General features: G+C 49.4%; 36 protein-coding genes. 27 read left to right on the top strand and 9 right to left on the bottom strand.

What is annotated here, in order from left to right; genetic code table 11:
- The first annotated feature begins 141 nt into the window (after positions 1-141).
- The 6 genes from AC14M5_RS04815 to AC14M5_RS04790 all read left to right on the top strand — a co-directional run bounded on the left by AC14M5_RS04815 (position 142) and on the right by AC14M5_RS04790 (position 6,087).
- Positions 142-762, top strand: a complete 621-nt coding sequence (locus tag AC14M5_RS04815) for an SHOCT domain-containing protein (RefSeq protein ID WP_484028502.1) — start codon at positions 142-144, stop codon at positions 760-762.
- 28 nt (positions 763-790) lie between these two features.
- Positions 791-1,084: a nucleotidyltransferase family protein gene (locus AC14M5_RS04810; protein WP_484028501.1), complete on the top strand. Its 294-nt coding sequence runs from the start codon at positions 791-793 to the stop codon at positions 1,082-1,084.
- A gap of 136 nt (positions 1,085-1,220) precedes the next feature.
- Positions 1,221-1,541, top strand: coding sequence for a hypothetical protein (locus AC14M5_RS04805; RefSeq protein ID WP_484028500.1), 321 nt, complete (start codon positions 1,221-1,223; stop codon positions 1,539-1,541).
- Positions 1,542-1,550: 9 nt separating this feature from the next.
- Positions 1,551-2,606 (top strand): hypothetical protein, encoded by a 1,056-nt coding sequence (locus tag AC14M5_RS04800; RefSeq protein WP_484028498.1) that lies wholly within the window; start codon positions 1,551-1,553, stop codon positions 2,604-2,606.
- 84 nt (positions 2,607-2,690) lie between these two features.
- A complete protein-coding gene (locus AC14M5_RS04795; protein ID WP_484028497.1) occupies positions 2,691-3,656 on the top strand; it encodes a hypothetical protein in 966 nt (321 codons plus the stop codon).
- A 25-nt stretch (positions 3,657-3,681) separates the two neighbouring features.
- Positions 3,682-6,087 carry a tetratricopeptide repeat protein gene (locus tag AC14M5_RS04790; RefSeq protein ID WP_484028496.1) on the top strand — a complete coding sequence of 802 codons (2,406 nt, stop codon included), beginning with the start codon at positions 3,682-3,684 and terminating at the stop codon, positions 6,085-6,087.
- A gap of 139 nt (positions 6,088-6,226) precedes the next feature.
- On the opposite strand, the gene AC14M5_RS04785 is transcribed toward AC14M5_RS04790, so the two are convergent.
- The gene (locus AC14M5_RS04785; protein WP_484028495.1) at positions 6,227-8,206 is read right to left on the bottom strand and encodes an SPFH domain-containing protein; all 1,980 of its coding nucleotides are present in this window, start codon (positions 8,204-8,206) and stop codon (positions 6,227-6,229) included.
- Positions 8,207-8,507: 301 nt separating this feature from the next.
- Between AC14M5_RS04785 and lepA the strand changes: the two genes are divergently transcribed.
- The 5 genes from lepA to AC14M5_RS04760 all read left to right on the top strand — a co-directional run bounded on the left by lepA (position 8,508) and on the right by AC14M5_RS04760 (position 14,087).
- A complete protein-coding gene (gene lepA, locus AC14M5_RS04780) occupies positions 8,508-10,307 on the top strand; it encodes a translation elongation factor 4 (protein WP_484028494.1) in 1,800 nt (599 codons plus the stop codon).
- Between the two features lie 79 nt (positions 10,308-10,386).
- Positions 10,387-11,412, top strand: coding sequence for a lysylphosphatidylglycerol synthase transmembrane domain-containing protein (locus AC14M5_RS04775; protein WP_484028493.1), 1,026 nt, complete (start codon positions 10,387-10,389; stop codon positions 11,410-11,412).
- Positions 11,396-12,049, top strand: coding sequence for a rhomboid family intramembrane serine protease (locus tag AC14M5_RS04770; RefSeq protein WP_484028492.1), 654 nt, complete (start codon positions 11,396-11,398; stop codon positions 12,047-12,049). Before AC14M5_RS04775 ends, AC14M5_RS04770 begins: the two co-directional genes overlap by 17 nt.
- 161 nt (positions 12,050-12,210) lie before the next feature.
- The gene (locus tag AC14M5_RS04765) at positions 12,211-13,236 is read left to right on the top strand and encodes a GDP-mannose 4,6-dehydratase (RefSeq protein ID WP_484028491.1); all 1,026 of its coding nucleotides are present in this window, start codon (positions 12,211-12,213) and stop codon (positions 13,234-13,236) included.
- Between the two features lie 17 nt (positions 13,237-13,253).
- Positions 13,254-14,087: a mechanosensitive ion channel family protein gene (locus tag AC14M5_RS04760; protein ID WP_484028490.1), complete on the top strand. Its 834-nt coding sequence runs from the start codon at positions 13,254-13,256 to the stop codon at positions 14,085-14,087.
- 162 nt (positions 14,088-14,249) lie between these two features.
- Here AC14M5_RS04760 and AC14M5_RS04755 read toward each other — a convergent pair whose 3' ends face one another.
- Together AC14M5_RS04755 and AC14M5_RS04750 are read right to left on the bottom strand one after the other, a co-directional pair.
- Positions 14,250-14,642, bottom strand: a complete 393-nt coding sequence (locus tag AC14M5_RS04755) for a hypothetical protein (protein WP_484028489.1) — start codon at positions 14,640-14,642, stop codon at positions 14,250-14,252.
- Positions 14,560-14,856: a hypothetical protein gene (locus AC14M5_RS04750; protein ID WP_484028488.1), complete on the bottom strand. Its 297-nt coding sequence runs from the start codon at positions 14,854-14,856 to the stop codon at positions 14,560-14,562. Before AC14M5_RS04750 ends, AC14M5_RS04755 begins: the two co-directional genes overlap by 83 nt.
- Before the next feature lie 85 nt (positions 14,857-14,941).
- Here AC14M5_RS04750 and AC14M5_RS04745 point away from each other — a divergent pair, with 85 nt between their 5' ends.
- From AC14M5_RS04745 to AC14M5_RS04675, 15 genes are all read left to right on the top strand, one after another.
- A complete protein-coding gene (locus AC14M5_RS04745) occupies positions 14,942-16,099 on the top strand; it encodes a glycosyltransferase family 4 protein (RefSeq protein WP_484028487.1) in 1,158 nt (385 codons plus the stop codon).
- Positions 16,099-16,935 (top strand): class I SAM-dependent methyltransferase, encoded by an 837-nt coding sequence (locus AC14M5_RS04740; RefSeq protein WP_484028486.1) that lies wholly within the window; start codon positions 16,099-16,101, stop codon positions 16,933-16,935. The genes AC14M5_RS04745 and AC14M5_RS04740 overlap by 1 nt, the downstream gene beginning before the upstream one ends.
- A 64-nt stretch (positions 16,936-16,999) precedes the next feature.
- A complete protein-coding gene (locus AC14M5_RS04735) occupies positions 17,000-17,713 on the top strand; it encodes a class I SAM-dependent methyltransferase (RefSeq protein WP_484028485.1) in 714 nt (237 codons plus the stop codon).
- Between the two features lie 89 nt (positions 17,714-17,802).
- Entirely contained in the window at positions 17,803-19,953 is a 2,151-nt protein-coding gene (locus tag AC14M5_RS04730) for an ArnT family glycosyltransferase (RefSeq protein WP_484028503.1), read from the top strand.
- Positions 19,954-20,106: 153 nt separating this feature from the next.
- Entirely contained in the window at positions 20,107-25,092 is a 4,986-nt protein-coding gene (locus AC14M5_RS04725; RefSeq protein WP_484028484.1) for a DUF2298 domain-containing protein, read from the top strand.
- Between the two features lie 53 nt (positions 25,093-25,145).
- Positions 25,146-25,514 carry a DUF952 domain-containing protein gene (locus AC14M5_RS04720; RefSeq protein WP_484028483.1) on the top strand — a complete coding sequence of 123 codons (369 nt, stop codon included), beginning with the start codon at positions 25,146-25,148 and terminating at the stop codon, positions 25,512-25,514.
- A gap of 13 nt (positions 25,515-25,527) precedes the next feature.
- A complete protein-coding gene (locus AC14M5_RS04715) occupies positions 25,528-28,065 on the top strand; it encodes a DUF2298 domain-containing protein (RefSeq protein WP_484028482.1) in 2,538 nt (845 codons plus the stop codon).
- A gap of 86 nt (positions 28,066-28,151) precedes the next feature.
- Positions 28,152-29,918: a hypothetical protein gene (locus AC14M5_RS04710; RefSeq protein WP_484028481.1), complete on the top strand. Its 1,767-nt coding sequence runs from the start codon at positions 28,152-28,154 to the stop codon at positions 29,916-29,918.
- Positions 29,919-29,922: 4 nt separating this feature from the next.
- Positions 29,923-30,606 (top strand): (d)CMP kinase, encoded by a 684-nt coding sequence (gene cmk / locus AC14M5_RS04705; protein WP_484028480.1) that lies wholly within the window; start codon positions 29,923-29,925, stop codon positions 30,604-30,606.
- A 176-nt stretch (positions 30,607-30,782) separates the two neighbouring features.
- Complete coding sequence (locus tag AC14M5_RS04700) at positions 30,783-31,469, top strand: lysophospholipid acyltransferase family protein (protein WP_484028479.1); 687 nt, start codon at positions 30,783-30,785, stop codon at positions 31,467-31,469.
- Positions 31,432-32,160, top strand: a complete 729-nt coding sequence (locus AC14M5_RS04695; RefSeq protein ID WP_484028478.1) for a lysophospholipid acyltransferase family protein — start codon at positions 31,432-31,434, stop codon at positions 32,158-32,160. The genes AC14M5_RS04700 and AC14M5_RS04695 overlap by 38 nt, the downstream gene beginning before the upstream one ends.
- A gap of 148 nt (positions 32,161-32,308) precedes the next feature.
- Positions 32,309-35,605, top strand: coding sequence for a HAMP domain-containing sensor histidine kinase (locus AC14M5_RS04690; RefSeq protein WP_484028477.1), 3,297 nt, complete (start codon positions 32,309-32,311; stop codon positions 35,603-35,605).
- 89 nt (positions 35,606-35,694) lie between these two features.
- The gene (locus AC14M5_RS04685) at positions 35,695-37,668 is read left to right on the top strand and encodes an APC family permease (protein WP_484028476.1); all 1,974 of its coding nucleotides are present in this window, start codon (positions 35,695-35,697) and stop codon (positions 37,666-37,668) included.
- Positions 37,669-37,670: 2 nt separating this feature from the next.
- Positions 37,671-38,336, top strand: coding sequence for a potassium channel family protein (locus AC14M5_RS04680; protein WP_484028475.1), 666 nt, complete (start codon positions 37,671-37,673; stop codon positions 38,334-38,336).
- A 1-nt stretch (position 38,337) separates the two neighbouring features.
- The gene (locus AC14M5_RS04675) at positions 38,338-39,021 is read left to right on the top strand and encodes a potassium channel family protein (protein WP_484028474.1); all 684 of its coding nucleotides are present in this window, start codon (positions 38,338-38,340) and stop codon (positions 39,019-39,021) included.
- Between the two features lie 180 nt (positions 39,022-39,201).
- On the opposite strand, the gene AC14M5_RS04670 is transcribed toward AC14M5_RS04675, so the two are convergent.
- Entirely contained in the window at positions 39,202-41,016 is a 1,815-nt protein-coding gene (locus AC14M5_RS04670) for an ABC transporter ATP-binding protein (RefSeq protein WP_484028473.1), read from the bottom strand.
- A gap of 69 nt (positions 41,017-41,085) precedes the next feature.
- Positions 41,086-42,849: an ABC transporter ATP-binding protein gene (locus AC14M5_RS04665; RefSeq protein ID WP_484028472.1), complete on the bottom strand. Its 1,764-nt coding sequence runs from the start codon at positions 42,847-42,849 to the stop codon at positions 41,086-41,088.
- 114 nt (positions 42,850-42,963) lie between these two features.
- Between AC14M5_RS04665 and AC14M5_RS04660 the strand changes: the two genes are divergently transcribed.
- Positions 42,964-43,113 (top strand): hypothetical protein, encoded by a 150-nt coding sequence (locus AC14M5_RS04660; protein WP_484028471.1) that lies wholly within the window; start codon positions 42,964-42,966, stop codon positions 43,111-43,113.
- A 212-nt stretch (positions 43,114-43,325) separates the two neighbouring features.
- Here the strand turns inward: AC14M5_RS04660 and AC14M5_RS04655 are convergent, their stop codons facing one another.
- From AC14M5_RS04655 to AC14M5_RS04640, 4 genes are all read right to left on the bottom strand, one after another.
- Positions 43,326-44,285, bottom strand: a complete 960-nt coding sequence (locus AC14M5_RS04655) for an aminoglycoside phosphotransferase family protein (RefSeq protein WP_484028470.1) — start codon at positions 44,283-44,285, stop codon at positions 43,326-43,328.
- A 45-nt stretch (positions 44,286-44,330) separates the two neighbouring features.
- Positions 44,331-45,665 carry a glycoside hydrolase family 1 protein gene (locus AC14M5_RS04650; RefSeq protein ID WP_484028469.1) on the bottom strand — a complete coding sequence of 445 codons (1,335 nt, stop codon included), beginning with the start codon at positions 45,663-45,665 and terminating at the stop codon, positions 44,331-44,333.
- 34 nt (positions 45,666-45,699) lie between these two features.
- The gene (gene rlmB / locus AC14M5_RS04645; protein WP_484028468.1) at positions 45,700-46,425 is read right to left on the bottom strand and encodes a 23S rRNA (guanosine(2251)-2'-O)-methyltransferase RlmB; all 726 of its coding nucleotides are present in this window, start codon (positions 46,423-46,425) and stop codon (positions 45,700-45,702) included.
- Positions 46,422-47,111, bottom strand: a 690-nt coding sequence (locus tag AC14M5_RS04640; protein ID WP_484028467.1) for a hypothetical protein, incomplete at its 5' end; no start/stop codon positions are given. The genes rlmB and AC14M5_RS04640, both read right to left, overlap by 4 nt.

Below are 47,111 nucleotides of genomic sequence, written 5' to 3'. Positions count from 1 at the left end.
GTGGCTTGCTTGTCAAATAAAAAGAGACAGGCATCTTCGCGAAGATGCCTGTCTCTTTTTATTTGACAAGCAAGCCACCGATCTTGAAAAAGAGTACAATATTGTTATCTTGATTTTCTCGTTCAGGACAGGAGAAAAATTATGGCAAACGATTACGTCCAGGAGATGCTGGGTGAAAACGAACGTATATTGCTGGTCACACACCAGCATAAATTTGTACTCTTCAGCTCGATCTTCGCAGAGATTGTTGTCACGCTGATCGTGATCGTGGCAATATCCGCCATGGCAATGGCCAATCCGCTGGTGGCATTCGGCTATCTGCTTGCGCTGGTGCCGCTGGCCATCATGCTGCGGGATATCCTGCTCTGGAAGAACCACGAGTACGTTGTCACCAACCGTCGCGTGATCCAGGTCTCCGGTATCCTTAATAAGGATGTGGTCGATTCTTCGCTGGAAAAGGTCAACGATGTGAAGATGACGCAATCCTTCTTTGGCAGGCTCTTCGACTATGGCGATATCGAGATCCTGACCGCCAGCGAGATCGGGGTCAACCTCTTCAAGCGGATCGGCGACCCGGTCAAATTCAAGACTGCGATGCTGAACGCCAAGGAGAAGCTCGGCTACGAAGGGACAGGTTCTAATGCTCAACGCGCTGAAAGCATCCCAGCCCAGATCGCCGAGCTGGACGAATTACGCAAGCAGGGCATCCTGACTGACGCGGAATTCCAGGCAAAGAAAAAGGAACTGCTGGCAAAGATGTAGGTTGTGGATTGGGCGTTATAATAGCGATATGAAACAGGATGTTGTTCTCCAAACCTTGAAACAAAAAAACGCCGAACTGACGAAACAATTCGGTGTGAAATCCTTGCAGTTGTTTGGTTCAGTGGCAAGGAATGAGGCCACTTCCACCAGTGACGTGGATTTGCTTGTGGAGTTCAACCGTCCTGTTGGATATTTTGGCTTGTTCGCTTTGCAGGACTATCTTGAAAAATTACTTGATTGTCGCGTAGACTTGGGGACCCCCGACAGTTTGAAGCCATATATCAAAGAGCGGGTCATGGGGGAGTTGATCCGTGTCGCCTAGTGGCTGGCAGATTGGGAATTGGAAATCCGCAAGGCTGTACGCGAACTGAGATAGCTATTTGAGTTGACAAACTGTTGCTGTCGTCATAGAATCTATACATCGTATTTGGCCTTACCCATAATCTGGAGGGATTTCCATGACTGAACCTATTGAAACCATCGAATTAGAATTAGAACCAATACCACCTGATACTGTTGCTTCGAGCAAAGCTGAATTGATGCCGATAATTCAACAAGCTCTTCAAGCAGCAGGGAAAGATAACCTACTTTCTGACGGCCAAATTGACATTCAAGTGGAGAAGACATTCCCTATTGATGCGGCGATAGTTGTTGGATTAACATTTCTGTCAGGGGTGGCCTTGGAGACTTATAAAGCATTAGTTCTACCTGCTCTTAAGAAACGGTTTGCAGTTAGAGAAAGACCTAATTCAAAGCCAAAGAAACATCCTCGAAAATAGGAGGAAAATATGTCATTGCCCGAGGGGGTCTCCGCCAAGTTTGGCACTTATATGTTGGCTTGCAGAGAATTGCTAAGCCACTTACCTGCTTTAAAGCTTGCGACCATTGGTGACAATCGTCTATCTGAGAGTGATTGTATTAGGCGATTTGATGAGGTTATGCATGATTTCTTTTCACGCTCTACTGTTAATGATATTTCTAAAGCCGGGGAAAGATTTTGTGATAGATTAGACGTTGAGACTCGCGACATTCAAGATGTGAATAATGATGCTGCTAATGTATTCGATGAAATAGTTACCAATATTGCTTCAAAAGCATCGAGTTGGGATTACATCGCAGATTTAGAAAGTTTTCATTCACAAGGTCGTGATCTGGCTCAGCTTTTCTTTTCTGGCTCGGTGAGTCAGGTAACTCAGAGTCGTCTTAATACCATCGGTAATCTTGAGGTTGACTATATAACATCATCTGACGGGAGAGATGCCTGTGCAGAGTCTTTTGGCTTTCAACTGGCCCCTATAGCTTGTCATTCATATCAAACAGATCAAGGTCAATCTGCTACCAACATTAAAGTTAGATTCAATTTTGCTCATAACTTTTCGCTATATTTAGCTTATCCATTCCTTTTTTTACATGAGTATACTGCGCATATTTACTCTACAGACTATGGAAATGAACGTTTTAACGATGGTTGGATGTTGCATGCAGCATCATCGTTTCTCTTTCAAACGCAAAGGTTAGCGAAGAAACAGATTATTGTTGACGATCAAATAGGAATATTTGAGGCTCGCCTTCGTGGACTAGTAAATTCTATTCCTCGGCGAGCTTCTGGGTTTGCTGGTGAATTTGAACGGGTAATTTGTAAAAATCTTCCAGAACGATTTTTACAAATTACCCATCAACTGGCAGAGTTTGAGCCCCAAAACATGGAAAGCGCATCTTGGCCCAATCAGTTTATCAATGCACTTGAGAGTGGATTCTTGAAGAATCGAGAAATACTGACGCAAATGGTTGGAGAATCGACTGATATTAAGGAATTGATGAAGAAATTACATTTCCGTAGTTGACAAAAAAAAGAAAATATTGTATATTTCACTTGCTCAAATGAGCAAGAAACAAAGGGGTGATAAATTTTGTGAGGCAAGGATTATATGAGCGAAACAAAATTCAAGGTTCGGTATAGTACTTTGCTCCTAAAGGAATTTACAGTAGCTGATATTATTAGGGTTACAGGACTTAATCCCGAAAGTATCCGTACAGAGCTTCAACGTATGCGGCAGGATGGGTTCTTAATTTCGACACCAAATCCAGATAAGCAGAAAAAAAAAGGCGGCCGCTCCTCTATTTATCACTTAGCTGATGATCCTGAGAAATTACTTGAATTATCTAAAAGTGTAGAAGCTTTTTATCCTCCATTATCTTCGACTGACGTGCCAAGTAGCCGCTATTATAAATCAGCAAAACAACTAATTGACCAAGCACTAGTTTCTGTAGACTCTAATAATAATGAATTGCTCTCTAACGCTGAAAGTGATTTAGATCTTGCGGAACAGGCTGAGGGTGGCGTTTTAGCATCTCAGCTAGTGAAAGCATACCTAGATCATGAGCGAGCTCGTCTATTGTATTTAAGCGGCAAATATGACCAAGCCTTGGATGTGTTCAAAGATTTGCGAAAGTTCTTTGATAGTAATCGCATAGAGACCATAGTTAAACAGATTGACGAATATATTTTGTGTTTGAGGGCTAGCATGAGTTTTGCTAGCGGAAAACCAGGCAGGTATGGGAAGGTAGAATGGGCCAGATGCGTACTCGATGCATTAAATGAGAGTGCTTTCCAAACAGAAAGTCCATTAGTACTTCTCTTGTTAGATCTATTGCGCGAACTTTCAAGGACAGGTGATAAAGAACTCATTACTAGCATAGCACAAGAGGTTGTTCAAGCCCATTCAATAATCGCTGAAAGAGCAGAGATGATTCGAAATGAGAATCTCTTTCAAGTAATTCAAAAGATTCAGGCAATAGGATCTATCTATGAACAAGACTTGTCGTCGAGAGATGATGAAAAACCTATTTCTGTAGGTAATTGGCCTCAACCGAGTCGAGACGAAAGCAGATAAATGTTTTTTAGCTGAGGATTTGTGTATGCTACAACAGTTGAATACTGCGAACCATGAAGTAGATGATGCATATCTAAACCTTTGTTTGGCATTGAGAAAGGTAAAAAAATACGACGAGGCAATTGAGGTCCTTCAGATTGCATTAAATCGAAATCGGAACTCACTTTCACTTCAACTTGCTCTTGGGTCAACATTTCTTGACAAGGGGGAGAATGACCTAGCAATCGAAACACTAGAAAAAGTTGCCCAAGATGCCACAAGAGATAAAAACGAAATCGCTTCCGCGGCTCATATTAGCCTAGGATTAGCATATCAAAATCTTGGAAAACACGGAAAAGCAATTGAAGTTCTTAGACAGGCACTCAACCTGGTTCACGATAATCCAGAACTATACAATTACTTGGGGCAAAGTTTGTATTATTCTGGTCAACACGAAGAATCAATTGAGTTTTTTGACAAAGCTTTATCGCTTAATTCTCGCAATCCCGAATTATATAGGTGTAAAGCACGAAGTCTACGAGTATTGCGGCGCTATGATGATGCAATAAAAAATTTTGATAAAGCCATCAAGCTCAGAAAGAATTTTGCGCCAGCTTTAGCAGGTAAGGCTGAGACATTAAGATTGATGGGACGTCAGGACGAAGCAGTACTTTTTTTTAAGAAAGCTTTAGAGCTAGAGCCAGGTGATACTTTTGCTTTTTTCTATCAAGCCCTAGCCTTATACGAGTTAAATCGCTATGTTGAAGCCTTGAGCCTTTGTGATGAAGTAATTAAACTAAATTCCGAGCATATCAATGCAATCGGTCTTAAGGCTGACATTTTCCGGCGGATGGGTAAATATGAAGACGCATTACCTCTGTTCGATAGGGCAATTGAGCTTAGCTCTGGTAACTCCTTGATAATTGCAAGCAAAGCTGAACTGTTAAGACAAATGGGGAATTATGAAGGAGCAATATCATTGCTTGACCGTGTGATAGAGACCGATCAAAACAATGATTGGGCATTAGCTAGCAAGGCTACAACATTGGGCCAAATGGAAAAATATGAAGAAGCCCAGCCTCTTTTTAGTCGGGCAATAGAGCTTAATCCTAATAATGTTCTGGCAATTGCAAATATGGGTGATATGTTGAGGAGAATGGGAAAGTATGGCGAAGCAATATCTATGCTAGATCGCGCTATTGATTTGTATCCCAACCTTGGCGAGTCAATCACTAGCAAAGGCGTTGCCCTAAACCAAATGGGAAAATATGAAGAAGCAATACCATTATTTGATCGTGCAATAGAACTTAATCCTAATAATGCGTGGGCAATTGCTCAGAAAGGTTCAAGCCTGCGCCAACTGGGTAGCTATAAGGAAGCGATATCATTATTTGATGATGTAATAGAACTTAATCCTAGCTATGCGTGGGCAATTGCACAGAAAGGTGCAAGCCTACGCCAACTGGGCAACTATAAAGAAGCAATACCATTATTCGATCGTGCAATCGAGCTTAGCCCGAAATATGCATGGGCAATTGCTAGTAAAGGTGTTGCGTTAAGTCAAATCGGAAGGTATGAAGACGCTCTCTCCTTCATTGATCAAGCCATAGTGCTTAGCCCGAAATATGCATGGGCAATTGCGCAGAAAGGTTCAATATTAGGTCTTTTAGGTAGGTATGAAGAAGCGATTTCTAACTTAGACCAAGCTATGGAAATTGACCCTAAATATATCTGGGCAATTACAGCTAAAGCCAGGATCTTAAAGAATATGGGCCTTTATCAGGATGCTGTAACTGAGTATAGGCGTGCAATTGAACTAGATCCCAAGAATGAATACGCCCACAATGGGTTAGGAATTGCATATCGGCATTTGGGGCGCTATAAAGATGCTATTTCAGAATATGAGAACGCAATTGCTGTAAATCCAAAAGAGCCAAATTATCATCAAAATATTAGTATTGTTTATTCATCCATGGGAGATTTTGATAAATCATATACTAAGCTTCAAGAAGCACAAAAACTGGCTCCGGAAGCTGCTTCGATACTTACGGATTTGGGCTATATGCTAATCGTTAAAGGTGAATTGGATGCGGCAAGAAATTTATTATTGAAGGCGCGAAGAAAGGACAAAACCAATCGCCAAATAATAGTCAATCTTGGACTGTTGCAATACAAATATGGTCACAACGCAAAGGGGCGAAATTATCTAAAAGAAGCATATGCACTTGCCAAGGCGGATAACGAAAAAGATGTTTTTGATAGGCTTCAAGAGAGATGGTTGTATTCTGTCGTCGAAGATGAGACCGCAATTTTTTCTGATTTTCTTTCAAAACAAGAAATTCCTCCTTCATTACTAGACGACTTGATTCGTGATACAGAGCTAGTCATACCATCTCCTAAATCGCCTAAAATCTTTAAAGCATTGCTGGCCGCTTTACAAAAGCACCGATAAAATAACTTCGTGAAACAGGGCAAATACACGGACAAATAAATATCTCGCGAAACAGAATCAACTCCCACCTTCGCATGCATCGTTTGTGCTTTTAGTACAAGAATGGGACTGGTCGATGCGACCAGTCCCATTCTTGTATTTACTTCTTCTTTTCTATATCCTTGCGTACCTGTTCCCTCAAAGCCTCGGCTTCAGGGGAACGTTTGGTCTGCGAAGCTTCGTTCGCCAGGGCGCTGAAACGTTCTGAGAGCAGCATGGTCAGCAGGCCTTCCATCACATTGCTGGATGTCGCGCCACCGCCCTTCTCGCCATTGTTGCCGCCAACGACCACACGGGGAACCACATCCACACCGGAAGTTTGAATGGCTTCAGCGAAGCGGTTGAGCACTTGCTGAGTCACCTGGAACTGCGGGCCGCCATAAGCACGGACCTGTTCTTCGGTGGCAAGCGCCTGCGCGATACCGATGCGGGCAATCTTTTCAGCTTCCGCTTCAGCCAGCGCGCGGATTTGCTGAGCCTGTTGCAAAGAGCGTTGATACTCAGCCTTACCCTGGTCCGTTTGAATGTTGATGTTCAACTCGGCTTCGGTCAGCTTGGTTTGCATTTGAGCGCGTGACTGAGCTTCTTTTAGCTCACGTTCCTTGACGGATGCTTTCTCCTGCTGGGCATAGGTCTCCACCTGTTCGGTAGCCACCTGACGCGAGCGCAACTGATTTAGGATCGTCTCAATTTGAGTATCATTCTCCGGCGAAGAAGGCGTACCGATCAGCACTTCCTCCAGCTCGAGGTTGTAATGCTCAAACTTTTCCTTCATCTCCAGGCTGGACTGTTGTTGAATGGTGCTGCGTTCCTGCAAGAGCTGAATGAGTGTGCGCGTCTGGCCCACGTTCTTGAAGTAGGCGGATACCATCGGGTCGAGGGTTTGTTCCACCAGTTTTTTGATATCACCAAACCGTTGAATCACGAGCGGAGCCTTCTGATAGTCAATGTGGACAACGACTGATAAAGGCAGGGACGGCTCAAACGCGTCCTTGGTGATGAGCGAGACTTCGGTTAGATTCTCGTCGAATTTGTGAGAGCCAACATCCGCGCGGATCCATTTGAGGATGAAGTTGGTCGTGGGCACGGAAATGACTTTCCCGGCATAGGTGTTGAAAGCATATTTACCGGGCAGCAGAGGCTCACTCCAAATACCACGGTTGCCTTTGGATGCCAGCTCGCCGTGACGATAATCCTGGCCTGAGAGGTCAGCGCCCATTTCACCCGTGTAGGAGACTACCACGCCTACATTACCAACCTCGATAACCGTCTTCTGGATCATCTCTATCGTGCCGAACAATCGGTTGACGTAATAAGTTCCTTCGACCAGCACTTGCAACTGGCGTCCGCGCAAGCCGCCGGCGCGCAGAAAGTTATCAGCATCCTGGAATTTGTTATGGTATGTATCCGCCTGCGCCGGGTCATCGCCAACCACGGGAGCGATGATCTCACCCTGGGGCAGAGACGGGCCGTCATGAATGGTGACTACACCGACCGTGTCATCGGTATCCTTTATCACCACAGGGCGGAAGCCGCCGCGCTGCGCAATGACCTCTGCCATGCTGCGGATGGTATCGCCTTCTTCCTTGCTGAGGGCTAACGTGTAAATGCGCTCCTCTGTGATAACAATGAACTGAACCAGGTTGAAGGCGTAGGTACCTTCACGCAAAATACGGCGCTGCGGACCGCGCTGTCCGCCGTTCTTCAGAAAACCTTCCACGTCCTGAAAATCCGTCACCGTGGCATTGGATGCCAGCACTTGCGCAGGGTCCAATTGCTTGCCGTCACGCGCGAAGATGTATCCGATCTTGCCCTGGGAAATGGTCACCAAAGGCATGGTATGAACAACATACTGGATGGGCATCAAGTAGTGCAGCCCACCACGCAGGATGCGCGGCTGGTAACCTGCCTCGCCGTTCATGGCGATAAAGCCAGATTTCACCGAGCCTTTACCGCTGAATCGTTTCTCAATGATGCCGATACGGTTGTTGGGAATGAACCGAATACCGGATAGCAGGATGAGAAACAGAATTCCACCTACTACAAGAGCCAAGACGACTAAAACAGATAAGCCAGACATTTTTTCTCCTTGTGCGCAGATACGCACAATAAATAAATACGGATTTGCCCCATCAGGGTTGCTTTATTGTACTCTCCACCGCAGGTGAGAACGTCTTCATTCTTAATTTTGGAGCATCGTAGGGGCACAGCGGGACGATCTCTCGTGTCATTTCGACAGGCTCAATGCAAGCCTTTGCGGTTCAAAACTCGGTTATACTTTGCCCCGCATACAAGGTACTGTGTTGAAATTTTATATCAACATACCACGACATTTATGCAATATATTTTTTACGCAAAAGAGATTATCTCCAGAAAGCCGTATGACAGACCACATCCGCAATTTTTGCATCATCGCCCATGTTGACCATGGCAAATCCACGCTTGCCGACCGCCTGCTTCAATTAACAGGCGCCATATCCGAGCGTGATATGACCGAGCAGGCGCTCGATAGCATGGATCTCGAACGCGAAAAGGGCGTCACCATCAAGGCTTCCGCGGTCCGCATGTTTTACAACGCGCAAGACAATCAAAGATATGAGATGAACTTGATCGACACGCCCGGCCATGTGGACTTCGGCTACGAAGTCAGCCGTGCGTTGAAAGCCTGCGAAGGTGCTGTGCTGGTGGTGGATGCGACTCAGGGGATCGAAGCGCAGACTCTCGCAAATCTCTACCAGGCGCTCGATGCCGACCTGGTAATTGTTCCTGTTATCAACAAAATTGACCTCCCCTCGGCCCGTCCCGATGAAGTGGCTGAAGATGTAGGCTCCCTGCTCGGGGTCGATCCCGATGCGGTTCTTCGTGTCTCCGCCAAAGAAGGCATCAACATAGATCAAATCCTTGAGGCCATCGTCGAACGTGTGCCGCCTCCCAAGGATGTGGACGACAAACCCGTCCGCGCGTTGATCTTTGACGCGCATTATGATTCGTATAAAGGCGTGATCGCGTACGTGCGCATCATGGAAGGCAAGATCAAATCCACCGATGTGCTGCGCATGTTGGCGACCAAACTAGATTTGCGCCCCGTTGAAATTGGTATCTTTGTGCCAGGCATGCAGCCTGTGGAAACTCTTGGCTCCGGCGAAGTAGGTTACATCGCCACAGGTTTCAAGACCGTGCATGAGTGCCGCGTCGGTGACACGATCACGCTGGCTTCTGCGCCCGCGGCAGAACCCCTGCCCGGATATTTCACGCCCAAGCCGATGGTCTTTGCGGGCATCTATCCCGTTGAAGCAGATGATTACAGCAGTCTGCGCGAGTCTCTTGATAAACTGCAACTCAACGATGCTTCACTGACATTCCAGCCTGAAACATCGCAAGCATTGGGCTTTGGTTTCCGTGCCGGTTTCCTTGGCTTGTTCCACATGGAAATTATTCAGGAACGCATCGAACGTGAATACGACCTGGATGTGCTCTTCACTGCTCCCTCGGTGGAATATGAAGTATTGATGATCGACGACGAAGTAATGAAGGTTGACTCGCCCGCCGAACTACCCGACCCAAGCAAGATCGTGGAAGTGCGCGAACCGTGGATGAATATTGAGATCATTACCCCCACCGATTACTATGGCCCCATCATGGATCTGGTCACGAAGCGGCGAGGCATCTTCAAACAACAGGAATATCCCGCCCCTCATCGCGTTCAGCTTGATTTTGAGATCCCGCTTTCAGAAATTATTATTGACTTCTTCGATCACTTGAAGTCACGCACCAAAGGCTATGCCTCGCTCGATTATCAATTCCTTGAATATCGCGCCGACAAGTTGCAGAAGCTGGAAATCCTCGTCAACGGCGAACCTGTAGATGCGCTGGCGGCCATTGTCCATGAGAAGGATGCCTACCACAAAGGCCAGCGGCTTATCACCAAGCTCAAGGAGTTGATCCCGCGTCAGTTATTCGATGTCGCCGTTCAAGCTTCTTCGGGCGGACGAATTATTTCGCGCGCGAACGTCAAAGCCACGCGCAAGGACGTTCTCGCAAAATGTTATGGCGGCGACATCTCGCGTAAAAAGAAATTGCTTGAGAAACAAAAGAAGGGCAAGAAACGCATGAAGATGGTGGGTAGTGTGGAAATTCCACAAGATGCATTCATGGCCGTCCTTAAACTAGATGACGAATAATATTGTAAGGGCACAGCGAAGTGTTGAATTACCAAACTCATCAACCATCTCGCTGTGCCCCTACGCATATGGTGAATAAATGAAAGAAATTAAACGCTGGCTCCCCGGCGCATTGATCAGCATTGCGATCATCGCCGCCATTCTATATTTTGTTGACTTCCAAACCATGTGGAATTCGATCCGCGCGGCAGATTATCGTATCCTGCTGGGCTCCGCCGTCCTGTCCTTTGTGTGGATGATGGTGCGTGCCAAAGTCTGGCATACATTATTGCGTGACAGGCCCACCTATAAAGATGTCTTGTTCACCGCCGCCGAAGGCTATTTACTGAACAACTTCTTGCCCTTTCGCCTCGGTGAACTTGGGCGCGCCTTTCTCTTAAGTAGAAAATCGGGCGGAATGCAGTTCGGCGAGATTCTACCGACAATCTTCATTGAGCGTACAGTAGACCTTGCCTTCTCTGCCGCCATATTTTTGTTTTCACTACCTTATGTCGTTGGCACAGAAGGCTCGGAGCGCATCGGCTATATCGTCGGCGCGGTCGTTCTCTTTGGCCTGGTGATGATGTATATCCTCGCCCGCAACAATCAATGGGCGCTGGACTTATTCCATAAGCTTAGCGCACGCTGGCCTTCCATACAAAAGTTGGGCGGCAGATTCCTCGAATCATTTTTTCAAGGCCTTGGCGTTCTTACCGACGGCTGGCTCTTCATCCGCTTTTTGTTTTGGATGACTCTTAACTGGGCAATAGCGCTGGTAGCTTATTACCTGATCATGCTAGCCTTTTTCCCGCAGGCCCAATGGGTCTGGGGTCTCTTCATTCTGGGCGCGGCCGCGTTCGGCGGAGCCATCCCCTCCTTGCCTGGTGCGGTTGGCACGTTTGAGGGTGCGGTGGCGGGCGCATTAACCCTGCTTACCGGCGACCAATCCACCTCTCTGGCAGTAGCTCTAACGGCCCGCTTGTATAATTATCTGAATAGCGGTGTAATTGGGACCATGGGCCTGATGAGTGAAGGCCAGACCCTTTCGGGTGTTTATCGTCAATTAATGAACTTTAGAAATAGCGAGAAAAGCGAAGAAAACAAATTAGATGTTCCCCCTCTATGACACTCTACGCTCACGAAGATTCCCAATCGTCAATTGGATGTTGATCATCTTAAACGGGGTGGCATTCTATTACGAATTAAAATTAAGTGAACAGGGACTCTTTCGCTTCATTCAGACCTGGGGGCTGGTCCCGGCTCAATTGACCTCCAACCCGGCAGGAACATGGCCCACCATCTTCACCAGCATGTTCCTGCATGGCGGCTGGTTCCATATATTGAGCAACATGTGGATCCTTGCCATCTTTGGGGATAACATTGAAGACCGTCTCGGCGGCGGACGTTACCTCTTCTTCTATCTATTGAGTGGCACAGCCGCTGCCTTATTGCAGACATTTCTTCTTCTCTCCAGTACCCAGCCGATGATTGGGGCCAGCGGCGCAATTGCGGGTGTGCTTGGCGCATATTTGATCCTTTACCCCGGCGCAAAGGTTGCAAGCCTCGTCCCTATTTTTTTCATCTTTACGATCATTGAAATCCCTGCCATTCTCTTTCTCGGCTTTTGGTTCGTTTCGCAATTATTTTCAGGCTGGCTGGCCCTGCACGGCGCAGATATGAGCGGAGTTGCATGGTGGGCACACATTGGCGGGTTTGTTTTCGGGCTACTCACCGTCCCCATGTTTGTAATCAGGCGATACTAGACATTCACTTAAAAACCTGTGTCTCTCTGAGGGAGCGTTCTTCGCGACCGAAGAGTCTCTTATATTCGAGATACGAGATCCTTCGCTACGCTCAGGATGGCACATTTTGAAATGCTCGGTTGGTAATATCAGTTGAACAATCTCAAAGAGGCAAACAATCCATGACGAAACAATATCTTGTCACCGGTGGTGCGGGGTTTATCGGCTCGAATTATGTCCACCGTTTGTTGGGGCGCGGCGAAAAGGTGACGATTTACGATAACCTGTCTCGTGCCGGTGCGCCGCGCAACCTCGAATGGTTGAAGGGGCAGTTTGGCGAAAAGGCTTTCGACGTGATCGTTGGGGATGTGCGCGACGCCGACAGGATAACAGAAGCAGGCAAGGGCGCGGATGTGATCGTGCATTTGGCGGGCCAGGTCGCAGTGACAACCTCTGTTATCAATCCACGTGATGATTTTGAATCCAATGCTTTAGGAACATTCAACGTAATGGAAGCTGCACGGCTTTCGGGCAGAAATCCGATTGTGATCTATGCCTCTACAAATAAAGTGTACGGCGGCATGGACGATGTTGAGCTATTCGAGGAACCGACGCGCTGGCGTTATAAAGATTTGGTGAATGGTTGCCCTGAGACACAACCATTGAATTTTCATTCTCCGTATGGCTGCTCAAAAGGCACTGGCGATCAATATGTGCGTGATTATGCGCGCATGTATGGGCTGCCGACAGTTGTATTTCGTCAATCCTGCATTTATGGCCCGCGTCAATTTGGGATCGAAGATCAGGGTTGGGTAGCGTGGTTTATCATCGCCGCAATCATGGAGCGGCCCATCACAATTTATGGCGACGGAAAACAAGTGCGCGATATTCTGCATGTGGATGATTTGATGAACGCCTACGACCTCGCGATTGAAAAGAATGATATTGCGCGCGGGAAAGTTTATAACCTGGGCGGCGGCCCTGAGAATGTGATGTCAGTCTGGGCTGAGTTTGGCCCCAAGCTTGAAAGATTAATCGGCGGTACGATTGAAGTGGCCCGCGGCGATTGGCGCCCTGGTGACCAGCGTGTGTTTTATGCCGATATCACAAAGGCTGAAAAAGAATTGGGCTGGAAGCCGAAGATCGGCGTTGAGGCGGGCGTGCAGAAGCTGTTCGATTGGGTGAAGGAAAACAAGAGTTTGTTTTAACTTTTGATGGAGCGATCATGCAGGAATATCTTTTTCAACTTGCAGAACAATTAATAGAAGCCGTTCCAGATATTATTGCCGCTTTATTGATCCTTATAATAAGTGTCTATTTTGCAAGTGTATTAAGCAAGCTTTTGATCCGCATGTTGATGAGGAAGAACGCGGCGTTGACCGCATCGCATCTCCTCTCTCAAATTCTAAAATGGGCCATTATATCCTTCGGGGTGATCGCGGCTTTGCAGAAATTCTTCAATGTGACGGCTTTTCTTACTGGCTTGGGCATCATCGGTTTTACAGTTGGTTTTGCGCTCCAGAACATCATGCAAAATTTTGTCTCGGGCATCATCCTGCTTGTGCAGCATCCCTTCAGGACTGGGGATAATGTGAGCATTGCGGGGTATGACGGAACGGTGCTTGAAATTAGTTTCCGTACCACCGAGATGAAAACACTGGATGGCCGCATTGTCTTTCTGCCAAATGGAGATGTGCTTTCGCAGCCGATCATCAACTATACCCGTGCCACTCTCCGCCGTGTCGAGCTTCCGATCCGCGTATCCTATGATGCAGATACTGAAACTGTCCGCAAAATTATTCTGGATGAAATAAAAAAAGTTTCAGGCTATATTGGCGAACCCGAGTCGCTTGTCCTGTTTCATAATTTTGGTGATTCATCCATCGACTTGAATGTGATCTTCTGGGTGGATACCACGATCAATTCTCACGTCACTTCAAAGGATATTGCATTGACGAGGATCAAACGAGCCTTTGAAAAGGGGAAGATCGAGATCCCATACCCGATACAGACTGTTCGGGAATATAAGAGCAGGCAAAGCAAACGCGCAAGAAAATGAAAACACTCTGATTTAATATGGGGCGCGGATGAGCGCGGATTAACGCGGATTAAAAAAGAATCCGCGTTTTCCGTGTTAATCCGCGTCCCTTTTGGTCTTAAAAACAAACTCACCCACGAAAGATCAATTTCGGGGTGAGTCATGTTTTAATCGTTTGCTTAATTACTTGCTGAGAATATATTTCTTTACGAAATATACCACCGCAATTGTCAAAACTATGGGGCCAAGATAATAGAAGAAACCCAGGAAGAAGCCGCCAATATATGGCCCAACCTGATAAAAGCCGCCAATCGAGTTGGCGACCCCGCCAAAAATCAAGTAGAACAAACCCATGTTGAGCAGGTCATCTGAATCAAAGTAGAAAATACCCAGGATGACACCAATCACCATCAGAGACCATATCAAAAGATCAGGTTGAAAGGCAAGGACGTTCGTCACACCTGCTGTAACACCTCCAATGATAAAGAGCCATTTAAAAATGAAGTTCCAGTTGGCTGCCGCAATCGCCGCCGGTGCCGGTGCTTCCACGGGTTGAGTCTTCTTTTTCTGTGCCATGATTTTTCCTTTTTTGAGAATTGATTTTTTCCTGCAAAATAATTAACCCTATTAAACCACAAAGTTGCACCAAACCGCTCGCGGGGCATAGCGTTTGCAAAATCAGGAAAAGCTTAACGCGAATTACACGAATGTACAAATGGCGCGAATAAATAAAAGCAGAGTAATTCGTGAAATTCGCCAATTCGCTGCATTCGCGTTTAGGCTTTGCCATCTAACCAAGAGCCTGTCTATGGGCTTTGTAATGAGCATACCTGCGGAGAAAGGCCATTTTGCGTAGTGTATAATTTTCAGGCCTTATGAAAATACTAACAGTACTTACCTATTACCGTCCGCACACCAGCGGACTCACCATCTATGCCGAGCGCCTCGCGCGCGTCTTTGCCAAACGCGGGCATCAAGTGACCGTGATGACCACCCAGTACGATCCATCTCTTCCGCGTGAAGAAATGATGGACGGCGTAAAAGTGATTCGTGTGCCGGTTGCGGCGCGAGTCAGCAAGGGTGTGATTGCTCCAACTTTTGGCCTCGTCGCCACAAAACTTGTCTGGCAGCATGATGTCGTTCAGCTCCACCTCCCGCAGTTCGATGCGCCCGGAGTTGCATTGCGTGCGCGGCTTTTTGGCAAGCCCGCTGTCCTCACCTATCATTGCGATCTGCTCTTGCCGCCCGGTGCGTTCAACCGCTTTGTCAATTTCGTTGTCAAATTTCAAAACAACATGGCAGGGATGCTGGCGAATCACATCGTGACTTATACACAGGACTACGCCGATCACTCTCCCTATCTCTCAAGTTACGCCTCAAAACTGACCCCGATCCTGCCTCCCGTCGAGTTGCCTGTTCCAAAGCCTGAAGCTATTTCCGCCTTTTCCCGCAAACATCGTGTGGATGAACGTAAACCTGTCATTGGCATGGCGGCGCGCCTCGCCTCTGAAAAAGGTGTGGAAGTATTGCTCGATGCGCTGCCCATTATCCTGAAAAAATACCCGAATGCACAAGTGCTGTTCGCTGGAACCCATGAAAACGTAATGGGCGAACAGTCTTATTCAGACAGGCTCATGCCGCGCATCAATGAGTTTGAGCAACAAGGCCATTGGACATTTCTTGGCAACCTGAATCCCGTTCAAATGGGTGCGTTCTATCCCAACCTGGATGTACTAACCGTCCCATCACTCAACTCCACTGAGGCCTTTGGGCTGGTGCAGATCGAAGCGATGATGAACGGTGTGCCTTGTGTTCCATCCGCCTTGCCAGGGGTGCGCCAGCCTGTCAATATGCATGGGATGGGCGAGGTCTCTGAGATCGGTAATTCCGAAAGCCTGGCCAGCGCAATTTTGAAAGTATTAGATGATCCCGAAAAATATCGCGGCGATACCGATGCCATTAAGAAAGCATACAACCCCGATTCCATTGCGCAAGAGTACGAAAAATTACTTGCCAAACTGATGAGGAAGTAGTGAGCAATCATCAATCGGCAACACCGAATCATCAATCCAAAATAGTAAACCGTAAACCTGCACTGAGCAAAGTCGAAGTGTCGAAAGACTTTCTCTTCCTTCAATTGCGTGACCTGCCTTACTTCCGAGCCTTTCTGCGCGCAATTGAATCCTCCTATTACCAAGATCTCTCCATGCCTGAGCCGATCTATGACGTGGGCTGCGGCGACGGTCACTTTGCTTCGTTGACCTTCGATCACAAATTGGATGTAGGCCTCGACCCCTGGCATGGTCCCATTCACGAAGCGAAAAAGTTCGGCGCATACAAATCCCTGGTGGAGGCTGATGGTGCGCAAACACCTTTCCCCTCGAATCATTTCGCCAGCGGATTCAGCAACTCGGTGCTGGAGCACATTCCTCACATTGATGAGGTGTTGAAAGAAACCACACGTGTGCTCAAACCTGATGCACCTTTCTATTTCTGCGTGCCCAATCCGAGATATTTCACCGAGCTTTCCATATCCAAAGTTCTTGGCAAGCCTTATGAGAATTGGTTCCGCAAAATTTCCCGTGTTCACCATGCGGACGAGCCCGATGTATGGGAGGACCGCCTTGAACGTGCAGGATTCAAACTTGAACGCTGGTGGCATTACTTTCCGCCCGCCTCTATGCGCGTGTTAGAATGGGGACATTATTTTGGCCTTCCATCGGTTGTAGCGCGTGTGTTAACAGGCAAATGGATCATCTCACGCACAAAATGGAACCTGGCTCTCACAGAAAAATTCGTAAAACAATACGCCTCACCTGAACCAGTGAGTAATGGGACTTTCACGTTCTATATTGCACGAAAACGATAATCGAGAATCGATATTCGGGAACTGGGTTTTCCGAGTATCGAATTCCGAATAACGATCCCCGCCAATGTCCTTCGACGAAAAATACTTCTCAACGCACACTTATGCAAACATCACCTTCGCCAAATACAGCATGTATTGGTGGTCCAACCGATTCTTTGCCATGCTGGCAAGGCGCTATGGAAGGCGCGGAGCGCATCTGCTGGAGGTGGGGTCAGGCATGGGGCATTTGGTAGGGCAGCTATCGGCTACGTTTGAAGCGCATGGCATGGACTTGAATCACTGGGCAGTTAAACAATCCAAAGAGTTTGCCGAGAAAGCATCTTTGCAAACTGCATCCGCACAGGAACTTCCATATGAAGATGGCTCGTTCAATGTAGTCATCATTAAACATATTGTTGAACATTTGCCCGATCCCGCAAAAGCGATCCAGGAGATCGGACGTGTGACTGAAAAAGATGGCATCCTGATCCTCGCCACACCGAATCTGGGTTCACTGCTCAAGCCGTGGAAAGGCGAAAGATGGATCGGCTATCAGGACCCGACACACATTTCATTGAAGGAACCGGGTGAATGGTTGAAGCTGATTGAGAACGCAGGCTTTGAATTTATTCGCGTTTTTTCAGATGGCTTCTGGGATGTGCCCTACATCCGTTTTATGCCAACGATGCTGCAAAAATTATTTTTCGGCTCCCTCGGCGGATTGCAAGCCATTACTGGTTTTGTCTTTTTGCCGATGACGTGGGGGGAAAGTATTTTGGTTATAGCGAGGAAGAAATAGCTTAGAATTGTTTTTACGGATTACGCATCACGAGTCACGTTCTGCGTAATCCGTCCACTCCACTGCGCTGCGGGATTGCATAATTCGTGATGCCGAAAACCTTGAATTACATGGAACAAACACCAAACACTCCCCCCGAAAACGAACCGACAGTTCTAGATCTCTATAAGTCCGTCACTAAGGATTGGGCTTCGTTCTTTAATTTCATCCGCTCGTTGTGGGATGCAAGAAGGCGCGAGGAACTCAACCAGGCCCTTGCGCTTGAAACTGCACAACCGATTGTTGAAGAGATCGCAGAGCCATCACGCGCGAGTCATTTCCCCTGGCGTTCGTTGTTGGCATTGGTTTTCGCGCTGGCTGCGCAGGTATTCATTGAGCCGCCAAATCGTCAGGCGGCATTTGCGCTCACTTTGTATTTCATGGCGGCGGGCGCGGCAGTTTGGGCGTACTTCAAGGACGAATGGCATTTGCCCGCTCTGCCTGCGGCATGGCAAACTCCTGATAATCTTTCAACCCATCTTGTTCCATTGATTCTCTCGATCATTCTCGCGTTGATCGCCTTCGCGGATTTTGGCGATGGGTTGTTTACACTCACTAATACGATCCTATGGGTATTGTCCATTGCTTTTTTGGTTTATGGGTTATGGCTGAAAACACCAAAGTTCAAATCGGATGCAGATGCTGAAACGCGACGCAGGAAAATCATTTGGAACCTGCTTGTGCTGGCAGTATTCGGGCTGACTATCTTTTACCGTCTATATAGACTGGATGATGTGCCCGTTGAGCCGTTCAGTGATCATGCTGAAAAAATATTGGATGTGTACGATATTACACAGGGCAAAACCTCCATCTTTTTTGAACGCAACACCGGCCGCGAAGCCTTTCAAATGTACTGGACATTGCTGGTTGCCAAAGTTTTCGGCACGGGTCTTTCCTTCTTCAGTTTAAAACTCGGCACAGCCTTGCTTGGCATTCTCACGCTCCCATATATTTATTTACTTGGAAAGGAATTCGGCAATGAGCGCGTGGGACTCTTTGCATTGTTTCTTTTCGGGATTGCCTACTGGCCGAACGTCATCTCGCGGATTGGACTCCGCTTTCCGTTATATGCGCTCTTCGCCGCGCCGACGCTTCTTTATCTGATCCGAGGCCTGCGCACTCGCAACCGAAACGATTTCCTACTCTCGGGCATTTTCCTCGGTATTGGTTTGCATGGGTACAGCCCTTTCCGCATTGTGCCGATCCTTGTGCTGGTTGCCATCGTTATTTTTATTCTGCATACCAAATCAAAAGAGACTCGTCAACAGGCTGTCTGGTGGTTTGTTGTCATTGTTGTGGTTTCGCTGTTTGTGTTCCTGCCCTTGTTCCGCTATTGGCTGGAAAACCCTGATGTATTTGGCTATCGTGCCTTCACGCGTCTGAGTGATATGGAAACTGAATTACCTGGCCCTGCCTGGCAGATATTCTTTTCGAATTTATATAATGGCTTGTTGATGTTCAACTGGAACGACGGTGAGATCTGGGTCAATTCCATGCCAGACCGCCCCGCATTGGATGTAGTGACGGGCGCTCTGTTTGTGCTGGGAGTTGTACTGCTGATCGTGCGCTATATCCGTCAGCGTGACTGGCGTGACTTGTTCCTGTTGGTATCCATTCCCATGTTGATCATGCCTTCGGTGCTTTCATTGGCATTCCCCGGTGAGAACCCGGCTTTGAACCGGGCCGGGGGCGGCGCGATAGCGGCAATCCTTGTCAGCGCGCTGGCGCTTGAAGGGTTGGTGGCAGGTTTCGGCGCGGAGAAGAAGCGGGCTTTGGTCGCCTATGCTTTAACGGGGCTACTCTTCGCCGCATCCGCTTACAATAATTTTGATATTGTCTTTAACAAATTCGATACGAATTTTAGATTGGGCGCGTGGAATACATCCGAGATGGGGAAGGTGATTAGCCAGTTCCGTGAGGCATATGGACAGACAGATACGGCCTGGATCGTGCCGTTCCCGCATTGGGTGGATACGCGTTTACCCGGTGTGTGGGCAGGAATCCCGAACCGTGATTTTGCCATTTGGCCCGATCACTTTGCCGAGACGTTGGATGTGCCTGCACCGAAGATGTTCATCTTTTGGAATGCGGATGTTGAAACTGAGAAAGCTCTTAAAGAACTCTACCCGAATGGTGTGCTGAACCGCTATACTTCTACGACGCCCGGGAAAGATTTTATGATCTTTATGGTTGATGAGTAATCGTCATTGCGAGGGCGTTCTTGCTCTTTGCCCGACATAGTACCCGAATGGGTAAGCAATCTCCATCACAATATATGAGATTGCTCACTTGCACCTGGCGCAAGTGCAGGTGTCGTCGGAAAAAGCATCCTCCTCGCAATGACGTGAGGTGTTATGAGCGAAAAACGTAGTTGGATTTACGACATTCTTTTTATTCTTGTCCTGCTGATGGCGGGGTATTTGCGGTTGGCAGGTTTTAATTGGGGCGAGGGTTACCACCAGCATCCTGATGAGTTGTTTCTGACAGGGGTTGTAAACAATTTACGCGCACATAGTTGTGATGACCCAGCCACTCCTGTAGATATTTGCCCAGAGGATCAGAAACATTGGTTGAGCATTGGCCAATATTTTGATACCGATACATCAACACTAAGCCCGTATAACAGTGGGAATGCTTTCTTTGTGTATGGCAACCTGCCCATCACCTTGATCCGCTATGGCATGGAGTTGACAGGCAACGATGATATTGGCAGTTCAAAATTCTTTGGGCGGCAGTTATCAGCACTGGCAGATTTATTCACCATATTTTTGTTGTATCTGATCGTTTCAGGTTTGTATGGCCGTAAGGTCGGATTATTGGCCGCGACATTCTCGTCACTGACCGTGATGCAGATTCAGCAATCCCATTTTTTTACAACAGACCTCTTCACAAACCTGTTCATATTTTTGGCATTGGCATTTGCAGTGAAGATTGTGGAGTGGAAGGGGAGTGACGAGAAAGAAGTAATAAGTAATGAGAGACGAGAGACAAGTGACGAGCAACGAGAGATAAGCGATGAGGATCAACTCATTACTCGTAACTCATCAACTCGTTTCTATACCAATCCCCTCTTCCTCCTCTCTATTGGTTTTGGTATTGCACTGGGCATGGCGATGGCATCCAAGATCAACGCGGCGGTGCTGGCGCTGGCTTTGCCGGGCGCCTTTGCCATCCGTTACCTTATGTATGATCGCCCTACACCGTCTACTGTCCACCGTCCACTGTCCACTGATCACTGGTCACTGATTATCGCCTTTCTTATCGCAGGCGGGATCGCAACCATTATTTCCTTCCGCATCTTCCAACCTTATGCTTTCGGTCAACCATCTACACAACCCCACTTAATCGATCCTCCTAATAGTTTCAATGGCTTGGGATTGAATCCGCAATGGGTTTCAAACCTCAGCGAACTCCGAGGACAGGCCACCGGCGAAGCCGACTTACCTTGGAATTTGCAATGGGCGCGGCGCTCGCATTTATTCTCATTTGAAAACCTAACCGTCTGGGGACTTGGCCTTCCGCTGGGTATTCTCGCTTGGGCTGGTTTCTTATTAATGGGCTGGCGCATTCTCAAAGGCGAGTACAAACATTTATTGTTATGGGGCTGGGCCGCGTTCTACTTCCTCTGGCAATCGCTTCAGTTCAACGCCACCATGCGCTATCAATTGCCGGTCTATCCGCTGTTGTGTATGATGGCGGCCTGGTTTGTTTTTGAGTTGGCAAGTTGGAAGGTTGGAACGTTTAAACGTTTAAACGTTCCAACGGTTTTCGCAAGCATCATTGGTATTGCCGTGCTCGTGTTAACCGTAATCTGGGCTTTTGCTTTCCAAAGTATTTATTTGCGTGAGGAAACTCGCATGGCGGCTTCGCGTTGGATCTTTCAAAACGCACCCGGCCCTGTCAACTTGCGAATCGAATCCACGGATGATAATATTTACAACCAGCCTCTACCCATACCAGCAGACCTGATCATCTCTGCCGATGCACCCTATAGCCTAATATTCTCCCCGAATCGCGATGGACAGATTTCCGAAGTCACCCTTGGACATGCACGTGACTCTGTCACTGCTCACATCGTGCTGACTCTCACATCCGCCTCCGAACCGGACCGTGTGCTTGCACGCGCCTCCGAACTGCTTGATTCCACGCTGACAACGGATCCGCGCGGATCATCGGTTACATTGACCTTGGATCGCGTTGTACCGGTCCTCAAAGGCCAGTTATACAATTTGAAGATAGAGACATTGGGAAGCGGACTCACCATCAACGGTTCCAACCTTGCCAATGAAACTGATTATGACTGGGGCCTGCCTTTCCGCATTGATAATTACGATGCCTTCGGCGGTATCTATCGCGGCGACCTGCTTCTACAAGTCTACTGGGCAGATGACGCAAATAAACTGATTCGTTTTGTAGATACACTTACTCAAGCCGATTACATCATCATCCCCACCAATCATCAATATGGACAGATCACCCGCCTGCCGGAAAGATATCCGCTGACGACTTTGTATTATCGTGAATTACTTGGCTGTCCTGATGAGCAGAATATCATCGAATGTTATCGCGTGGCCCAGCCCGGACAATATGAAGGCAACCTCGGTTTTGAATTAGTGGAAGTCTTCGAATCGTATCCAACATTGGGCTCGCTGGTGATCAATGACCAGGCTGCAGAAGAGGCCTTCACTTTTTACGATCATCCCAAAGTGCTGATCTTCAAGAAGACGGATGATTTTAGCTCGGCGAAAGTTCAAAGCATTCTCGGCACTGTGGATCTAACGAAGGTTGTCCAACTCACGCCCACGCAGTTCGACGATTACAAGACCCTCATGCTTCCCGATACGCGTCTGGCTCAACAGCGCGCAGGTGGAACATGGTCGCAACTGTTTGATTACGATTGGATTCAAAATAAATATCCCATCCTCGGCGTGCTGATCTGGTATTCCTTTATTTTTGTATTGGGACTCTTTGCTTATCCCATCGCGCGTTTTGCATTGCCGGGATTGAAACAATATGCCTATCCATTGGGAAGAATTGTCGGCTTGGTTTTACTGGCATGGGTCTCGTGGATGGGCGGCTCAGTGAGCATACCTTACACGCGAGTGAGTATCAGTGTGGCAGTGGCTATTGTGGCTGTAGCAGGTGTCAGCTTGTGGGTGAAGCGCAGAAACCAGTTCAAAGACGAATGGAATGCCAATCGCAGATTCTTCGTGATAGTGGAGATCCTCTTCCTTGTCTTCTTCCTGATCGATCTGCTGATCCGACTGGGCAATTCGGATATGTGGCACCCTGCCAAGGGCGGCGAACGGCCGATGGATTTTTCCTACTTCAATGCGGTCTTGAAAAGCGAGAGTTTTCCGCCGTATGACCCGTGGTATGCGGGCGGATATATCAATTATTACTATTACGGTTTTGTGCTGGCGGGCACGCCGGTAAAGCTGCTCGGCATTGTGCCATCCATTGCATACAACTTTATTTTGCCGACCTGGTTTGCGTTGATTGCAGTGGGTGCGTTTGCAATTGGTTGGAATCTGATGGAAAAAGATGAAACATCCGCCTCTGGAAATTCATCCTTCATAACTTATTCTTCATCCTTAATGGCAGGTATATCTGCATCCGTAATGACGGTATTGATCGGCAACCTCGGAACGATTCGCTTACTCTTCAATAGTTTTCAACGCGTGGCCGCTCCTGATGGTCTTGTGCCAGTGGATACGATCTTCTTCCAAAAATGGATCTGGGCAGTTAAAGGATTGTTCATGTCGTTTAGCGGAGCCTTCCTGCCGATCGGCCGCGGTGACTGGTATTGGTTCCCAAGCCGCGTCATCCCTGCCCCAATGGATGTGGAGCCGATCACGGAATTTCCGTTGTTCACTTTTCTCTACAGTGACATGCACGCACACATGCTGGTGATGCCAATTACTTTGTTCATCATTGCATGGTCGATATCATTTATCAAATCTCGCGCACAGTTGACTCGCAGCGAATGGATTGCAGTATTTGGGATCGGCGCGTTGATGGTTGGCGCGTTGAAGCCAACCAACACCTGGGATTTATATACATACTTCCCGCTCGCTGCGATTGCGGTGGCTTATGCCCTGTATTGCAACTTTGAATGGAAGGGCTACTTCAATTTACCCAGCTGGCTCGGACGCGCAATTGTTGCCGTGGGTGCAGTGGCGCTTTTATACATCCTCGGCTCTCTTTTGTATTCGCCGTTCACCTATTGGTACGGCCAGAGTTATGGCGCGATAGATCCGTGGAAAGGTTCGCATACACCGATCTCTTCATACCTCACGCAATGGGCTTTGTTCCTCTTCATCATTGTGGCATGGCTGGCATGGGAAACTCGCGAGTGGATGGCTTCCACGCCAGTTTCTCGTTTGAGCAAACTGCGTGATCATGTACTGGTGATCGAAATTTCTCTGGCGTTATTCATTGCCCTGCTCGCCTTCTTTACAGTGGATGGTGTGCGCATCGGCTGGCTGGCTTTGCCTCTCGCCGCCTGGGCAGGGATTCTGATCCTTCGCCCGGACATGCCCGATGTCAAACGCGCTGTGTTGTTGATGATCGGCACGGCTCTAACGCTGACGCTTGCGGTGGAAGTGGTTGTGCTCGTTGGCGATATTGGCCGCATGAATACAGTCTTCAAGTTATATTTGCAGGCGTGGATGCTGCTGGCCGTCAGCGCTGCTGCGGCCTTTGGCTGGTTGTTGAATGTCTTTCCATTTTGGCGCTTGCGTTGGCGCACCGTTTTCCAGTCTGGCGTCTATATTTTATTGACAGGCGCATTTATGTTTACCCTCACGGCCACCAGTGACAAGATCAGTGACCGTCTGACTCCACCTGCTCCGCATACTTTGGATAGCATGACCTTCATGAATCATTCCGCGCTTTGGGATGGCAATACCATGGACTTGAGCGAGGATTATCGCGCCATCCGCTGGATGCAGGATAATATCGAAGGGTCGCCTGTTATTGTGGAAGCCAACTGTTCGGAATATCGCTGGTGCACACGCATGACCATTTACACAGGCCTGCCCGGTGTTGTCGGTTGGAACTGGCATCAACGCCAGCAGCGCGGAATTTTTGCCCCGCAGGTGCAGGAACGGGTCAATGAAGTTGGCGTCTTTTATTCCACTTCAGATCTCCAGCAAGCTTTGAACTTCTTGAAAAAATATGACGTGAAATATATTGTCGTGGGTCAACTTGAACATAATATCTATCCGCCCGTTGACCCAGCCCTGGATAGCTTTGCGAAATTTGAACAATACGACGGCAAATATTGGAACGCAGTTTATCGCGATGAAAATACCGTAATTTATGAAATCATCCCGTAGAATTAATTTACGCATTACGTAATACGTATTACGTAATGCGTATGGAGAGTCTTATGATCCTGCACATCACCTCAAAAGAAGAATGGCTCAATGCTCAACAACGCGGTGAATATCTTGCACCAAGTTTGGAAACCGAAGGCTTTATTCATTGCTCCACCGAAAAGCAGGTTCTGCATGTTGCCAATGCTTTCTATCGCGGGAAAAAGAATCTGGTGTTGCTCGTGCTCGATGAAACAAAACTCAAACCCCAGCTTAAGTGGGAGGCGCCTGCTGGACTTCCCGCCTCGGGCATTTCCGAATCCGATTCATTTCCACACATCTTTGGTCCCATCAACTTAACTGCCGTCGCCTCGGTTCTGGACTTTGAGCCTGACTCTGCTTCTGGAACATTCACCCTCCCTTCACTCCCCACCGACAACTGATCACTAGTTATTCATGACTGCATTTTTCGCCTGGTACATTATCCTCACCATCCTCGGCTGGCTGACTTTTCCGCTGGCATTTTATTTGTTCCCCGCATTGACGGATCGAGGCTATACCCTCACGCGTGCGGCAGGCTTATTGATCTGGGCTTATCTCTTTTGGTTATTTGCATCCCTCGGCATCGCGCAAAATGACATGGGCGGAATCCTACTCGCGCTTGCGATTCTGATCGGCTTGAGTGTTTGGTCACTCGTCACTCATTACTCATCACTCGTTACTTTCCTTCAATCCAACAAATCCCTCATCCTCACCACCGAAGTTCTATTCTTCGCAGCATTTGCATTTATGGCCTTCGTTCGCTCTGCCAACCCTGAGTTGAATGGCACCGAACGCCCAATGGAACTGGCTTTCATCAACGGCATTTTACGCTCGCCAACTTTTCCGCCACAAGACCCGTGGCTTTCTGGTTACGCCATTTCCTATTATTACTTCGGCTATGTGATGACTGCCATGCTGGCACGCATCTCTGGCATTAATGGCAGTACCGCCCACAATCTCATGACCTCGCTCATCTTTGCCCTCGGCGCAATCGGCTCGTATGGCATTCTATATAACCTGCTTTCTCAATCGTCAACAGCGTCTCCTTTGGGAATCGTAAATCGTAAATACCCTACGGGCACGATGTCGCAAATCGTAAATTCCTTACTGGCTCCTCTCTTCCTGCTCCTCATCTCCAACTTTGGCGCACTCCTTGAAATCCTGCATCAGCGCGGATTGTTTTGGGTGAAAGATCCAGCCACAGGAGAATACTCCAGCCGTTTCTGGGCATGGTTGGATATGCAGGAACTCTCGCAGGTACCCGCGATTCCATTTCACTGGCCGCCGCTTGATCGTTACTTGTGGTGGTGGCGTTCTTCGCGTATCTTGCAGGATTACGACATGACGGGCGGCTTCCGCGAAGTGATCGATGAATTCCCCTTCTTCTCCTTCCTGCTCGGCGACTTACATCCGCACGTGCTGGCGATTCCCTTTGGCCTGCTTGCAATTTCTGTGGCGTTGAATCTCTTCCTCGGCGGTTGGCGCGGCGAGATAAAATTCCCTTGGGGCGCTCGTTTGAATATAAGCTACGCGGGATTTTTATTCTCGGCTCTCGTCATCGGCGGCCTGGCCTTTCTCAATACCTGGGATATCCTCGTTGCGGGGACTTTAATAGTTGCTTCCCATGTCTTCTGGCGCGCAAGCGAAGAGGGCTGGAACTGGGATCGACTCGAAGATCTATTCCTGCTCGGCTTGCCGCTGGGCATTCTTTCCATACTCTTATATTTTCCGTTTTATCTTGGCTTTTCATCGCAAGCTGGCGGTATTCTGCCGAACTTCATGTATATCACCCGCGGAGTCCATTTATGGGTCATGTGGGGTACATTGCTCATCCCCATTTTTGCGTATCTTATCTATCTTTCCTCTGGAGTGCAGCAGCTAGTTGCTGCACCTGCACAATCGGACAGCAAGCTGTCCGACTCCAGAGTTAAACCCAATTGGAAACTCGGCTTTTCACTCGGGCTTGGCATTACTCTTCTCTTATTAATTCTTACCTTCCTCATCGGTTGGATTGGTTCTTTTGTCGAAAGGGATTTTGTCACAGCCTTCCTCGCCTCGCAGGGCATGACCGCCTCTCAATTTGTCGGCGCAACATTCCTGCGAAGGCTGACCTACATCGGAAGCCTCATCACCCTCCTCGCCCTCCTCATCCCAACCATTGCTTTCCTCTTCACGCATCCCACTTCACGTATCACGAATAACGAATCAGATTCTGCCGCCCACCGCCCACCGTCAACTGCCCACTTTCTTCTCATCCTCCTCGCCCTCGGCACCCTCCTCATCCTCGTCCCAGAATTTGTCTATCTGCGTGACCAATTTGGATATCGCATCAACACGGTCTTTAAATTCTATTATCAGGCATGGATGTTATTAAGCCTCGTTGCAGCCTTTGCTGTCAGTATCCTTCTGCAAAACCTGCGCGGATTTGCGAATGTCATCTTTCGCGTCTTGATTGGTCTTGTTATTTTCGCAGGTCTGCTGTATCCGATCTTTGGCTTGGTCACGAAAACCAATAACTTCAAACCCCTATTCGGCTACACCCTCGATGACTTTGACCGCATCAAGCGCGAGAATCCAGATGAAGCCGCCGCGATTGAGTTTCTGCTTAACGCACCGGATGGAGTTGTCGCCGAAGCTGTTGGGGATGGATACAGCGGCTATGCCCGCATCTCCATGTTGACAGGTTTACAAACCCTGCTTGGTTGGCCCGGTCACGAGTCACAGTGGCGTGGAACTTCTGAGCCGCAAGGTTCTCGCCGCGAGGATGTCACCAGACTCTACACCACCGCCCGCTGGGAGGAAGCACAAGCCATCATCCAGCAATACAACATTCGCTACATTTACATCGGCACACTTGAGCGCGTGTCCATGCGCGTGAATGAAGAGAAGTTTCAGTTGCATCTCAAGCCCGTCTTTCAGCAGGGCAGTGTCGTGATTTATGAAGTGCCGTAAAGATTTTGCCAATTAAAAAATCTGCATAATCTGCGGATGCCTTTGCCCTTCCCCCTACTCAATTTAAACCGATTACAATTGCGCCCATGACCTATCGACATTTCAAATACGAGGGCTGGTTATACACGTTCGCTTTTCTTCTCGCCCTTGCACTCCGCCTTACTCAACTCGGTGCCATGCCCCTCAACGATGCCGAAGCCGCGCCCGCCCTCCAGGCCCTCCACGTCGCACAAGGCGCCAGGCCCACACTCAGCCCCCATCCTTTTTACATTTTATCCACCTCAATCCTTTTCTTCCTCTACGGTGGCGGGACAAATTTCCTCGCTCGACTCATCCCCGCCCTAGTTGGAAGTCTGCTCGTTTTTGCACCCCTCTTCTTTGATGATCGCCTCAAACCCCGCCCCAGCCTGCTGTTCGCCTTCTTCATCGCCCTAGACCCTGGCCTGACAGCACTATCAAGACAAGCTGCCAGCCCGATCTTTGCCATCACATTTCTGATTTTCACTTTTGCATTCATCAACAAAAACAGACCGGGCCTCGCGGGCTTCTTCGCCGCCCTCGCCCTCCTCAGCGGACCTGCCATCTGGCCCGGCTTGCTCGGCCTCGTAATCACCTGGGCTATAGTACAGGGATTCAATTCCCGCCGCTCATCAAAACCCGCAGATGAACTTGAAACCATCGCCGCTGATTCAACCACCACCGATTACCAATTACCAACTCCCGCCTTGAGCGAAGCCGAACGGACTAATCTCCAATCTTCAATCTCCAATTACCGCGCTCCCCTCCTCCCCTTCACCCTCACCTTCATCACCTTCGGCACACTCTTCTTCATAGTCCCGAATGGATTGAGCGCAGCCATTGCATCCATCCCTGCATTTATTAATACCTGGCTTTCTTCTTCAGATGTCTCCGCAGGCAGGTTGTTCCTTTCACTGCTTGTATATCAACCGCTTGCCTTTTTATTGGCAACCCTTGCCATCATTCGCGGCTGGAACAATGGAAGTTCCCGAATTATTCCATTAAGCATCTGGCTATTCGTTTCATTATTACTTGCCATATTTCTGCCATCACATCAGATCAGCGATCTCGCGTGGACTCTCATTCCGCTTTCCGCGCTTGCCTCCTTGGAGTTGGCGCGCAACTTTATGATCTATCCTGAAGAGCGGGCCGAGGTGATCGGCGTTGTATTTCTAACTGCATTTATCTGGGTCTTCGCCTGGTTGGATTTTTCAGGAATGGTCTGGCTCCCCGCGAATTCACGTGAATATGTGATGCGCTTCTGGCTCCTGCTCGGCGCATTGATCCTGCTTGTGTTAAGTCTCGTGTTGGTTGCGGCAGGCTGGTCTATTCGCACAGCAAGACTCGGCGGTGTGTGGGGATTAGCACTCGCGTTGGGTGTACTTGGCTTTAGCGGCACGCTCGGCTCCGCAGGCTTACGCGGATTGAACCATCCAGAGTTTTGGTGGCCTTCCTCTATACCCATGCAGGCTGATCTATTGCAAGCTACAGTCAGTGAAGTTTCAGAGTTCGGTATGGGAAATGACTTCTCCGCACCTGTTGTGATTACCGGAATAAATTCTCCTGCACTTGAGTGGGCCTTGCGTGAACATTCTGTGAGCGTGGTTGAAACTCTAGATATTTCAAGCTCCCCATATTTCGTGGTCACACCTTATCAAACAGACCCTGTGCTCGTCGCCGCCTACCGCGGACAGGATTTCACCTGGCGGCAGACTCCCCTATGGAATGCTACACTCCCCAATGATTGGATACGCTGGATTACGTTACGTGAAATGCCGCAGACTGGTGAAACCATTATCCTATGGGCTCGTGACGACCTCTTTCTCGATAAATAATTACATGACAAAAACATCACCCCCCTCCATCATCGCCCTCGACGGGCCAGCGGCATCGGGCAAGTCTACGCTTGGGAAAAAACTAGCTGACTCTTTGGGTTACCTTTTCTTTGATACAGGCGTCATGTACCGTGCCATCACGTGGATCGCATTACAGCATGATATGAACTTGCGCGACGAAGCCGCGATTACCGAGTTGGCACAGAATGCGCAAATCGATATCCGCCCGCCCTCAAAAGATGATGGCCGTGCCTGTGATGTGATCATTGGCAATAAAGACGTCACCTGGGATATGCGTGGAGAAGATGTGGAGGCGAACGTTTCAGTCGTTTCTGCATATGCGGGTGTGCGCAAGGCCCTATCCGAACAGCAGCGTCGAATTGGATTGCGCGGTAAAGTCGTGATGGTCGGCAGGGACATTGGCACTGTCGTCTTGCCGGAAGCAGACCTGAAGGTCTATTTGGATGCGAGCGCCGAAGAACGCGCCAAACGCAGGTATGATGAGATTATCGCGCGCGGTGACAAAGCTGATTACGATGAGATCCTCAAAAAAGTGATCGAACGTGACCGTATAGATTCCACTCGCGCTGTAGCCCCATTGCGCCCCGCCAATGACGCCATCATCATCGATTCGGACAAACTGGATGTAGATCAGGTTTTGAAGCAAGTTCTGGGATTATGCAAATAATAGGAGCCCGTCATTGCGAGGAGGGCGCTCTTCCCGACGACATCGTACCCGAATGGGTAAGCAATCTCTGTCAACTTGCAGGGGATTGCTTCGACATAGAACGGCTCACAATGACGTGATTTCACTATGCTCAACTACCTTCTACGGCGGCTTGATATTTGTAGAAATTCCTTCCAATGAAACCCTATCGCATTCCCCTCCACATTAAATTCAATCGCATGATCCTGCGCCCCATCATTCGCAACTTGTTCCGTATTCTGGGGCGTGTAAAAGTTTTTGGCAGGGAAAATATTCCGTTCGGCAAACCGTATATCATCGCGATGAATCACATCTCGATCTTCGACCCGCCCTTGCTGGTTTCCTTCTGGCCTGAAGAGCCTGAAGTGATCGGTGCGGCGGATGTATTCGAGAAAAAGGGACAGGGTCCGTTGGTTACCATGTATGGTGTCATCCCCGTCCATCGCGGTGACTATGATCGTGTGCTGCTCGAAAAGATTTTGGCGATCTTGAAAGCGGGGCATCCGCTGGTGATCGCGCCAGAAGGCGGGCGTTCTCATGAGCCTGCCATGCAGCGTGCGATGCCGGGCGTGGGATATATCATTGAACATGCACAAGTGCCTGTTGTTCCTGTTGGCTTGTTAGGCACGACTGATGATTTCTGGCAGCGTGCAAAACGAGGGGAGAGACCCAACCTTGAAATGCGGATCGGTAAACCTATTCACTTTCCACCCATCACACAAAAAGGTGCGGAGAGAAGAGCAGCGCGTCAACTTAATGCTGATTTGGTCATGTGCTATATAGCGGGACTTTTACCCGAGGAATATCATGGTGTCTATGCAGGCCAAGCCATCTCTCCCACCTAAACCCGTTAGTGAAGTATGGCGGCCTGAATTGGTGCGCCTTCCACGAATGACATTTGCGCGCCGCGCCTTTCGTGCCTTCTCCCATGGATTAATAAAACTTGTCGCAAAGATTTGTTTGAACGTAACTACAGAAGGGTTGGAAAATTATCCGCAAAAGGGCCCGTTGCTGGTTGTGATCAATCACATCGGTGATTCCGATGTGGCTGCAATCGTTTCGGTATTACCTTATCCTCCCGATGCGCTCGGTAAAGTCGAATTATATGATCTTCCCATTCTTGGAAAATTAATAGACTGGTACGGCGTTATCTGGCTGCATCGCGGACGTGCTGACATCCGTGCCATGCGCGCTGCCTTGGATGGATTCGCAGAAGGACGCGTGATCGTGATCGCACCTGAAGGCCGATACTCCCTCACCGGTGCATTAGAGGAAGGCAATGGAGGTGCAGCATTCCTGGCATATAAATCTGGCGCGCCGATTTTACCGATTGTGGTCACTGGTACTGAAAACGAAAATGTCTATGGACACATGAAGAGATTGCGCCGCGCGCGTGTACATGTCAGAGTGGGGAAAATTTTCAGGTTGGACGAGCAGGTAAAAGGGCGGCAGGAAGCGGTGGCTTTAGGCACACGTCAGATCATGGCGGCCTTGGCGAATCTGCTTCCAGAAAAATATCGCGGGGAATATTCCTGATCATAAAGTGCGTCGCACCCTCGATATGTCATTGCGAGCGCATGTTGCGAAGCAATCTCCTCGCCAAAAACAGAGATTGCTTCGGGAAGAGCATCCTCGCAATGACATGGTCTTTCATACACAGTGTTTAGAGCTATAATTCAAGAAAATGGAATTTATTTTTACACTCCTTGCAGGCATCGCATTCCCCGCACCACCCACTCTTGCAGGTTGGTTTGTATGGGTTCTTTTGCTGGGAGCATTGGTATACGCGCTCATTCGATGGCGCAAGTACCAGCCTGCATGGAAGGGACGTGAGTGGGGACTCTTCTTTTTCTTTTTCATCCTGATCCCGGTTACATCGTTATTTATCGGATTAAGACTCAGTTCCGCTTCAGCCCGACCTTTACCTGGTCTGCCCGCCGATGCGCCGGGTTCTGCGCTGATGATTTTTTCGGCCATTCCCTGGTTGTTGGGTGGCGGCTTATTGGGGCCGATTGGTGCGGCTGTGCTCGGTGCATTCTCCGGTCTCTTGCGCGGCGCATGGGATACCTATTCCATTTTTTCCATCCTTGAACTGGCTTTTCTGGGGGCATGGTTTTCCACTTATGCACGCCAACGATACCGCACGCCTGCCTACCTATTGTTACGTCAGCCTTTGGTGGGCGCATTATTGCTAATTCCTTTTCATACCTTCTTCTATATTTTGAGCGCATTATTCACGCAATGGGGCGTGGGCATATCTGCACCTGCTACAGCGCGGTTGGATTTTGCCCTGAGCAATGCCGGCGTTGTGACTCTCGCGTTTGGTGGCGAGATGCTGGTGGCCGGAATTGTGACTCAGATCGTTTCAATGGCATCCCCTTCCACATGGGGCGGAAAACAAGCTTTACAGCCTTCGCCGGGTGAGCGGAGCCTCGAATCGCGTTTTATCTTTGCAGTCGGTACTTTTATTTCTCTTTTGCTTTTAACTTTATTGATCGGGGATTGGGTCGTGGCCGGGCGTGCCGCGCGCGAGATGTTGGAAGACCGCCTTTCGAGTGCGGGTGAATCTGCCTCGCAGAGTGTGCCCTTCTTCCTTGAAACAGGCCAGAACCTGGCCGTACAACTGGCTTCAGACCCGCGCTTGCTCGAATCAACCGGGGATGAGTTGAAGTCCATCATTGGGCAGCGTATTCAAGCTGTTCCTTACTTTGATCAATTTGTTGTGTTGGATGCCAACACTAGAACCTTATTGGCAAGCTACCCTGAGTCTGTTGGCGAGGGATTTAAACTTTATCCTGAAGAAGAGACGGGGATTTTGCTGGCCTCCGATGGTGTGTTGACGCAGATCTATTCAATTCCACCTTCTGTTGTTGGCGATGTTTCGCATGTGTCCTTTCTGGTCGCCATTGTAGACCCTGTCGGGCAGGTGCAGCGCATTCTGATCGGGCGCACCACGCTCGAAACCAATCCGCTTACCCTGCCGTTGATTGAAAGCATTAACAATATGCGTGACCTGGGCGGCACGGGCTTTTTGTTGAACGAGAACAGCCGCATCATCTATCATTCAGATCAAACACAATCCCTGACAACTTATAACGGCCAGCGCGGCAATGAAGCTTTCTTTTATGACGATACCGCCCCGGATGGCACGCGGCAGATGGTGTATTACCAGCCTGTGCTTGGGCGTCCGTGGGCGGTTGTGTTGACTGTCCCTGCCCAGCAGGCGCAGCAGCTTGCCTTGAATATTGCCATGCCGCTTTCGTTGATGATTATCGTGCTGGCATTAATGGCGTTGGTCTCATTAAGGCTTGGCCTGCGTGTGGTGACAGGTTCCCTGCAAAGTCTGGCTGCTGAAGCCAACCGTATTGCACAAGGCCATCTCGATAATCCGCTTCAAGTAGACGGAGTGGATGAAGTCGGTCAGTTACGGCGGGCCTTCGAGCAAATGCGTTCCAGCTTGCAGGCGCGGCTGGAGGAGATCAACCGTCTGTTGGAGGTGAGTCAGGGAGTGGCATCCAGCCTGGAGATGCAGGATGCTGTCAAGCCGGTGCTGGATGCGATCCTTTCCACAGGCGCAAAATCTGTCCGCGTGGTGCTTTCGCCGAGCATCCTGCCTGATACATTTGTTGAACTTCCCTCGCGCTTTTCATTGGACTCAACGCAGAATATATATGCTCATCTTGATGATCAAATATTAGCCATGGCGCAGAGCCAGGAAAAGATCGTTCTGCCAAACTTGAGCCGCTCACGTGAGTTGGATCTTGACCCATCATTGCCTCAGCCTTTGGCTTTACTGGCTGTAGCCTTGCGGCATGAGAACCGTTACTATGGCGTGGTCTGGGCGGGATATGAACAACCGCGCATGTTCTCGGATGCAGATATTCGTTTCGTCACCACACTGGCAGGGCAGGCAGCATTGGCCGTTGCGAATGCCCATCTCTATCTGAATGTAGAAGCCTCTCGCAGACAGTTGGAAGCGGTACTTAATTCCACGCCTGATCCTGTGCTTGTGACCGATCATCGCAACCGATTACTGCTTGCCAATCGAGCGGCCTCTTCTGCCCTCGGGCAGGGTGTGGATGGCATCAGCAGCGGCATGGAAGTTGAAAAGGTGATCAAGCTCAAACCTTTGCTGGCTTTATTACAGACTGCCACGACCAATCTTCAATCCGTTGAGGTTGTGCTGGCGGATAAACGTACTTATCTTGCAACCGCTTCTTCTGTAACCGTGGAGGGACATCAGATTGGGCGTGTGTGCATCATGCGCGACGTGACACATTTCAAGGAATTGGATTCGATGAAGTCCGAGTTTGTGGCAACCGTAAGCCATGACCTGCGCTCTCCATTGACACTCATGCGCGGCTACGCCACCATGCTTGAAACAGTCGGTGAGTTGAATGAACAACAGCAGAGCTATGTGAGGAAGATCATATTAGGCGTTGAGAATATGTCTCGCCTGGTAAATAACCTGCTCGACCTGGGGCGCATTGAAATTGGAGTAGGCCTTCAGCTTGAAAATGTAACGGTGTTGGATATTATCGAGCGGGTTACCAGCGCATTACAGTTACAGGCTTCGCAAAAAAACATTACATTGAGCGTTGAACTTCCCAAAGATATGCCGCACGCGGTGGAAGCCGACCAGGCACTACTGCATCAGGCTGTGTACAACCTCGTAGAAAATGCGATCAAATATACGCCGGAGAACGGACGCGTCGTCATCCGCACACTTTCACAGCCCGGCTATCTTATCTTTGCCATAGAAGATTCAGGTTTCGGTATTGCCGCAGAAGATATGCCACGCTTGTTCGAGAAATTTTATCGCGGTAAACAACGCGAAGCCCGCATCCAACCCGGTTCAGGCCTGGGGCTTGCCATTGTCAGTTCCATTGCATCCAATCACGGCGGACGAGTATGGGTGGATAGCGTGGCTGGCAAAGGCAGTACTTTCTATTTGCAAATCCCCCTCACACAACCTAAATAACCCATGCACGCCCAAAAAAAGGATTTGTACTATAATCCGTCCTTGTCCTATTTTTAGGGACGGTATGATTTTGCAGCAAGCTGGTAACCATGATCAATCAAAAAGATAATACACAGACATCCATTATCGAACGTACAACAGATTATTTACCCCGAAAAAGCTTTCGCTCCTGGCTGATCGGGCGTCCTCTCTCCACAGCCGATGCTCCGCATCAAACGATTGGGAAAAGAGTCGGGCTGGCTGTATTTGCCTCAGATGCACTTTCATCCACTGCTTATGCCACACAGGAAATCCTTGTGATCCTCGCAGCAGCCGGCACAATGGCTTTCGGCTATGTCTTTCCTATTTCAATTGCCATTGTGGTTTTGCTGGCAATTGTTGCCATCTCATATGAGCAGACCATTCACGCGTATCCCGATGGCGGCGGCGCTTACATCGTTTCACGTGATAACCTCGGCGAGTTCCCTGCATTGATCGCCGGGGCGGCGCTCTTAACAGACTATATCTTAACTGTCTCGGTTTCCATTGCGGCGGGCGTGGCGCAGCTTGCTTCTGCATTCCCCGATCTGCATCCGTATCGCGTTCCTGTTGCAGTGGCTTTCATCGTTTTTATTATGCTCATTAATTTGCGGGGGGTGAAGGAGTCCGGGGTGGCATTTGCAATCCCAACTTACTTCTTTATTTTGATGATGCTCATTACCGTCGTCATTGGGCTCTGGCAGGCTTTTTCAGGTTCGCTGGGAGTTGTGATTGACCCGCCTGAGTTGGAAATGCATGGAGTATTAACGGTCATCACTCCTTTTCTTTTGCTCCATGCCTTCTCAAGCGGCACAGCCGCGCTGACAGGGATCGAAGCGATTTCAAATGGTATTACGGCATTTAGGGAACCTCGCAGCAAGAATGCAGGCATTACCCTGGTCTGGATGGCTGTGATTCTAAGCACATTCTTTCTTGGTATTTCATATATTGCCCGCTATATCCAGGCAGTCCCCTCTGAAACTGAAACAGTCATCTCCCAAATTGCCCGCACAGTTTATGATGGACGCGGCACTTTGTATCTGATGCTCATTTCAGCCACAACCGTCATTTTGATTATGGCGGCAAACACAGCCTTTGCGGACTTCCCGCGTTTAAGCGCGTTGGTAGCCAAGGATGGCTTTTTACCGCGCCAACTTGCGTATCGCGGCAGCCGCCTAGTGTATTCGCGTGGCATCGTGACCCTTGCCCTGATCTCATCCGGGTTGATCGTGCTGTTCAATGCCAGTGTTACACGTTTGATTCCGTTATATGCAATCGGCGTGTTCCTCTCATTCACATTGTCACAGGGCGGTATGGCTTTGCGCTGGCTGAAAATTGGACAGCTAAAACCCGGTGAAGAAAAGAAGGAACGCGGTTCCGTGCTTCATTATGAGAAAAGCTGGCACGTCAAAATGTTTGTCAATGGTTTTGGCGCCATTTGTACAGCAATCGTGATGACGATCTTTGCCGCTACTAAATTCAAAGATGGCGCATACCTTGTCCTCATCCTCATCCCGATCCTTGTTGCGGTATTCTGGTTTATCCACCGCCATTACAAGAACCTCGCCAAAAAACTTTCGCTTGATAACTTTGGCGTCATCCCGCCGCACACCATACGCCACCGTGTCATCATGCCTGTCAGCGGCGTGCATCAAGGCGCGCTTTCCGCATTGCGTTATGCGCGCATGTTGTCGGACGATGTAACTGCCGTGCATGTTGTGATCGAACCGGAAGATGCCGAAAAGGTGCGCCAGAAATGGGAGACTTGGGGTGAAGGGGTTCGCATGGTAATGTTGGATTCGCCCTATCGCCTCTTCATCGAGCCGATCCTTGGGTATATTGCCGGCCTGGCAGAGCAGCGCCAGCCCGGTGAGACCATTACCATTGTGGTGCCCGAGTTTGTTTCAGATAACCGCATGACTGCCGCATTGCACACCAATACCGCTGAAATTTTGCGCAGTCAGTTAAAGCATTTGCACAATATTGTGATTACAAATGTGCCTTATCATGTCCATGAACATGATGACAGGCATAAGGAGTTATAAAGATGAATTTCATTGTTATCGGATGCGGCAGGGTGGGCGCGGAATTGTCTTTCAGCTTGTTCAAGAATGGACATCAAGTTGTAGTTGTGGATAATAACCAGGAATCTTTTAATCGCCTCCATCCTGACTTTCGAGGGCGTACCGTTGAAGGGGAAGTTCTCTCCTCTGATGCATTAGAGCGGGCTGGTATCGACAAAGCAGAGGGTGTTGCCGTGGTCACCAACTCAGATACGACGAATGCCGTGATCGGGCATACCATCCGTGTGCATTACCCTAATGTGAAACAGGTCATCGTCCGCAATTATGACCCGGCCATGCGTGAGATGCTCGAAGCATTCGGATTGCAACTGGTCAGCTCCACAGCCTGGGGTGCGGAACGTGTGCAGGAGTTGCTAATCGATCCCTCTTTTCGCGCAGTATTCTCCGCTGGCAACGGCGAGGTGGAAATGTACGAGATGTACATCTCGCCCAAATGGGAAGGAATGACTGTTTCGAGTTTGTTGGAGGGTTGCAACCATACCATCTGTGCTGCATTGACCCGTGCAGGCCGCGCGGAATTGCCAACCCCGAATACAAAACTCAAGAGCGGCGATGTATTAACAGTCAGCGCAACATTGGAAGGCGTAAAAGCCTTGCGCGCAAAATTGCAGGAAGGCAAGGAGGCTTAACATGTTTGTATTCATTGCTGGCGGTGGGCGGACTGGCGCCCAACTTGCCTCACAATTATTGGCGCAAAACTATCAGGTGCGGTTGGTTGAACACCGCCGTGAATTACTGGTTCGTCTTCATCATGAACTTCCTACCGAAGTGATCTACGAGGGACAAGCCACCGACCCCACGGTCTTAAAGCAGGCTGGCCTGGACAAAGCCAATGTGATCGTAGCTTGTACCAATGACGATGCCGCCAACCTCGTCTTATGTTATCTGGCGCGCACCATGTTCAAGACCCGACGCACAGTTGCCCGCATCAATAACCCGCGCAATGCCTGGTTGTTCGACCAGAACTTCCACGTGGATGAGACCATCAATCACGCCGATGTGATGGCGCACCTCATTCAGGAGGAAATGTCACTCGGTGATATGATGACCCTGCTCAAACTCCGCCGTGGACGGTATTCTGTGGTGGAGGAGAAAGTCCCCGCTGGTGCGAAGGCTGTTGGCGTACAGCTCAAAGACCTGGGCCTGCCTGACCAGTGTGTGATCGCCGCCATCATCCGCAATGGGCAGATCAACCTGCCGCGCGGAACCACCGCCCTCGAAGCAGGTGACGAGGTTCTGGCAGTCACCGATAACGATGGCGCAAAGGAACTGGCAAGATTACTCGAACCACCTTCAAGACCCGTGATAGCATAAAAAACAACCCGATGGCTCAAAAATCCATCGGGTTATTTTTATGCTTAATAATGTGTCATGCTGAGCGTAGCGAAGCATCTCTACCGCGACAAAAGAGACCCTTCGATCGCAAAGGACGCTCCCTCAGGGTGACACGTTTATACACTTTCGGAGGCTAAGCCCCCGAAGGAGCGTAACTGTTTACTTCCCAACCATCTCTTTCACTTGCTCGATATAAGCCAAACTCTGGTGCCTGAAATAAGTGTTGTACAACTCGGCATAATGCCCGTTTTGATTTAACAACCCATCATGATCGCCTTCTTCGATGATCGTGCCTTTTTGCATGACGACGATTCGATCCGCAGCTTTGACAGTGGAAAGGCGGTGTGCGATCAAAATACTGGTTGTGTGCTTTAAGATCAAGTTCAATGCCTGCTGGATCTGCCACTCAGTAAACGGGTCGATGCTGGCAGTGGCTTCATCCAGAATAAAGATGGCGGGGTTTTGAACCAATACGCGCATCAAAGCCACAAGTTGACGTTGCCCCATCGAAAGCCGATTACCGCGTTCGCCTACTTCGGTATGCAAACCGTCGGGCAGAGTTTCGAGCCATTCACCATCGCCGATCTTTTTCGCGAGTTTGAGCATCTCCTCTTCGGGGACACCGGGCGCGGCATAGCGGATATTGTCTATGATGGTGCCTGAAAATAGAAAGGGGACTTGCGAAACAATGCCAAGCTGCCTTCGATATTGAGTCAAGTCAAAGGTGCGCAGGTCGCGTCCGTCGACCAGCAGGCGGCCCTGTTGATATTCATAGAAGCGGGCAATCAACTTTGCAATGGATGACTTGCCTGCGCCCGTATGCCCTACCAGCGCAAGAGTCTCTCCGGGTTGTACGAGCAGGTTGAAGTCCGTTAGAACCGATTCCTTATCCGAGTAACGGAAATGAAGCGCGTCAAAATGAATCTCGCCTTTGAGCCGCGGCACATCCTGTTTTTCATTTTGGACTACGTTCGGGTCTGCATCGATCAGCGCGAAGACACGTTCTGCGGCAGACATGCCTCCCTGAATCTGCGCCCAAAATGAAGTGAGATTTAGAACGGGGAAAAAGAACTGGTCGAGGCTTATGATGAAAAGATACCACGCGCCGATGCTGACCATACCTTGCGCCGCGCTCATGCCGCCGACGTACACCAGCACGCCGACGAAGATGCCGCCAACGGCATTGAGCACCGGGAAGACCAGCGAAAGAATAAAACCGCGCTGCACGTTGACGTGATAGGACTGCTGATTCGATTCGTCGAAAGATTTGAAGATGCTTTCTTCCTGTCTGAAATTTTTCGCAATCGAGATGCCGCTGATGGTTTCCTTGATAGCGGCGTTCACATCAGACATGGCTTTCATGCCTTTTCTTGTGATGCGGCGTGCCAGCACACGAAAGCCAGATGCAATCGCAAAGACGAATGGCAGGAATCCGATCAGCAATAATGCCAGCCGCCATTCTGTGCGGAAGAGCACCACGGAAATGATGATGGCCTGAAAAATTTGCGCGACCACATCGGTGATGATGACCACGAGCTGGCCGAAATCATTTGTATCGGATGTGATGCGCGAGACGATGCGGCCCGAGGAGAATTGATCGTAGAAGGAGAGGTCATGTTCGGCGGCGGCGCGGAAGGCGCGCGCACGCATATCCAGCACGACGTCACCGACGGCGCGCACGATCAGACCGCGCCTTAGCCAGTTCAGCCCCCACAAGCCGACTCCTACGCCGGCCAGTGCGGCTCCCGCCAAAAGAATGGAAGTGACGGTTGGCTGCTGTTGAATCAAATCCACCATGCGGCTGACGATGACCGGCAAGGCTGCACCGATGAATGCCAGAAAAATGATGGTAATGGATGCGTACACAAGCCGCGAGGTCTGTGTGTTGAAGTAGTTGACCATGCGGCGAATCAGCACACGGTCTGTGTACTGGCGGTCATATTTTTCGTCGTTTAATCCTGCGAAGAAACCCATAGTTAGTTATTGGAGAGTAGAGAACAGAGAATAGTTTTTTGCTTATCTCTGTTCTCTACTCTCTCCTCTCTAATCCCTAAAAATTCTCGAATATGCTTCGGATGTTTTCATCAAATCATCATGTGTTCCGATGGCGGCGATGCTGCCTTTACGAAGCACGATGATAAGGTCTGCCCAGCGGATTTGTGAGAGGCGGTGGGTGATGATGAAGGTGGTACGTCCGCGTGAGGCATTGGCGATGGCGCGCTGGATTTTATCTTCGGTAGCAGAGTCGATGGCGGAGGTGGAATCGTCCAACACCAGCACGCGTGGATCGGTGAGGAAGGCGCGGGCCAGGGCAATACGTTGACGCTGTCCGCCGGAGAGGGTCACGCCGCGTTCGCCGACGGTGGTGGCATAGGTCTGGTCAAAATCGAGAATGAAGTCATGCGCCTGCGCAGCTATCGAGGCAGACATGATCTCATCTTTAGTGGCGCCAGGCTTACCAAAGGCAATGTTGTCACTAAGTGAACGCGAGAATAAAAATATATCCTGCTCAATGATGGAAATTTGTTCACGTAAAGAAGCGAGATTCCAATCACGCACGTCCACACCATCCACAAAGATTTGACCCGAGGTCACATCATAGGTGCGGTTGATCAACTTTGCCAGCGAGGTCTTGCCTGCGCCCGTCTGCCCGACGATGGCAACCGTTTGCCCGGGCCGTACTTTGAAGGAAATATCCTTCAACACGTCTTCGCTCTTTGGGTAGTGGAACGAGACGCCACGAAACTCAATTTCGCCGCTCATGCCTGAGGTCCGACCTGAGGCGTTTTGGTCAAGTTTTGTCTCGCGGTTGATGAGTTCTAAAATTCGGCGGGCGGATGACATTCCTAAAGAGATTTGTGAATAAGCCCAGGTGGAGGTGAAAGTAGGAAAACCCAAAAGCTGTAACATGCCAAAGTAAGCAATGACCGCGCCCACATCGATCAGCCCTGCGCGATACAGGAAGAGCGCGTGAACAAGCCCGCCTGCATATGCGAGGCCCAGCAAAAGCATGGCAATGTATTTCGCTTCAAGGTCGCCTTGCAGAACGAAGGCATTGCGAACTTCACGTGCATTCGTGATAAAGCGCTCCACCTCGGCGCCTTCCTGTGCTGCGCCTTTCATTACCTCAACGCCATCCAGCGACTCGGAAAGGTGTGTGTTCATTTTTCCGAAGGTGGCGCGGACTTTATCGGTGATCGGGGAAAGCTGTTTGAGGTAACGCGCCAGTGCAACGAAATAAATAACGGTGAAGATCAGCGGCGTGATGATGAGCGAGATGTGATAGCGTGGCGCAAAAAAGATTGGCATGAGGATGAACATGAACGAGCCGACCACCAGGTTCAGGCCGGGGCTGAACATGTAGTTCACTTCACGCACATCGTTCGTGGAGCGCGCCATTGTGTCGCCCACCGGTTGCAGGTTGTGAAAGGTCATGCTCTTGCCGAGCAGCGAAAGGTAGAGTTCGTCGCGGATGTCGCGCTCCATATTTTGCGCCATCAGCTCCGCGCCAAAGTTGCGCCCCAATTGCAGCACGCCGCGGATGATCTGCGAGACCCCAATCGTCAGCGCCAGCGGCAGCAGCACCGAGGTATCGGGCGTACTCTCCAGCATGGCGTTAAAGGCGTTGCCGGTTAGCACAGGGACAACCGCCGCGAGCACCGCATTCCCGATTGCGCCAACGACCAGCATCACCATGATCCAAATGTAAGGACGCATATGGGAGAGGATCCAGCGCACAGCCGAGGAATGGTCAAATTTATTCTTGCGTTGCAGGGTAAATTCTGCGGGAAGTTCTAAAGTTGTCATGGAACAATTCTACCATTTTGAATATTCCAACTGCGTAACCCCCAATTCGGGATGGGGTTATTTTAAATAGGCTGGCAATTCGGCTGGCCCTATTAAACCTAAGGAGAGTGTAAAATGATGCTTCCTAAGACAATTTCTGGTTGGTGCATGTGGTTGTACTTCCTCTGGGTCGGCATTGGCGCTTTTGTAACCCTTCCGCTGTTTGGCGTCATCGCTGGTATCCTCGCCCTCGGATATGCAGTCTTCGCACTGATCGGCAGATAGTTCATTTACCAAATAACACAACCTCCCACTTAGGGGAGGTTGTGTTATTTAAGCGTGTCGTGTGTGTCACCCTCCCGAAGGACACACCGTACTTGCGTTCGGTGCAAGTGTCGGGACGATGTGAAGGAGCGTTTGTTGCGACTGAAGGGTCTCTGCAATAATCGTAGAGATGCTTCGGGGAAAAGCACCCCTCAGCATGACACAAATTTGTGTTATTTAATTTCTGAAAATACCCTAGCGCAGTTAAGCGAATAATCCCAGTCCAGGCTGTCATAATCCCACCAGGCGGATAGGATGGCGTGAGCCATTGCCCACTGGGTGATCTGCTCCCGCTCCCAGCCTAATCTCTCTGTGAGGATGCTCACTCGTCTCTTTGACATAATCTGAAAACTGTTCCAGTCCGAAAAGCTGTCCCACGGATTTATCATGAGCGGCCCTATCTCGTATCCCACCGGCCCAATGACTCCCTTCGGGTCAATCGCCAGCCAGCCGCGTTCCGATTTCAAGATGTTGAAGTGATGAAAATCCCCGTGGATCAGCATTACATCTTTATCTGCGAACAACTCAGGCAAAAACGATTCGACCTGCTCAAAAATTTCCTTCGGAAACGGCCCGGTCCCGCCATTGAACCGCGGACGGACATCCTTCAGCCCATCGAACCAATCGGATAATTTTATAAATTTATCTTGTAGGGGCGGGGTCACCCCGCCCCTACGGAATACCAAATTCTGCATCACATCCACAGCGATGTGCGTGCGTTCATCGTCGTCTTCCAATTCAGAGAGCATCGTGCCGGGCTTGAGTCTTTCCAATAATGCCGAGCCCAGCTCCTCATCACATTCCAATACTTGACATACCCCCTCGCCGTTTAAGAATTTCAATGCCGCAAATTCACTGTTTAGCTCTTTGTGAGGCACACCGATTTTCAGCATTACATCTTGATAATTTCCGCCGGTCGAGTAGCCCGTGTTCGTCGGGCGTATCGAGACCTGTTTTGCAAACGCCACAAAGTTATAGGATAAATTTGAAACAGGCTGAACATCCGTCAGTCCCCAGCGTGCAGATGCCTGCTCGATAAGGTTGGGAAGGTTTTCAATAAATGTTTTCCCCTCCTCACCAAACGAACTATGTATGTTTCTAATGAAATCGGGCGGGAGATTTAATTTGTTCATGTGGCATTATGTATAGGGACGGAGCGCCGCTCCGTCCCTATATGATTACGATGGGAACAACTTCTCAAACACTTCGGGACAATACTTCTGAACCATCTCGGAGGAGATGCCATTCTCCCTGCAGATCTCTGCGTAAAAATCCACAGAGGGACGACGGATCCTTTTTTGGGTCTCCAGGTCGAGTCCCCACAGGCCAAAGCGATGCTTCCAACCGAAACTCCATTCGAAATTATCCACCAGCGACCAGTGGAAATATCCCTTGATCGGCCAGTTGAAGTTGACGGCGCGCCACATCTGGTGAATGTGCTGCGCGATGTAGCCCGGGCGGATGCCATCGTCGGCTGAATTTACGCCATTCTCACTGACCAGGATCGGCAGGTTGGGGAAGGTGCGCACGACCCACTTCAACCCTTCGAACATTCCATCCGGTTCGTTGGCAAGGAAGCCGCCGTCACTCAGTTCGGCATCCTTGCGATAAAAATGGCGCCCAAATAGGGTGGCGGGTTTTAGCAGATTGAAAGTGACATGCTCTCTCGTGTAGTAATTGAAGCCAAAATAATCCTGCGTACCTTTGGCTTCCGGAATGCGTACGGAACCGATGGGTGACCGCATGACTCCATCGGCCAGCGCCGAGGGAAAGCCCAGGTTGATTGAGCTGAAAAAATTATGCGCCACCCATTTGTCCAATGGCGACCAGGCATGATGCGGGGCAATGGAACGATAATGATGCGCGATTCCCACTCTCGCCTCTGGTTGGATCAGATGGATGGTGCGATAAGCCGCCGCATGCCCGCGGATCAGGTTGGCCTGCACTTGCATGGCAAGTTTCATGCTGTTTTTTCCAGGCGGGAATGAGTCAACACCGGTGACAACGTATCCATTCAAGGCATAACCCGTCGGTTCGTTGATCGTGCACCATAAGGTGCAATACTCCTTCAATGCATCCACCGTTTTGTGAACGTATTTCTCAAACAGCGGAACGATATCTTCGGTTTCCCATGCGCCGCGTTCCGTCACCCAAAGCGGATCGGTGAAGTGATGCAATGTGACGAACGGAGTGATGCCGCGTTCTTTCAAGCCTCGCAGCATGGCGCGATATTTTTCGAGAGCTTCCTCATCCCATGTATCAGGCGTGGGTTGGATGCGGCTCCACTCTACAGAAAGACGATGTGCATTCTGTCCCGTTTCGGCGGCGCGGTCGAAGTCTTCGCGCCAGCGTCCGCCCCACCAATCGGCGGCCAGCCCAGATGTCCCGTCGGTATGACCGTCCTGTTCCCACTTCCACCAATTGTTATTTGTGTTATTGCCTTCCACCTGATGTGATGCAGTCGCCGTCCCCCATAAAAATCCTCTTGGAAAATGATACGTTGCTTGAGGCATTACTTCTCCTGTTGGGGCGCGTCGCGACGCGCCCTTACGAACGTGCCAGATACGCCAGATAAAGCGCAACAGACCCCGCTACTGCCGCGTTCAATGATTCGACTTTGCCCTTCATCGGCAGTTTCAAAAGGATGTCGCACTTCTTGCGGACGAGCTCATGTAGGCCTTCGCCCTCGGAGCCGACAACCAGCCCCAATGCGCCTTTGAGGTGACGAGAGCCCGCCTCGATCTCCGCCCCGGCCTGGTCCAGCCCGACGACCCAGATGTCATTGTCTTTGAGCGCATCAATGGTCTGGGACAGATTCGCCTGGGCGATCAGCATATGCTCGCTCGCGCCAGAAGATGCGTTGACCACGGCAGGCGTCACATCCACCGAACGCGCGGATGGAATGACCACGCCATGCACACCCAGCGCCTCCGCCGTGCGGATGAGCGTGCCAAAGTTCTGCGGGTCTTGTAGAGAATCAAGCAGCAGAATAAAAGGCAGTTCTCCGCTTGCGCGTTCAAGTATATCGAGCACATCCGCGTATGGATATCCGCTAACTTCGGCCACCACACCCTGGTTGTTCTGATGCACTTTATCCACCTTGGGCCGCGGCACGCGGTTGACCTTGATCTTCTGCTCTTTTGCCAACTGGAGAATTTGCTCGATCCTGCCCTTCTCCTGCACCCCTTCGGCGATCTCAATAGAAAATACCTGCCTGCGTTTCGCGCGCAGAACTTCATATATTGCATTGCGGGAATAGATGAGTTCTTTCATTGATGTTTAAGAGATTTAGCTTCAATCCATTTAATCAGAATTGTATGAATGAGCTTGTTGGCATCAACTAGTTGCATTGGATGCGACGGTGGTTGATTTTTATCTATAGCATGTCGTGCATCTTTTCCTGTGACACTATAATTGTTAGCCGTATGTTTAAATAACCGAATTTCTTCTTTGGTTGCCAAGTTATTTGCAATCAATTTGGCAAAGCCGCCAATATCCTTCTCTACTACCTCGAGTACCATATACAAACCTTTCCAAGTATGTTCAAGAGAACCATATAACATTAATGCCTTGTTTACCGATTCGTGTTGTAGAGCCGTTGATATCCATTTTCCAAGCGTTGTATCTGTATCCATAAACACAGGTATTTCAAAATTCCTTGCCGTTGCCTGGATGAATATCATTCCCTGTTTAGTACCATCTTTATTGACCCTATCTATTCTCTTAAAAGAAACCCCTTTGAACTTTTTATGATAGAGCTTTGTAGCGCCATTTATTGTTTCAATAATTCGAATGGCTTCTTTTTCTGCGTCAACCATTTCTATGCCTTCTGATAGGTCATGAACTTTAATGAAGAAAGTGCCTTTTTCTTTGAGAACTGAAACTTTGTCCAACAATAAAAACCTTTCCAACAGCAAAAGGTCTTTATTATCACCTATTAGTTGAATTAGCAAATGTGC

This window comes from Candidatus Villigracilis sp. (assembly GCF_057083605.1).
The sequence above is the reverse complement of the archived record's forward strand: the minus strand, read 5'-3'. Positions and strand labels throughout refer to the sequence as shown.

What these genes read in the sequence shown, in the direction of transcription:
- AC14M5_RS04775 (WP_484028493.1), top strand. Translation starts at nt 10,387, where the DNA reads ATGAAAGAAATTAAACGCTGGCTCCCCGGCGCATTGATCAGCATTGCG.
- AC14M5_RS04755 (WP_484028489.1), bottom strand. Translation starts at nt 14,642, where the DNA reads ATGGCACAGAAAAAGAAGACTCAACCCGTGGAAGCACCGGCACCGGCG.
- AC14M5_RS04720 (WP_484028483.1), top strand. Translation starts at nt 25,146, where the DNA reads ATGATCCTGCACATCACCTCAAAAGAAGAATGGCTCAATGCTCAACAA.
- AC14M5_RS04795 (WP_484028497.1), top strand. Translation starts at nt 2,691, where the DNA reads ATGAGCGAAACAAAATTCAAGGTTCGGTATAGTACTTTGCTCCTAAAG.
- AC14M5_RS04675 (WP_484028474.1), top strand. Translation starts at nt 38,338, where the DNA reads ATGTTTGTATTCATTGCTGGCGGTGGGCGGACTGGCGCCCAACTTGCC.
- AC14M5_RS04650 (WP_484028469.1), bottom strand. Translation starts at nt 45,665, where the DNA reads ATGCCTCAAGCAACGTATCATTTTCCAAGAGGATTTTTATGGGGGACG.
- AC14M5_RS04770 (WP_484028492.1), top strand. Translation starts at nt 11,396, where the DNA reads ATGTTCCCCCTCTATGACACTCTACGCTCACGAAGATTCCCAATCGTC.
- AC14M5_RS04665 (WP_484028472.1), bottom strand. Translation starts at nt 42,849, where the DNA reads ATGACAACTTTAGAACTTCCCGCAGAATTTACCCTGCAACGCAAGAAT.
- AC14M5_RS04785 (WP_484028495.1), bottom strand. Translation starts at nt 8,206, where the DNA reads ATGTCTGGCTTATCTGTTTTAGTCGTCTTGGCTCTTGTAGTAGGTGGA.
- AC14M5_RS04660 (WP_484028471.1), top strand. Translation starts at nt 42,964, where the DNA reads ATGATGCTTCCTAAGACAATTTCTGGTTGGTGCATGTGGTTGTACTTC.
- AC14M5_RS04750 (WP_484028488.1), bottom strand. Translation starts at nt 14,856, where the DNA reads ATGGCAAAGCCTAAACGCGAATGCAGCGAATTGGCGAATTTCACGAAT.
- AC14M5_RS04800 (WP_484028498.1), top strand. Translation starts at nt 1,551, where the DNA reads ATGTCATTGCCCGAGGGGGTCTCCGCCAAGTTTGGCACTTATATGTTG.
- AC14M5_RS04760 (WP_484028490.1), top strand. Translation starts at nt 13,254, where the DNA reads ATGCAGGAATATCTTTTTCAACTTGCAGAACAATTAATAGAAGCCGTT.
- AC14M5_RS04655 (WP_484028470.1), bottom strand. Translation starts at nt 44,285, where the DNA reads ATGAACAAATTAAATCTCCCGCCCGATTTCATTAGAAACATACATAGT.
- AC14M5_RS04695 (WP_484028478.1), top strand. Translation starts at nt 31,432, where the DNA reads ATGGTGTCTATGCAGGCCAAGCCATCTCTCCCACCTAAACCCGTTAGT.
- AC14M5_RS04735 (WP_484028485.1), top strand. Translation starts at nt 17,000, where the DNA reads ATGTCCTTCGACGAAAAATACTTCTCAACGCACACTTATGCAAACATC.
- AC14M5_RS04690 (WP_484028477.1), top strand. Translation starts at nt 32,309, where the DNA reads ATGGAATTTATTTTTACACTCCTTGCAGGCATCGCATTCCCCGCACCA.
- AC14M5_RS04810 (WP_484028501.1), top strand. Translation starts at nt 791, where the DNA reads ATGAAACAGGATGTTGTTCTCCAAACCTTGAAACAAAAAAACGCCGAA.
- AC14M5_RS04805 (WP_484028500.1), top strand. Translation starts at nt 1,221, where the DNA reads ATGACTGAACCTATTGAAACCATCGAATTAGAATTAGAACCAATACCA.
- lepA (WP_484028494.1), top strand. Translation starts at nt 8,508, where the DNA reads ATGACAGACCACATCCGCAATTTTTGCATCATCGCCCATGTTGACCAT.
- AC14M5_RS04710 (WP_484028481.1), top strand. Translation starts at nt 28,152, where the DNA reads ATGACCTATCGACATTTCAAATACGAGGGCTGGTTATACACGTTCGCT.
- AC14M5_RS04670 (WP_484028473.1), bottom strand. Translation starts at nt 41,016, where the DNA reads ATGGGTTTCTTCGCAGGATTAAACGACGAAAAATATGACCGCCAGTAC.
- AC14M5_RS04765 (WP_484028491.1), top strand. Translation starts at nt 12,211, where the DNA reads ATGACGAAACAATATCTTGTCACCGGTGGTGCGGGGTTTATCGGCTCG.
- AC14M5_RS04815 (WP_484028502.1), top strand. Translation starts at nt 142, where the DNA reads ATGGCAAACGATTACGTCCAGGAGATGCTGGGTGAAAACGAACGTATA.
- AC14M5_RS04715 (WP_484028482.1), top strand. Translation starts at nt 25,528, where the DNA reads ATGACTGCATTTTTCGCCTGGTACATTATCCTCACCATCCTCGGCTGG.
- AC14M5_RS04700 (WP_484028479.1), top strand. Translation starts at nt 30,783, where the DNA reads ATGAAACCCTATCGCATTCCCCTCCACATTAAATTCAATCGCATGATC.
- AC14M5_RS04725 (WP_484028484.1), top strand. Translation starts at nt 20,107, where the DNA reads ATGAGCGAAAAACGTAGTTGGATTTACGACATTCTTTTTATTCTTGTC.
- AC14M5_RS04790 (WP_484028496.1), top strand. Translation starts at nt 3,682, where the DNA reads ATGCTACAACAGTTGAATACTGCGAACCATGAAGTAGATGATGCATAT.
- AC14M5_RS04685 (WP_484028476.1), top strand. Translation starts at nt 35,695, where the DNA reads ATGATCAATCAAAAAGATAATACACAGACATCCATTATCGAACGTACA.
- AC14M5_RS04680 (WP_484028475.1), top strand. Translation starts at nt 37,671, where the DNA reads ATGAATTTCATTGTTATCGGATGCGGCAGGGTGGGCGCGGAATTGTCT.
- AC14M5_RS04745 (WP_484028487.1), top strand. Translation starts at nt 14,942, where the DNA reads ATGAAAATACTAACAGTACTTACCTATTACCGTCCGCACACCAGCGGA.
- AC14M5_RS04730 (WP_484028503.1), top strand. Translation starts at nt 17,803, where the DNA reads ATGCCGAAAACCTTGAATTACATGGAACAAACACCAAACACTCCCCCC.
- rlmB (WP_484028468.1), bottom strand. Translation starts at nt 46,425, where the DNA reads ATGAAAGAACTCATCTATTCCCGCAATGCAATATATGAAGTTCTGCGC.
- cmk (WP_484028480.1), top strand. Translation starts at nt 29,923, where the DNA reads ATGACAAAAACATCACCCCCCTCCATCATCGCCCTCGACGGGCCAGCG.